The organism is Paraburkholderia sp. SUR17 (assembly GCF_029536165.1).
Taxonomy (GTDB): Bacteria; Pseudomonadota; Gammaproteobacteria; order Burkholderiales; family Burkholderiaceae; genus Paraburkholderia; species Paraburkholderia kururiensis.
In genome coordinates this window covers 2,465,735-2,523,405 of sequence record NZ_CP120508.1, presented here as the reverse complement: position 1 = coordinate 2,523,405, position 57,671 = coordinate 2,465,735, and the positions used below count along the sequence as shown (strand labels likewise).

General features: G+C 64.2%; 51 protein-coding genes (1 of these 51 cut by a window edge). 36 read left to right on the top strand and 15 right to left on the bottom strand.

The features are described 5' to 3' along the window. Positions 1-143 precede the first annotated feature (143 nt). From P2869_RS10980 to P2869_RS10965, 4 genes are all read right to left on the bottom strand, one after another. On the bottom strand, positions 144-860 hold the full coding sequence (locus P2869_RS10980; protein WP_277596468.1) for a class I SAM-dependent methyltransferase: 717 nt from the start codon (positions 858-860) through the stop codon (positions 144-146). A 141-nt stretch (positions 861-1,001) separates the two neighbouring features. Then, positions 1,002-1,298: a 4Fe-4S dicluster domain-containing protein gene (locus P2869_RS10975; RefSeq protein ID WP_199539730.1), complete on the bottom strand. Its 297-nt coding sequence runs from the start codon at positions 1,296-1,298 to the stop codon at positions 1,002-1,004. A gap of 1 nt (position 1,299) precedes the next feature. Continuing rightward, entirely contained in the window at positions 1,300-1,608 is a 309-nt protein-coding gene (locus tag P2869_RS10970) for a hypothetical protein (protein ID WP_026121760.1), read from the bottom strand. 12 nt (positions 1,609-1,620) lie between these two features. Next, positions 1,621-2,205, bottom strand: a complete 585-nt coding sequence (locus P2869_RS10965; protein WP_199539731.1) for a sigma-70 family RNA polymerase sigma factor — start codon at positions 2,203-2,205, stop codon at positions 1,621-1,623. A gap of 241 nt (positions 2,206-2,446) precedes the next feature. Here P2869_RS10965 and P2869_RS10960 point away from each other — a divergent pair, with 241 nt between their 5' ends. Continuing rightward, the gene (locus P2869_RS10960; RefSeq protein ID WP_277596467.1) at positions 2,447-2,920 is read left to right on the top strand and encodes a DUF2501 domain-containing protein; all 474 of its coding nucleotides are present in this window, start codon (positions 2,447-2,449) and stop codon (positions 2,918-2,920) included. 211 nt (positions 2,921-3,131) lie between these two features. On the opposite strand, the gene P2869_RS10955 is transcribed toward P2869_RS10960, so the two are convergent. Continuing rightward, positions 3,132-3,926 (bottom strand): DNA-binding transcriptional regulator, encoded by a 795-nt coding sequence (locus P2869_RS10955; protein ID WP_017776317.1) that lies wholly within the window; start codon positions 3,924-3,926, stop codon positions 3,132-3,134. Positions 3,927-4,078: 152 nt separating this feature from the next. On the opposite strand from P2869_RS10955, the gene P2869_RS10950 reads away from it, so the two are divergent. From P2869_RS10950 to P2869_RS10925, 6 genes are all read left to right on the top strand, one after another. Then, positions 4,079-5,887 (top strand): bifunctional 3-(3-hydroxy-phenyl)propionate/3-hydroxycinnamic acid hydroxylase, encoded by a 1,809-nt coding sequence (locus tag P2869_RS10950; RefSeq protein ID WP_277596466.1) that lies wholly within the window; start codon positions 4,079-4,081, stop codon positions 5,885-5,887. Continuing rightward, complete coding sequence (locus tag P2869_RS10945) at positions 5,887-6,828, top strand: 3-carboxyethylcatechol 2,3-dioxygenase (protein ID WP_277596465.1); 942 nt, start codon at positions 5,887-5,889, stop codon at positions 6,826-6,828. The genes P2869_RS10950 and P2869_RS10945 overlap by 1 nt, the downstream gene beginning before the upstream one ends. Before the next feature lie 24 nt (positions 6,829-6,852). After that, the gene (gene mhpD / locus P2869_RS10940) at positions 6,853-7,638 is read left to right on the top strand and encodes a 2-keto-4-pentenoate hydratase (RefSeq protein ID WP_277596464.1); all 786 of its coding nucleotides are present in this window, start codon (positions 6,853-6,855) and stop codon (positions 7,636-7,638) included. A 39-nt stretch (positions 7,639-7,677) separates the two neighbouring features. After that, positions 7,678-8,643 carry an acetaldehyde dehydrogenase (acetylating) gene (locus P2869_RS10935; RefSeq protein WP_017776321.1) on the top strand — a complete coding sequence of 322 codons (966 nt, stop codon included), beginning with the start codon at positions 7,678-7,680 and terminating at the stop codon, positions 8,641-8,643. Positions 8,644-8,658: 15 nt separating this feature from the next. Continuing rightward, positions 8,659-9,690 carry a 4-hydroxy-2-oxovalerate aldolase gene (gene dmpG / locus P2869_RS10930; protein ID WP_199539737.1) on the top strand — a complete coding sequence of 344 codons (1,032 nt, stop codon included), beginning with the start codon at positions 8,659-8,661 and terminating at the stop codon, positions 9,688-9,690. Between the two features lie 98 nt (positions 9,691-9,788). After that, entirely contained in the window at positions 9,789-10,664 is an 876-nt protein-coding gene (locus P2869_RS10925) for an alpha/beta fold hydrolase (protein WP_277596462.1), read from the top strand. Positions 10,665-10,694: 30 nt separating this feature from the next. Here P2869_RS10925 and hcaR read toward each other — a convergent pair whose 3' ends face one another. Further along, positions 10,695-11,588, bottom strand: a complete 894-nt coding sequence (hcaR, locus tag P2869_RS10920; RefSeq protein ID WP_277596461.1) for a DNA-binding transcriptional regulator HcaR — start codon at positions 11,586-11,588, stop codon at positions 10,695-10,697. Positions 11,589-11,714: 126 nt separating this feature from the next. On the opposite strand from hcaR, the gene hcaE reads away from it, so the two are divergent. From hcaE to hcaD, 5 genes are read left to right on the top strand one after another with little or no spacing between them, the layout of a single operon-like run. Then, positions 11,715-13,073, top strand: a complete 1,359-nt coding sequence (gene hcaE, locus P2869_RS10915; protein ID WP_277596460.1) for a 3-phenylpropionate/cinnamic acid dioxygenase subunit alpha — start codon at positions 11,715-11,717, stop codon at positions 13,071-13,073. Continuing rightward, positions 13,070-13,612, top strand: a complete 543-nt coding sequence (gene hcaF / locus P2869_RS10910) for a 3-phenylpropionate/cinnamic acid dioxygenase subunit beta (RefSeq protein WP_277596459.1) — start codon at positions 13,070-13,072, stop codon at positions 13,610-13,612. The genes hcaE and hcaF overlap by 4 nt, the downstream gene beginning before the upstream one ends. 2 nt (positions 13,613-13,614) lie before the next feature. After that, positions 13,615-13,938, top strand: coding sequence for a 3-phenylpropionate/cinnamic acid dioxygenase ferredoxin subunit (gene hcaC / locus P2869_RS10905; protein ID WP_114811155.1), 324 nt, complete (start codon positions 13,615-13,617; stop codon positions 13,936-13,938). After that, on the top strand, positions 13,935-14,747 hold the full coding sequence (gene hcaB, locus P2869_RS10900; protein ID WP_277596458.1) for a 3-phenylpropionate-dihydrodiol/cinnamic acid-dihydrodiol dehydrogenase: 813 nt from the start codon (positions 13,935-13,937) through the stop codon (positions 14,745-14,747). Before hcaC ends, hcaB begins: the two co-directional genes overlap by 4 nt. Positions 14,748-14,767: 20 nt before the next feature. Further along, complete coding sequence (gene hcaD / locus P2869_RS10895; protein WP_277596457.1) at positions 14,768-16,000, top strand: 3-phenylpropionate/cinnamic acid dioxygenase ferredoxin--NAD(+) reductase subunit; 1,233 nt, start codon at positions 14,768-14,770, stop codon at positions 15,998-16,000. Positions 16,001-16,025: 25 nt separating this feature from the next. On the opposite strand, the gene P2869_RS10890 is transcribed toward hcaD, so the two are convergent. The 3 genes from P2869_RS10890 to P2869_RS10880 all read right to left on the bottom strand — a co-directional run bounded on the left by P2869_RS10890 (position 16,026) and on the right by P2869_RS10880 (position 20,007). Further along, entirely contained in the window at positions 16,026-16,670 is a 645-nt protein-coding gene (locus tag P2869_RS10890) for a YadA C-terminal domain-containing protein (RefSeq protein ID WP_277596456.1), read from the bottom strand. 46 nt (positions 16,671-16,716) lie between these two features. Then, entirely contained in the window at positions 16,717-18,261 is a 1,545-nt protein-coding gene (locus P2869_RS10885) for a methyl-accepting chemotaxis protein (protein ID WP_277596455.1), read from the bottom strand. Positions 18,262-18,438: 177 nt separating this feature from the next. Continuing rightward, positions 18,439-20,007, bottom strand: a complete 1,569-nt coding sequence (locus tag P2869_RS10880; protein WP_277596454.1) for a PAS domain-containing methyl-accepting chemotaxis protein — start codon at positions 20,005-20,007, stop codon at positions 18,439-18,441. A 452-nt stretch (positions 20,008-20,459) separates the two neighbouring features. On the opposite strand from P2869_RS10880, the gene P2869_RS10875 reads away from it, so the two are divergent. From P2869_RS10875 to P2869_RS10865, 3 genes are all read left to right on the top strand, one after another. Further along, positions 20,460-21,899 (top strand): cytosine permease, encoded by a 1,440-nt coding sequence (locus P2869_RS10875; protein WP_277596453.1) that lies wholly within the window; start codon positions 20,460-20,462, stop codon positions 21,897-21,899. A 108-nt stretch (positions 21,900-22,007) separates the two neighbouring features. Beyond that, a complete protein-coding gene (locus P2869_RS10870; protein WP_277596452.1) occupies positions 22,008-22,550 on the top strand; it encodes a VOC family protein in 543 nt (180 codons plus the stop codon). Positions 22,551-22,570: 20 nt separating this feature from the next. Then, positions 22,571-24,157, top strand: a complete 1,587-nt coding sequence (locus tag P2869_RS10865) for an NAD(P)/FAD-dependent oxidoreductase (protein WP_277596451.1) — start codon at positions 22,571-22,573, stop codon at positions 24,155-24,157. A 63-nt stretch (positions 24,158-24,220) separates the two neighbouring features. On the opposite strand, the gene P2869_RS10860 is transcribed toward P2869_RS10865, so the two are convergent. Beyond that, entirely contained in the window at positions 24,221-25,132 is a 912-nt protein-coding gene (locus P2869_RS10860) for a LysR family transcriptional regulator (protein WP_277596450.1), read from the bottom strand. 179 nt (positions 25,133-25,311) lie between these two features. On the opposite strand from P2869_RS10860, the gene P2869_RS10855 reads away from it, so the two are divergent. The 6 genes from P2869_RS10855 to P2869_RS10830 all read left to right on the top strand — a co-directional run bounded on the left by P2869_RS10855 (position 25,312) and on the right by P2869_RS10830 (position 31,409). Beyond that, positions 25,312-26,334, top strand: coding sequence for an AraC family transcriptional regulator (locus P2869_RS10855; protein WP_277596449.1), 1,023 nt, complete (start codon positions 25,312-25,314; stop codon positions 26,332-26,334). A gap of 218 nt (positions 26,335-26,552) precedes the next feature. Further along, a complete protein-coding gene (locus tag P2869_RS10850) occupies positions 26,553-27,665 on the top strand; it encodes a porin (RefSeq protein WP_233411202.1) in 1,113 nt (370 codons plus the stop codon). 267 nt (positions 27,666-27,932) lie between these two features. After that, positions 27,933-28,730: an SDR family oxidoreductase gene (locus P2869_RS10845; RefSeq protein WP_277596448.1), complete on the top strand. Its 798-nt coding sequence runs from the start codon at positions 27,933-27,935 to the stop codon at positions 28,728-28,730. A gap of 36 nt (positions 28,731-28,766) precedes the next feature. Further along, a complete protein-coding gene (locus P2869_RS10840) occupies positions 28,767-30,011 on the top strand; it encodes a styrene monooxygenase/indole monooxygenase family protein (RefSeq protein WP_277596447.1) in 1,245 nt (414 codons plus the stop codon). Positions 30,012-30,021: 10 nt separating this feature from the next. Further along, a complete protein-coding gene (locus tag P2869_RS10835; RefSeq protein ID WP_277596446.1) occupies positions 30,022-30,567 on the top strand; it encodes a flavin reductase family protein in 546 nt (181 codons plus the stop codon). Positions 30,568-30,614: 47 nt separating this feature from the next. Then, complete coding sequence (locus tag P2869_RS10830; RefSeq protein WP_277596445.1) at positions 30,615-31,409, top strand: cyclase family protein; 795 nt, start codon at positions 30,615-30,617, stop codon at positions 31,407-31,409. Positions 31,410-31,492: 83 nt separating this feature from the next. Here P2869_RS10830 and P2869_RS10825 read toward each other — a convergent pair whose 3' ends face one another. Further along, on the bottom strand, positions 31,493-32,521 hold the full coding sequence (locus tag P2869_RS10825) for an AraC family transcriptional regulator (RefSeq protein WP_277596444.1): 1,029 nt from the start codon (positions 32,519-32,521) through the stop codon (positions 31,493-31,495). Positions 32,522-32,963: 442 nt separating this feature from the next. Here P2869_RS10825 and P2869_RS10820 point away from each other — a divergent pair, with 442 nt between their 5' ends. The 9 genes from P2869_RS10820 to P2869_RS10780 all read left to right on the top strand — a co-directional run bounded on the left by P2869_RS10820 (position 32,964) and on the right by P2869_RS10780 (position 44,051). Beyond that, complete coding sequence (locus P2869_RS10820) at positions 32,964-35,162, top strand: indolepyruvate ferredoxin oxidoreductase subunit alpha (protein WP_277596443.1); 2,199 nt, start codon at positions 32,964-32,966, stop codon at positions 35,160-35,162. A 53-nt stretch (positions 35,163-35,215) separates the two neighbouring features. Further along, positions 35,216-36,733, top strand: coding sequence for an indolepyruvate oxidoreductase subunit beta family protein (locus P2869_RS10815; RefSeq protein WP_277596442.1), 1,518 nt, complete (start codon positions 35,216-35,218; stop codon positions 36,731-36,733). Continuing rightward, positions 36,730-37,155, top strand: a complete 426-nt coding sequence (locus P2869_RS10810) for a thioesterase family protein (protein WP_277596441.1) — start codon at positions 36,730-36,732, stop codon at positions 37,153-37,155. The genes P2869_RS10815 and P2869_RS10810 overlap by 4 nt, the downstream gene beginning before the upstream one ends. A gap of 13 nt (positions 37,156-37,168) precedes the next feature. After that, entirely contained in the window at positions 37,169-39,496 is a 2,328-nt protein-coding gene (locus P2869_RS10805; protein WP_277598113.1) for a bifunctional salicylyl-CoA 5-hydroxylase/oxidoreductase, read from the top strand. A 70-nt stretch (positions 39,497-39,566) separates the two neighbouring features. After that, positions 39,567-40,691: a cupin domain-containing protein gene (locus P2869_RS10800; protein ID WP_277596440.1), complete on the top strand. Its 1,125-nt coding sequence runs from the start codon at positions 39,567-39,569 to the stop codon at positions 40,689-40,691. Between the two features lie 49 nt (positions 40,692-40,740). Next, positions 40,741-41,691: a fumarylacetoacetate hydrolase family protein gene (locus tag P2869_RS10795; RefSeq protein ID WP_277596439.1), complete on the top strand. Its 951-nt coding sequence runs from the start codon at positions 40,741-40,743 to the stop codon at positions 41,689-41,691. A gap of 37 nt (positions 41,692-41,728) precedes the next feature. Continuing rightward, positions 41,729-42,760, top strand: coding sequence for a carbon-nitrogen hydrolase family protein (locus P2869_RS10790; RefSeq protein WP_017776350.1), 1,032 nt, complete (start codon positions 41,729-41,731; stop codon positions 42,758-42,760). Then, positions 42,757-43,515: an Asp/Glu racemase gene (locus P2869_RS10785; RefSeq protein WP_277596438.1), complete on the top strand. Its 759-nt coding sequence runs from the start codon at positions 42,757-42,759 to the stop codon at positions 43,513-43,515. Before P2869_RS10790 ends, P2869_RS10785 begins: the two co-directional genes overlap by 4 nt. A gap of 92 nt (positions 43,516-43,607) precedes the next feature. Next, entirely contained in the window at positions 43,608-44,051 is a 444-nt protein-coding gene (locus P2869_RS10780) for a MarR family transcriptional regulator (protein WP_026121766.1), read from the top strand. A gap of 54 nt (positions 44,052-44,105) precedes the next feature. On the opposite strand, the gene P2869_RS10775 is transcribed toward P2869_RS10780, so the two are convergent. Beyond that, positions 44,106-44,729: a flavin reductase family protein gene (locus tag P2869_RS10775; RefSeq protein ID WP_277596437.1), complete on the bottom strand. Its 624-nt coding sequence runs from the start codon at positions 44,727-44,729 to the stop codon at positions 44,106-44,108. Between the two features lie 211 nt (positions 44,730-44,940). Then, positions 44,941-45,858, bottom strand: a complete 918-nt coding sequence (locus P2869_RS10770) for a LysR family transcriptional regulator (RefSeq protein ID WP_277596436.1) — start codon at positions 45,856-45,858, stop codon at positions 44,941-44,943. Between the two features lie 135 nt (positions 45,859-45,993). Here P2869_RS10770 and P2869_RS10765 point away from each other — a divergent pair, with 135 nt between their 5' ends. Continuing rightward, a complete protein-coding gene (locus P2869_RS10765; RefSeq protein WP_277596435.1) occupies positions 45,994-46,749 on the top strand; it encodes an SDR family oxidoreductase in 756 nt (251 codons plus the stop codon). A 32-nt stretch (positions 46,750-46,781) separates the two neighbouring features. On the opposite strand, the gene P2869_RS10760 is transcribed toward P2869_RS10765, so the two are convergent. Continuing rightward, positions 46,782-47,273, bottom strand: coding sequence for a helix-turn-helix domain-containing protein (locus tag P2869_RS10760; protein WP_277596434.1), 492 nt, complete (start codon positions 47,271-47,273; stop codon positions 46,782-46,784). Between the two features lie 68 nt (positions 47,274-47,341). Here P2869_RS10760 and P2869_RS10755 point away from each other — a divergent pair, with 68 nt between their 5' ends. The 5 genes from P2869_RS10755 to P2869_RS10735 all read left to right on the top strand — a co-directional run bounded on the left by P2869_RS10755 (position 47,342) and on the right by P2869_RS10735 (position 57,086). Then, the gene (locus P2869_RS10755; RefSeq protein WP_126878413.1) at positions 47,342-48,118 is read left to right on the top strand and encodes an SDR family oxidoreductase; all 777 of its coding nucleotides are present in this window, start codon (positions 47,342-47,344) and stop codon (positions 48,116-48,118) included. 384 nt (positions 48,119-48,502) lie between these two features. Continuing rightward, complete coding sequence (locus P2869_RS10750; protein ID WP_277596433.1) at positions 48,503-51,385, top strand: winged helix-turn-helix domain-containing protein; 2,883 nt, start codon at positions 48,503-48,505, stop codon at positions 51,383-51,385. Between the two features lie 191 nt (positions 51,386-51,576). Beyond that, positions 51,577-53,370 (top strand): sensor histidine kinase, encoded by a 1,794-nt coding sequence (locus tag P2869_RS10745; protein WP_277596432.1) that lies wholly within the window; start codon positions 51,577-51,579, stop codon positions 53,368-53,370. Between the two features lie 259 nt (positions 53,371-53,629). Further along, on the top strand, positions 53,630-55,087 hold the full coding sequence (locus P2869_RS10740; protein WP_277598112.1) for a sigma-54 dependent transcriptional regulator: 1,458 nt from the start codon (positions 53,630-53,632) through the stop codon (positions 55,085-55,087). Positions 55,088-55,703: 616 nt separating this feature from the next. Then, positions 55,704-57,086, top strand: a complete 1,383-nt coding sequence (locus tag P2869_RS10735) for an undecaprenyl-phosphate glucose phosphotransferase (RefSeq protein WP_199539768.1) — start codon at positions 55,704-55,706, stop codon at positions 57,084-57,086. A gap of 356 nt (positions 57,087-57,442) precedes the next feature. Here P2869_RS10735 and P2869_RS10730 read toward each other — a convergent pair whose 3' ends face one another. After that, a protein-coding gene (locus P2869_RS10730) for a helix-turn-helix domain-containing protein (RefSeq protein ID WP_233425762.1) crosses the window boundary here: on the bottom strand, positions 57,443-57,671 show its 3' portion. 722 nt of this gene lie beyond the right edge of the window; only the last 229 of its 951 coding nucleotides appear in the window; its start codon lies beyond the right edge, outside the window — the gene reads right to left on this strand; the stop codon is at positions 57,443-57,445.

The following is a 57,671-nucleotide window of genomic DNA, read 5'->3' as shown; positions in this document are numbered from 1 at the left end:
GTCGAATCCGACCTCTTCGGGGCGCGTAGAGTCAGCCGATATGCAGTCGCCAGAGTCGGCAGAGCCGAGACGCGGGAGGCGGCTTCGGTCACTGGCGTGCACGGTCAGCCTGGTCCGCAGCGTATTCCATCGACGACATCCGCTCAGGAAACGACGACGGTAAATTCGATGCCCGATTCGAAGTCCAGCGTCGTGGTCGAGAAACGCGGATCGCTGTCGAGGTAGTGCTTGTACGGTCGAACGGCGTCCTCGGCGGTGTACATGTTGTCGGCGAGTACGACCGACCCCGGGCGCAGCAGATGCTCGATCTGCCTGAACAGCCTGAGATAGGTGTCGGCCCAGACGTCGATGAATACCATGTCGAACGTACCGTCCAGTTTGGCAACAGTCTCGAAGACGTCGCCTTCTCTCAGGTCGACATAAGCGTTCAGGGCCGCTGCTTCGACGTGGGTGCGCAGATGTGCGCACTTGAGCGCGTCACATTCGGTTGCTACGACCACGCCACGGCCCAAAGTGCGCAGGGCCTCGGCGAAATACAGCGTGGACACGCCGCAGGAGCTGCCGAGTTCGAGGATTCGGGCCGGCTGTCGCGAGAGCACCATGTTGCGCAGAAATCTTCCCGTCTCCGCCGACACGGCCAACAATAGAGAACTGCCTTGCGAGGATTCGAAGTCTTCGCTGGACAGCCCGAGCGTTTCGAGAAACCGTCCCCGCAACCGGGGCGCGAGCGCTTCGTATTCTTCAGCGAGCGTCAGAAATGCCTCGTTCGACCCCGGGTACTGCGCGCGTGCGCGCGCCAGCATTTCGGTCTGACTCTGTTCGTGAAGCCGTTGCAGAAGAAGGGCGGTGGATGAAACCATGTGCGTTCCTTGGCGAGATCGATAACGGCGTTGACGTTGCTGATGTCGCTGATGTCGCGGATGTCGATTACGTAGCTAGCGACGGGCCCTTCGTCGGGCGTCCTGCGCTGTCGTTCCGTCTCCGGCGAATACGGTGGGAGGCTATGCCCTTCGGACCAGCGTGATGGCGCGTTCAGGGCATGCCGTTACACAGAGTCCGCACGACTGGCAGGCGTGCGCATTCGGCGTGTAGGCGACTTTCATTCCGTGCACCCGCTGCTTGAGGCGATGCATCACATTGAGGCCGAGGTAATCGGCCTTATCGATGTGCCGGATCTCAAATACGTTCTCAGGGCAGACAGCGACGCAATCGCCCTTGCCTTCGCAACGTTTCAGGTCGACGACGGGCGCAATTACGCCCGGCTTCTGTTTGCAGCCGCTCGTTGATGTCTCGCGCACGTCACTCTCCTGTGCGCCGGGTGCGGCCCGAGCGCCATGCGGTGCGGAAAAGCTCGCGCTCTTCGGGCGTCATGGATTCCCATTTGCGCCAGTGGCGTCGGCCGTGCCAGCCACGGTGTCCGCGGAATCCGCCGAACAGAATGCGGCTCAACACCAGCAGGCCCAGCGCGTGAGCGAAGTCGATCGCGCGGGCGCCGACGAACAGCGCCGGAATCACCCAGTTCCACAGCGTCATGACAATCCATCCGAGCACGCCTATGGCGATCACCACGAACAGCGCTTTACCCATACATCTGATTCGAAAATTCATCCGCCGACTCCTCTAGAGATCCAGTTCGTCATAAATGGGCTGCAGTCGGGCACGCAGATGCAAGACTGCGTATCGCTTGCGCCCGAGCAGGGTATTGAGCGTGACGCCGCTTTGCGCGGCCATGTCCTTGAAGGAGCGGCCTTCCAGTTCGTGCGCGATAAACACCTCGCGTTGATTCGGCGGCAACTCGTCGAGCGCGTCCTGCAAGGCCTTGAGCAACAGCGCGCGTGCGTACAGCGCTTCAGGCCCGGCATCGTGCGCCGGCAGCGCGAGGTCGAGGCGATACTCGCCGCCGGCGTCGTCGTCTTCGGCTTCGAGCAACTCGGTGAGCGGCTGCTCCTTCTTCTTGCGAAACCGATCGACGATGCGGTTGCGTGCGGTACGGAAAAGCCATGCACTCGCCTGTTCGATCGGTGCAGGAAGCCGGTAGGCCTGCACGAATTCGTGGAATACATCCTGCAGGATGTCCTCGGCATCGTCCGGGTCGCGTATTCGGCGCCGGATGAAATTGACGAGCCTTGTTCGTTCACGCATCACGGTCGCGGTGATGTCGCGGTCTGGGTCGGTCATCGGGCGCGAAGTGGGTGGCGATTCCATGCGTCTGAAGACGTTTCAGGCGCGCGAATATTGTGGCGAGCGCGAAAAATGTGCTGCGCAACGCGTCGGGCTGGCGGTGATCCCATTTACTGAGACTGGGCGGGAGGACGCGATGAGCGGACGAAAACCCATGGAAGACCTCCTTTCCCGACATTTCCAGCCGTAGTGCACGGATATAGTGACGCTGAGGCAACGTATCGTGCCGCGCCTGGCACGACGGCGGCCTGTCCGGAGAACTGCCATGAACACAAAGAAGCTCATTTTTCGATCCGCCCTGGTCGCCTCGCTCGCGGTGGCGCTGCCATGGTCAACTGCGCAGGCGCAGCTCGGAAATTTTCTCAATCAGGCGGGCGGTGCGGCCGCCAGCGGGTCCGGCACGGGCTCGGGTTTATCGGGCCTCGGCTCACTTGCGGGTGGATTGACCGGCGGCGGCACGTCGCTTACGCCCGGCAGCCTCGGCAACGTCGCAGGGCTGCTGCAGTACTGCGTCCAGAACAACTACTTGAGTGCCAATGGCACGTCGTCGATACAGAACGCGCTCATGGGCAAGCTTGGCGGAAATCCCTCGTCCAGTCCCGGCTACACGAGCGGCACGAGCGGTCTGCTCGATGCAGGCAATGGCAAGACGCTCGACCTGAGTGGCGACGGGGTGAAACAGGCGCTCGCGAAGCAGGTGTGCGACCGGGTGCTGGCGCAGGCCAAGTCGATGTTTTGACCCGAAGCCCGGCGCGCTGCATTGCCGCGTGACGGCCGTCGACCGCGTCAACGTCGCGACGCTCGACGTCCCGGTGCTCGCCAGTGTCTACGGCGGGCCGCTGCCCGTGCAGCCTCGGCCCGGCACACGGCCACTCGTGCCGCCCGTGCCGCTCGCCGCCATTTCACCGTGGGCATCGTTCGCGCGGTGCGTTACGCCGGCGCGCTCGTCGCTACGCAATGGCAGGCCCCGCAAGCGCCTCCGCGATTTCGCCGGCCGCCTCTTTCAGCGCGGGAAGAAAGCGCTTCACGGCCTCTTTCGCCGCGATGGCCTTCGACAGGTAGATCACATTGAGGCTGGCCAGCACGCGTTCATTCGACCCCACGGCGACCGCCAGCGCGCCGATCTTCCTTTGTTCGGACCAGTCGCCATGATTGGAGCCGAAGCCGTCTTCGCGCGTTTGACGCACGAGGTTGCGAATGTACGCGTCGTCGCATGCGAGGCTTCGCTGGGCGTCGCCGCCCGCGCCTGAGCGCAGCAGGTCGAGCATGTCTTCGCGTTCGGCGTCGGGGCACGTCGAAAAGTACACGCGGCCTGCGGCCGTCAGCAGAATCGGCAGACGCCGTCCCACCATGGAACGGTGAAACGAGAGCGGGCTGAAGCGGTGCGTCGTCTCGCGGATCAGCATGGCGTCGCCGTCCGGCGTCGTGAGATCGGACGGCCAGACCACGCGCTGCAGCAGCCGCCCCATGATGGGCGGCGCGACCATTGCGATGCGTTCGTCGTCGGTGAATCCTTCGCTTAACGAACGAACGCCGAGCGCAAGCCGGAAACTGTCGTCGGACGTGCTGCGGCGCACGCAGCCTTCGTCTACGAGCGTTTCGAGAAGCCGGCGCACCGTCGTGCGGTGCAGCCCCGTCGCTTCGCTGATCTGCTGGCTCGTGGCCCGCCCGCCCTCCATCGCGTTGAGCGCCCGAAGCACCTGTAAGCCCCGCGCGAGACCGCGCACGTTGGCGTATTTCGTCACGAAAAATCCTTTAAAAACAGTAATGTGCATTCAGTGCACATTCTTGTCAATTGTTTGAGCACGACGGGGGCGCTCCTTAGACTTTCCTCAAAAGCGGCGTGGACGCATCGCCATATGCCAGTCCCCATGCCGCGTCGACATAGGAGAGAGACATGTCCCCAGTCAATGGAGCGCGCACGGGCGCGCTCTCGGCCGACGTCGCCATCATCGGCGCCGGGCCGGTCGGACTCACGATCGCCAACCTTCTCGGACAGCAAGGCATCAGCGTGATCGTGATCGAGAAGCTCGATCAGATCATCGACTATCCGCGCGCAATCGGTCTGGATGACGAAGCATTGCGCGTGTTCCAGTCCATCGGGCTCGCCTCGACGCTGCTGCCCCACATCACGCCCGATCACTGGATGCGCTTTACCACCGGCGACGGCCAGTGCTTCGCCTCCATCGAACCGCGCACCGACGAGTTCGGCTGGTCGCGCCGTAACGCTTTCCTGCAGCCGCTCGCCGATCGCGTGCTGTACGACGGCCTGAAGCGCTTCCCGCACGTCGACGTGCTGTTCGGGCACGGCGTCGTGTCGTTCATCCAGAACGACCAGGGCGTGACGATCGAAGCAGAAGATTCGAACGGCGCGCGGCGCACGATTCGCGCGGCCTACATGGTGGGCTGCGACGGCGGCGGCAGCAGCGTGCGCCGCGGTCTCGATCTGCCATTCGAGGGGCGCACCAAGCCGAACCAGTGGATCGTGGTGGACGTGCGCAACGACCCGGTCGGCACGCCGCACGTCTATCTCGTGTGCGACAACGAGCGGCCGTACGTGTCCGCGGCGCTGCCGCACGGCATCCGCCGCTTCGAGTTCATGGTGATGCCCGACGAGACCGAAGAGGAACTCTCGAAGCCGGAGAACCTCGCCAAGCTGATGCGCAAGCTCGTCGCGGAGCCGGACAAGGTCGACTACATCCGCAAGCGCGTGTACACGCACAACGCGCGCCTCGCGAGCACGTTTCGCGTGGGGCGCATCCTGCTGGCCGGCGACGCTGCGCACATCATGCCGGTCTGGCAGGGGCAGGGCTACAACAGCGGCATGCGCGATGCGAGCAACCTCGGCTGGAAGCTCGCCATGGTGGTGAAGGGCACGGCGGGACCGGGCCTGCTCGACAGCTACACCGCCGAGCGCCGCGCGCATGCGCGCTCCATGATCCACCTCTCCGAAGTGGCCGGCGACATCGTTGCGCCCTTGTCGACGCTCGGCAAGGCGATGCGGGCCGTGCTGATCAGAAGCGCATCGATCTTCCCGTCCGTGAAGCGCTATTTCGTGGAGATGCGCTTCAAGCCGATGCCACGCTACGAGCGCGGCGTGGTGCTGCTGCCCGAGCCGAAGCAGACGGGCGGCTGGCTTGCGCGCCGTCTCGAACGGGCGGGCGACGGCCCGCTCGGCCGGTTGCTCAATCTGATGTCGCAGAATCGCGCGTCGCTGATCGGCCGCCTCGCCTATGGCCGCGATCCGCTCGAGAAGTCGCCGGTTGGCCGCATGTTCATCCAGCCATACGTGCGCACGCCGGCCGATGAGGTCGTGCGTCTGGACGATGCCATCGGCAACGGCTTCACCGTGCTGGCCTGGGGCGCGGACCCCACCTTCGGATTGACCGACGAAGCGCGCGGCATCTGGGAGCGCCTGGGCGGCCGCTTCGTGTTCGCGAAACCCGATGTTCAGATGACCTATACCAACGACGTGCCACCCGGCGTGACGGCGCTCGGCGATGTTCAGGGGCGCCTCAAGGACTGGTTCGGCGCCCAGCCGGCATCCGTCGTGCTGCTGCGCCCGGACCGCTTCGTCGCCGGCCTGTGCGCACCGCACGAAGTGTCGCCTGCCATTGTCGAACTGGCCGGCAAGCTCGACTTGCGCGCCGCGCCCTCTGTACCGAAGCAACACACTGCCGTCCGCGAGACCGTTGGAGCCCTGTAATGCCGATTCACCTCGAATGTTTGTCCCACACACCGCTGCACGGCTACTACGATCCGGCGCCTGAAGTCGTGGCCGAAGTGGAGCGCGCGGGCGCGGCTGCGCGGGAGCGCGTGCGCCGGTTCGATCCCGAACTCGTGATCGTGTTCGCGCCGGACCACTACAACGGCTTCTTCTACGACCTGATGCCGCCGTTCTGTATCGGCGCCGCGGCGACCGCGGTGGGCGATTTCAAGAGCCTTGCCGGCGCGCTCGACGTGCCATCCGACATCGCACGGCAGATGGCCGAAAGCGTTCTCGCCGACGATGTCGACGTGGCCCTCTCGTACCGCATGCAGGTGGATCACGGCTGCGCGCAGGCGCTCGAAGTGCTGACGGGTGGCCTCGACCGCTATCCCTCGATTCCGGTGTTCATCAACTCGGTTGCGCCGCCCATGGCCACGCTGCGCCGCTCGCGCCTGTTGGGCCAGGCAGTGGGCCGCTTTGCGGCGCGCACCGGCAAACGCGTGTTGCTGGTCGGGTCCGGCGGCATTTCGCATGAACCGCCGGTGCCCGAACTTGCCGGCGCGAACGACGAAGTGGCGCAACGCCTGATTTCAGGCCGCAACCCGACGCCCGAGGCGCGGGCGCAGCGCCAGCAACGGACGGTGGCCGCAGCCCGGGCGTTCTCCGCCGGCGACGCGCCGAATATGCGTGCACTCAATCCCGAGTGGGATCAGGCCTTCCTCGCCCATCTCAAGGATGACTTACTGGCTGTGGACGGCATGACCAACAGCTCGATCACGCGCGAGGGGGGCCGGTCGGCGCACGAGATCCGCACGTGGGTGGCCGCGTTCGGCGCGCTGGCGGCCTGCGGTCCTTATGAAGCACACGTCGATTTCTACCGCGCGATTCCGGAGTGGATCGCCGGCTTTGCCGTGATGCACGCGCAGCCCGCAAATTGAACGGTCAGGAAAGGAGAATCAGGAATGCTGAATCAGGACGCCATAACAGCGCTGGCCGTTCGCCTGCGTGAAGCAGGGCGCACGCGTGAAGTCGTGGAACCCGTGCGCGGCGAGATCGCGCTCGACGACATGGCGAGCGCCTACGCTGTGCAGCAAGCCAATGTCGACGCACGCGTGGCGGCGGGCGAGCGCATTGTTGGCCGCAAGATCGGGCTCACTTCGCTCGCAGTGCAAAAGCAGCTTGGCGTGGATCAGCCGGATTTCGGCACGCTGTTCGCGAGCATGGCTTACGGCGACAACCAGCCGATGCCGCTTGCGAGCCTGATCCAGCCCAAGGTGGAAGCCGAGATCGCTCTCGTGCTGAAACGCGATCTCACCGCCGGCAAGCATACGTTCGCCGACCTCATCGACGCGACCGCCTACGCGCTTGCCGCCATCGAAGTGGTGGACAGCCGCATTCGCAATTGGGACATCCGGTTTGTGGATACCGTGGCCGACAACGCATCGAGCGCACTCTTCGTGTTGGGCAGCCGTCCGGTGGCGCTGGCCGACCTCGATCTGGTGGCAGCCGGTATGACGCTCGAGCGCGACGGCGAAGTGCTGTCGCGCGGCAACGGGGGCGCCTGCCTCGGCAATCCGCTCAACGCGGCCGTCTGGCTCGCAGACCGCATGGCGCAACTGGGCACACCGCTCTGCGCAGGCGACGTGGTGCTCACCGGCGCGCTGGGGCCGATGGTGGCCGTGACCCAGCCGGGTACCTACACCGCGCACATCGACGGGCTCGGCAGCGTGCGTGCGAGCTTCGCATAACTCCCCGCGAGACACATTCATTTCGTCAAGGAATTCGACATGGCTTCCGCCAAACTCAAAGCGGCGATCATCGGCTCGGGCAACATCGGCACCGACCTCATGATCAAGATCATGCGCCACGGCAAGCATCTGGAGATGGGCGCAATGGTCGGCATCGACCCGAACTCGGACGGCCTCGCACGTGCCGCGCGTCTTGGCGTCGCGACCACACACGAAGGCGTGCAGGGCCTCGTCAATCTGCCCGTGTTCAACGACATCGACTTCGTGTTCGACGCAACCTCCGCCGGCGCGCACGTGAAGAACGACGCGTTTCTGCGCCAGCACAAGCCCGATATTCGCGTAATCGACCTCACGCCTGCTGCGATCGGTCCGTATTGCGTGCCCGTGGTCAACCTCGACGCGCATCTCGACGCAAAGAACGTGAACATGGTCACCTGCGGCGGGCAGGCCACCATTCCCATGGTCGCGGCCGTATCGCGCGTGGCGCACGTGCATTACGCGGAGATCGTCGCGTCGATCAGCAGCCGCTCGGCGGGGCCCGGCACGCGTGCCAACATTGACGAGTTCACCGAAACAACCTCGATGGCGATCGAAGTGGTAGGGCGCGCTGCGCGGGGCAAGGCGATTATCGTGCTGAACCCGGCCGAGCCGCCCGTGATGATGCGCGACACCGTCTACGTGCTTTCGGAAGCGGCGGACCCGGCGCGCATCGAAGCCTCGGTTGAAGAGATGGCGAAGGCCGTGAACGCTTACGTGCCCGGCTATCGACTCAAGCAGAAGGTTCAGTTCGATGTGATTCCCGAGAGCGCGCCGCTCAACATTCCGGGCCATGGCAAGTTCAGCGGCCTGAAGACCTCGATCTTCATCGAAGTGGAAGGCGCGGCGCACTACCTGCCCTCGTATGCGGGCAACCTGGACATCATGACCTCCGCCGCGCTCGCCACTGCGGAGCGCATGGCGCACGCTGCCGTGGCCGCCGCCCTGGCCGCTGATGTGGCTGAATAAGAGAGCGAGGAACGCATGAACACGAGCAAGAAACTCTATATCTCCGACGTGACGCTGCGCGACGGCAGCCACGCGATCCGTCATCAATACTCGATCCAGAACGTGCAAGACATTGCGCGCGCGCTGGACAAGGCGAAGGTGGATTCCATCGAGGTGGCGCACGGCGATGGCCTGCAAGGGTCGAGCTTCAACTACGGCTTTGGCGCGCACAGCGATCTCGAATGGATCGAGGCGGTGGCCGACGTGGTCACGCATTCGAAGATCGCCACGCTGTTGCTGCCGGGCATCGGCACGCTGCACGACCTCAAGGCCGCGTACGAGGCCGGTGCGCGCGTGGTGCGCGTGGCCACGCATTGCACCGAAGCGGACATCTCGAAGCAGCACATCGAATACGCGCGCGAACTCGGCATGGACACGGTCGGCTTCTTGATGATGAGCCACATGACCTCGCCGGAAAATCTCGCGCAGGAAGCGAAGAAGATGGAGCGCTACGGCGCGACGTGCATCTACGTGGTTGACTCAGGCGGCGCGTTGAGCATGAGCGATGTGCGCGACCGCTTCCGTGCAGTCAAAGCCGTGCTCGAGCCGGAAACCGAAACCGGCATCCACGCGCATCACAACCTGAGCCTCGGTGTGGCGAACTCGATCGTCGCTGTGGAGGAGGGCTGCGACCGCATCGATGCATCGCTTGCCGGCATGGGCGCGGGCGCCGGCAACGCTCCGCTCGAAGTGTTCATCGCCGCGGCGCAGCGCATGGGCTGGAACCACGGCACCGATCTGTACACGCTGATGGATGCGGCCGACGACATCGTGCGCCCGCTGCAGGACCGTCCGGTGCGTGTGGACCGCGAGACGCTCGCGCTCGGTTACGCCGGCGTGTATTCGAGCTTCCTGCGTCACTCGGAGGTGGCGGCGAACAAGTACGGCCTCAAGACGGTGGACATCCTGGTCGAACTCGGCAAGCGGCGCATGGTGGGCGGCCAGGAGGACATGATCGTCGACGTCGCGCTCGACTTGCTGAAGAAGCAGGAAGCCGCACAGGCATAACAACGGACATGAACACGAGCGGCGCGCGGATTTCCGCTGCGCCGCTTAGGGTCGTTTTATCGCTGCACGAGCAGCATATTCAAATGAAGGATTCGCACATGAGTGCCAACGCATCTGCCTCTACCGAAGCCTCTTCCAGCCGGTTCGCGAAGGTTCGCGACGGCGAGGTCGAGTTCAACGTCCACTACAACGACGTCGGTCCCGCCTCGGGCCAGGCCGTCGTGATGCTGCACGGCTCCGGGCCGGGCGCGACCGGGTGGGCGAACTTCCACCGCAATATCGATGCGTTCGCCGCCGCGGGCTACCGCGTGCTGCTGATCGACATGCCGGGCTGGGGAAAAAGCGACGCATTCCTCAATACCAGCGGATCGCGCTCGGACTTCAACGGCCGCATCGTCCAGCTCGTGCTGGACCATCTCGGTATCGAACGCGCACACGTGGTGGGCAATTCGATGGGCGGCCACAGCGCCACGGCTTTCGCGCTCGCGAACCCCGAACGTATCGGCAAGCTCGTACTGATGGGCGGAGGCACAGGCGGCCCGAGCCAGTTCGTGCCGATGCCCACCGAAGGCATCAAGCTGCTGAATCACGTTTACCGCGAGCCGACGCTCGAAAACGTGAAGCGCATGATGAATGTGTTCGTCTACGACGCCAGCGCGCTCACTGACGAGTTGCTGCAACTGCGCGTGGAAAACATGCTGGCGCGGCGCGACCATCTGGAAAACTGGGTCAAGAGTCTCGCGGCACAGCCGAAGCAATTCAGCGACTACGGTCCGCGCCTGGCGGAAATCAAGGCTCACGCGTTGATCATCTGGGGACGCGACGATCGCTTCGTGCCGTTCGATATCGGCCTGCGTTTGCTGTGGGGCATGCCGAACGCGGAGATGCACATCTTCAACCGCTGCGGTCACTGGGCCCAGTGGGAACATGCGAACAAGTTCAACCGCATGGTGCTGGAGTTTTTGCAGGATTAACGCACGTCATGGGGCGCTTCAGGCGACACCTCAGGCACCCGGACGAAAGGACGCTCGCCGCATCAGCTCGATGAGGGCTTCGATCTGCGGCGAGTGCGGCCCCGGGCGCGAAACCATCAATAGATCGATGGAGGGCGCGGGCTGTGCGAGCGGGCGGCAGCACAGCGATTCGCCCGTGAGTGCCGTGACGTACTCGGGCAACAGCGCAACGCCGAGCCCCATGCCCACGAGGTTCAGGTTGAGCAGGATGTTCGTTGCGACCTGTACGACCTCGGGGTGTATGCCGTGCGTCTCGAAGTAGCGTTGCACGATGTCGTAGAGCTGGCCGGCATAGGCGGGGTCGGTGCGAATGAACGGCAGGCCGTCGAGCATCGCCGGCGTGACGCATTCGTGTGCCGCGAGCGGATGGTTCGCCGGCATCAATACGATGAGCGGCTCCGTCAGCACGGTCTCCGTCTGTAGCGCCGCCGTGCGCACCGGTCGACGCATGAACGCGATGTCGATATCGCCGCGCAGCAGCGCGTCTTCCTGCTCCATCGTTGGAAGGCTGCGCAACTCCACGTTCAGTTCCGGAAACTGAAGCCGCAGTTTCGGCAACACGGTCGGAAAGATCCGTATCTCGGCAGCGGGCACGAAACCGATCGTCACTGTGAGCGCGCGTTGCTCGCCCACCTGCCGCGCACGCGCAATAGCGTGCTCTACCTGCGCGAGCGCAAGCCGCGCCTCTTCCAGAAATGCCTTGCCGGCCTCCGTCAATTCGACCTTGCGCTTCGAGCGCACGAATAGCGGCGTGCCCACTTCCTCTTCGAGATCGCGAATTTGCTGGCTGAGCGAAGGCTGTGCCGTATTCAGACGAAGCGCGGCGCGCGTGAAGTTGAGTTCGTCCGCGACGGCAATGAAGTAACGCAGATGTCGGAGTTCCATTGGATGAATGATCGCCGAAAAGTCTCAGAACCTACAAACAAAGTATTTCACAGCGCAGGCGCGAACAAGGATCATGCACCGCGTGCTTACCGATATGGAATGGGTAATGCCACGGAGGAGACACGGATGACCACCACCAAACTCAACGTCGGCGCGCTCGTGGATGCCGGCAACGGACGCGTGACATCGGCAATCTACACCGACCCCGCAATCTACGAACTCGAAATGGAGCGCATTTTCGGGCGCTGCTGGCTGTTTCTCGCGCACGAAAGCCAGATTCCGAAGGCGGGCGACTTCTTCAACACCTACATGGGCGAAGACCCGATCGTCGTCGTACGCCAGAAGGACGGCTCGATCAAGGCATTCCTCAACCAATGCCGCCATCGCTCGATGCGCGTGAGCCATGCCGACAGCGGCAACACGCGCGCCTTCACGTGTCCGTACCACGGCTGGTCGTATGGCGTGGACGGCGCGCTGATCGAAGTGCCGCTCGAACCGCGTGCCTACCCGCAGGGACTGTGCAAGGAGAAGTGGGGCCTGCTCGAAGTGACGCGCGTGGAGACCTACAAGGGCCTCGTATTCGGCAACTGGGACGCCACGGCCCCCGACCTGCGCAGCTACATGGGCGATATCGCGTGGTATCTCGACGGCGTGCTCGATCGCCGCGAGGGCGGCACCGAGATCATCGGCGGCGTGCAGAAGTGGGTGATCGACTGCAACTGGAAATTCCCGGCCGAGCAGTTTGCGAGCGACCAGTATCACGCGCTGTTTTCGCATGCATCGGCAGTCGAGGTGCTCGGCGCGAAGAGCGGCGATGCGAACAAGGCGCTCGGCTCGGGCCAGACCGCCCGCCCTGTCTGGGAGACCGCGAAGGACGCCGTGCAATACGGCGAAGACGGTCACGGCAGCGGCTTCTTCTTTACCGAAAAACCCGACGCGAACGTGTGGGTGGACGGCGAGGTGTCGCAATACTTCCGCGACACGTATTCCGAGGCCGAGGCGCGCCTTGGCAAAGTGCGCGCGCTGCGTCTTGCCGGTCACAACAACATGTTCCCCACGCTGTCGTGGCTCAACGGTACGGCGACGCTGCGCGTGTGGCATCCGCGCGGGCCGCACCAGGTGGAAGTCTGGGCATTCTGCATCGCCGACAAGAACGCACCCGACGATGTGAAAGCGGCGTTCGAGCGCAGCGCCACGCGTGCGTTCGGTCCCGCGGGCTTTCTCGAGCAGGACGACTCAGAGAACTGGGCCGAGGTACAGAAGGTACTGCGCGGCCATCGCGCGAAAAAGACGCGGCTCTGCCTCGAAATGGGGCTGCACGGCGAGCGCGTGCGCGAAGACGGCGTGCCTGGCATAACGAACTACATTTTTTCAGAGACGGCCGCTCGCGGCATGTACCGGCGCTGGGCCGACCTGCTGATGTCGGAGAGCTGGGAAGAGGTCAACGAACGCACGAGCGCGTACAAGCAGGAGGTGCTGAAATGAATGTGCTGGAAGCACCGCAATCCGCCGCGGTCTCTCTGGAGCTGCATCACGAGATCTCGCAGTTTCTGTATCGCGAGGCCGCTTTGCTCGACGACTGGAAATTTCGCGACTGGCTGGACCTGCTTGCCGAAGACATCGGCTACGTGATGCGTACGGTGGTGAACGCGCAGACACGCGATCGGCGCAAAGGCGTGCAGCCGCCCACCACGTGGATTTTCAACGACACGAAGTTCCAGCTGGAGCGGCGTGTAGCACGTCTTGAAACCGCCATGGCATGGGCGGAAGAACCGCCGTCGCGCACGCGGCATCTGGTCTCGAACGTCCAGATCGAAGCCACCGATGCGCCCGGCGAATTCGACGTGCGCGTGAACTACCTGCTGTACCGCTCGCAGAAGGAGCGCGACGAAGCGTTTTACGTCGGCATGCGCCGCGATCGCGTGCGTCGCGCGGACACCGCACACGGCTGGCTGCTCTGCCGCCGCGAGATCGTGCTCGACCAGGTGGTGTTGACGTCCCATAACCTCAGTGTGATTTTCTGATCATGAGCCGTATTACCGTTTGCCCGGTCGGCACGCTGGCCGAAGGCGAAGCCGTAAAGATTGACGGGCCGTCCGAGGCGATCGCCGTCTTCAACGTGCAGGGCGTGTTCTATGCGACGACCGACCGCTGTAGCCACGGCAATGCTTCGATGTCCGAGGGATATGTCGAGGACGACGGCACCGTGGAGTGCCCGCTGCACGCCGCACGCTTCTGTCTGAAGACCGGCACGGCGCTTTGCCAGCCTGCAACGGAGCCGCTCGCCACTTATCCGGTAACGGTGGAAGACGGCACGATCTACGTCGAAGTGGCGGAGGCCGAAGCATGAGCTGGCTGAAGGAAGAGGTGGCACTCATCACGGGCGGTGGCTCCGGCCTCGGGCTTGCGCTCGTGGAGCGCTTTCTCGACGAGGGCGCGCACGTGGGCGTGCTGGAGCGCTCGGCCGAAAAGGTTGCGGCGCTGCAGGCACGCTTCGGCGAAAAAATTGTTGCCGTGCAGGGGGACGTGACGCGTTACGCCGACAACGAGCGCGCGGTGACGGCGGTGACGGCGCGCTTCGGCAAGCTCGACACGTTCGTTGGCAACGCCGCGATCTGGGACCATGCCGCATCACTCACGAGCCTTTCTCCAGAACGCCTTGCCGAGGGCTTCGACGAACTCTTCTCGATCAACGTCAAGGGATATCTGCTCGGGGCAAAGGCCGCCGCGGACGCGCTCATCGCATCGCGTGGCAGCATGATCTTCACGCTCTCGAATGCGTCGTTCTATCCGGGTGGTGGCGGGCCGCTCTATACCGCGAGCAAGCATGCGGCGGCTGGTTTGATCCGGCAGTTGGCCTACGAACTGGCGCCCAAAGTGCGCGTCAACGGCGTCGCGCCGTGCGGGATGGCAAGCGATCTGCGCGGCCCTGCTTCGTTGGGGCAAGACGGCATACGCATCATGGATTCGCGCAGTCCCGAAGACATCGCGAGCATCTTGCCGTTGCAGTTCTTCCCGAATCCGGATGATTTCACCGGGCCGTTCGTGCTGCTCGCCTCGCGTGCGAACAACCGCACGTTGAGCGGCGTGATGATCAATGCGGACGCCGGGCTCGGCATTCGCGGCATCCGCCATGTTGCGGGCGGACTGGCGCTGTGAGACTAGCGCACGAAAACATCATGGATCAGCCCACATTCGTTATCGTCGGCGCGGGCCAGGCCGGCGCGAGAGCAGCGATGGAGTTGCGCCGGCAGCACTTCGAAGGCCGCATTGTGCTGATCGGCGACGAGCCGCATATGCCATATGAGCGGCCGCCGCTTTCGAAGCAAGTCTTGTGGAATCCTGATGAGTGTCAACCCGGTATTCTTCCGCGCGACTTCGAGCGTGAGACTGGCATCGTGCTGATGTCGGGCGTGGCGGTGCAAGCGCTCGATCTACGCCGACACGCGTTGACGCTGGCCGACGGCAACCAGCTTGTCTACGACAAGCTGCTGCTGGCCACGGGCGCACGGGCGCGCCGCCTGCCGCTGCTCGACCGGCTAGGTGCCGGCGTGCACACGCTGCGCACGCTCAACGAGGCGCGTGCACTGGCGGCCTCGCTTCGCCGTGCGCGGCGCGTGGCGATTGTCGGCGGCGGGGTCATCGGGCTCGAAGTGGCGTCCAGCGCGGTCGAACTGGGCGTGGAGGCGACCGTGATCGAGCAGGCGGATGCCGTCATGGCGCGCAACGCGCCCGCTGTGCTGAGCCGTTACCTTGAAAGCGTGCATCGGCAACGTGGAGTGGCGTTGCTTACGGGGCGCCGCCTCGTGGATGCGCGCCGTGACGGCGATGCATTCGCTCTCATACTCGATGACGGCACGGAAGTCCGGGCGGAAACGGTAGTCTACGGAGTCGGCGCAGAGCCCAACGTGGAACTGGCGCGCGACGCGGGCCTTGCCGTCGGCAATGGCGTCGTGGTCGACGCGAACTGCCGCACGTCGGACGCGGACGTGTTCGCTGCAGGGGATAACACGTGTCAATGGGACACGCGGACGGCACGGCATGTGCGCCGCGAAACGTGGGAAAACGCGAACAGGCAGGCCGAAACCGCGGTGAGTGCGATGCTGGGCCACACGCCGGCACTGGGCGGCGTACCCTGGTTCTGGACCGATCAATACGGCATGAACATCCAGTTTGCCGGCGACATGCAGGCGCCCACGTGGGTTGTGCGCGGCACGCTCGACGATCCCGCCTTCGTGCTGTGCGGCCTGCAGGGCGAAACGCTCACGGGCGCCGTCACGGTGAACCGCGGTCAGGACATGCGCAGTCTCAAGGATCTGATCGCGATGCGGGCGGCGGTAGGGCCCGAGGTGCTGACCGATAGTACGCAAAACTTGCGCGCGTTGGCAAAGCGTCTGCAAGAGACGGTTTGAGCGCGACGCGCGCTTCGTCTCTCCGTTACCACTGATAGCTCGCGCCGGCGCCGTAGGAATATCCTCCGGCGCCGCCGTTCACGCCTCCTTTGATCTTCAGATTGTTGGCGATCTGGGCACTGAAGCCGAGCGCAGCGGCGCTATAGCCCTGGTAGCTCCCTGTGCCGATTCCGATGGCGAGCGTCTTGCCCCGATCGACCTCGGGGATCATCGTCAACGCCGTGGCCGCTGGAATGCCCGTGTAAGCCGCCCGGCCGTTCTGAGCGGCGGCGGCATGGCCAATGGCGATGGCGCCGTCCCAACTTGCGGTGGCGCCGTTACCGAGAGCAACTGCACTTGCACGCGCCGCGGAGGCGTCGGCACCCACCGCTACGGCATACGAGCCCGTTGCGCCCCTGTTGTCGTGGTTGTCCAATGTCGAGCCACTATCGTTCACGCTGTAATAGTGCGTGGCTGACGCCGATACGACCGTTGAAAGAGAACTCACGCTCGCAAAGGTGGATGCCGGCAACGTGGAGAGCAGCGAACTTGCGGTGGTCGATATCGAAGTCGAGAGGTCGGCTACTGTGCTGTCGGTTGTGCTCAGGCCGGTGGAAAGCGAACTCACGCCGGCCGGGAGTGAACTGGTCGTAGTCGAGGTTGAAGTCGAGGTCGAGAGGCTAGCTGTCACGGGCGGCTCGCCGTTGCAGCAGCCGCCCGAAGATGATTGGTATGCCTTATTGAACCCGGAAGATCGCCACGGCCGATTTCAACTCGCCCGCTTGCGATTCGAGCGATGACGCGGCGGCTGCCGCCTGCTCGACGAGCGCGGCGTTCTGCTGGGTCACCGAATCCATCTGCGAGACGGCCTGGTTGACCTGGCCTATCCCCTTGCTTTGTTCAACCGATGCGGCGGCGATCTCGCCCATGATGTCGGTCACGCGCCGTACGGACTGCGTCACCTCTTTCATCGTCGCGCCCGCAGAGTCAACGAACTGCGTACCGTCTCGCACACGGTCCACCGATTCCTGAATCAGCTCCTTGATCTCCTTCGAAGCCGACGAAGAACGCTGGGCCAGCGAGCGCACTTCGGCGGCGACCACCGCGAATCCGCGTCCCTGTTCACCCGCGCGTGCCGCTTCCACGGCGGCGTTCAGCGCCAGGATGTTGGTCTGAAAGGCGATGCCCTCGATCATGCCGACGATGTCGGCGATCCGGTCCGAACTTGCATGGATGCCGTTCATCGTCTCGATCACCTGGCTCACGATATGGCTGCCACGCTCGGCAACCTCCATGGCCTGGGCGGTGACCTGGCTCGCCTGACGCGCGTTCTCGGCGTTCTGGTTGACGGTGCCCGTCAGCTCTTCCATGCTGGCCGCGGTCTCCTGCAGGGCAGCCGCCTGTTCCTCGGTGCGCTGCGAAAGGTCCTGATTGCCGGCCGCAATCTCGCTGGTTGCGGTAGCAATCGAATCGGTCGATACCTTGATCGAGCGGATCGTGCCAGCCAGCTGGTCCTGCATGCGCTTCATCGAGAAGAGCAGGCTGCTGGTGTCGCCGGGCACGGTCTGCACCTTGAGAGCGAGGTCGTTGTTGGCGATGTGCTCGGCGATTTCGGCGGCGTACGCCGGCTCGCCGCCGAGCGTGCGCAGGATGCCGCGGTTGATGACCACGACGATGGCGCTCAGCAGCGCAGCCGCGACGGCCAGCAAACCGATGCTTTGATAGAGTGCGGACCGGAAGGCGGTGTCGATATCGTCGATGTAGACGCCCGTCATGAACACCCAGTCCCACGGGCGATAGCTGTCGTTATATGAGAGCTTCGGAAAGACGCCTGTCGCGTTAGGCTTGGAAAACGAGTAGGAAGTGAAGCCGTGTCCATCGCGTTTGATCTGATCGAGCACGTCGCGGTAGAGCAGCACGCCGTTGGGGTCGGCGAATGAAGCCATGTTGCGGCCTTGCAGCTCAGGCCTGAACGGGTGCATCAGTACGACGGGTTGCGAGTCGAGAATCGTGAAGTAGCCCGAATCACCGTAGCGGATGTCGCGTATGACGTCGAGTGCCCGTTTTTTCGCTTCGTCTTCGGTGATCTTGCCGGCTGCCGCCTGCGCGGCGAACGTCTTGACCACACTGAGGGCTGCCTGGGTCGCATGCACGAGATCGGTCTTTCTTTCATCCAGACGAATCGTGCGTGTTCGCCACGCATCGGTCACCGCCAACGTGGCGAGACAGAGCAGGCTGGCCAAAAGCGGCATCCATAACTTCTGCGAAAAAGACAACTTCATCACCGACACACTCCTTGTGGGAAACGAACGCGAGTCCGTCGGCTCGCGCCTCTTCTGCTATGTCAGTGTTTACGACGATCCTTTCGAAAACGTGAGGGTTTGGCGCAAGAATATTTCCTCAAACCTCCATACGATTAGTACTATCTTTCGCAGCGTGCCCACAGCATTGCACGCGTATCAGCGGTCTGTTTCTCTGAGCCTGAAGGCCGCCATCGCAACGTCGAGTGTGCTGCTTTGATCGAGCAACGCCTGCGCGGCCGTGGCGGCTTCGTTCACCATTGCCGTGGTTTGCGCAACCGATTCGCTGAGTTCCGAGACCTTTCCGCCTATCTCGCCGGCCGCGAGGCTCTGCTGGTGCGTGGCATCGGCAATCGAAGCCACGATGCCTTCCACTTCGGCAATCGCTGCGGCAAGCCGCTCGATCGTGCGGCTGTTGGCCACCACCTGGCTTGCTCCCGCGTCGATCTGCGCAAGTGCATTGCTGACCACCTCGCCGATCTCTTTGGCCGCTTCCGCGCTGCGTTGCGACAGCGCGCGCACCTCTGCCGCGACCACCGCGAAGCCGCGTCCTTCGGCGCCGGCACGCGCGGCTTCCACGCTCGCGTTCAAGGCAAGAATGCTGGTCTGAAAGGCGATCGATTCGATGGTCGCGGAAATGCCCGCGATCCGGTGCGCCTGCGTGCTGACGGCCAGCATCGTGTTGTCCGCTTCCTGGGCCGAATGGAGCCCTTGCGCGGCCAGCGCGGTGGCGCCGCGCATTCGTGCGTGCGCTTCTGTCGTGTTGTCGCGGTTGTTCTGCACGGCCTGACTGAGTTCTTCGATGGCAACGGCTGCCTGTTCGAGCGCCGCGGACTGCCGCGCCGCACGATTCGAGAGATCCGCCGTAGCCGACGCGATTTCGCCGGCTGCATGACGTGTGGCGAAGGAGCCCGCACGCATGTCGGAGACGGCGAGCAGAAAGCCCCGTCGCATCACGTCGAGGGTGTGGGCAAGCCGCCCGGCGCGATAGTCTTGCTTGCCCGCCGGCACCGCACGCGAGAGATCGCCGGCTGAAAACAGCCTCACCGCGTCGAGTGCTTCGGTAAGCGAACGCGCGGCCTTGCGACCCTCGCGCGCGACATAGAGCAGGACGCCGGCCGTCGCACCGATGAGCGCGGTATCGGCGCCTTGCATTGCGTCGAGCGGCGAGAGCCGCTGCAACGCGAATGCAGCGCTACCGCCGAGAACCCCCGAGGCGAGGACAGCGAGCACGCGCCACGCCCGTGGGCCGAGCGCCGTGGAAAGCCACTGCACCGAGCCGCGCGCCACGACGGCGCCTGCGCGTATTGCGTAGCGGCCCTTCGTTCCGGCCTTCCATTGACCGTAGGCTGTCTCGGCCAACGCTGCCTGCTCACTGTCAGCACGTGTTCTGACGCTGACGTAGCCCACCACCGTGCCATGACGCACGTCGGCCGCCACCGTGGTGAGCGTCCAGAAACCGCTGCCGTCTTTGCGCCGCAGTTTCTGCAGACCTGTCCACGTGCAGCCGCGCGCGAGCGTGGCCCAGACGTCCGCGCCCACCTGGTCGGGCATGTCGGCGTGATAGAGCACCTTGGTGGAGGCGCCGCGTAACTCGTCGAGCGTGTATCCGGTCACGTGTTCCCAGCGCTCGTTGACGTACGTGATCTTCCCTTGGGCGTCGTTTCGGGTAATGAGGTACTCCTCATCGTCGAGGAGGTCGGGTAACGCGGGCGAAGTGTTTTTCATGAGGAGCGGTGGGAACGCGAGTCGGAACGATGGCTCCGATGGTGCGTAACCTTGCGCGCCGCGACCATCCCGCCACTGCAAGCGGACGTTCAAAGATCCGCCCAGTGCACAAATCTGCATGACATGTGCGCCCAGGCAGGGAAAACCCAATTTCACGCCAGCCGTGGACAGTGAATGCGCTGCATGGATAACCCCCGGCGGGTGGACGACCTATCGTTGTCTTGCATGTCGACACACCTCTTTGCCGCATAGAACGAACGGGCCCGATTCGGGCAGGCGTGCATCGAGCCGGGCGCAGGCGAGGCGCGGTGGTTTCTTCACTTGCGGGATATCTGTTGCCGGAACCGGATAGCCATACGATTTGTGGACCTCGAACATACGCCGGAGCACAGGCCGGTGCGAGGTGAATCTCGCGCCGCATACGAAGAGACCAAATCGAAGAGGAGTGGAGCATGAAGGACGAAAGCCTCGGCAGCGTGATGGAAGATCACGCGCTGGAACGGGTACCTGACAACGCCCGTCAGGGATGGCTCGCGCTGTCTTGGAATACGGCAGGAATCGTGACGACGCTCGTGCAGCTCTTTCTCGGCGCGCTCGTCACCTTCGTCGCGGGATTGAAGATCGCGTTGCTGGCGGGGGTCTGCGTGACGGTTCTCGGCGCGCTGCTCGGCTGGGCATGCGGGCACGTGGCATACCGTTCGGGGCTGTCGAGCACGGTGATGTCGCGACACTATGGGTTCGGGCAGAAGGGATCGATCATCTCGTCGCTGATCTTCGCGTTCATGATCATCGGCTTTCTCGCACTGGAGAATGCGCTGCTGTATCGCGGCTTCATCTTCTACCTCGGCATTGCGGATACCGTGGTGGCACGTATCGTGATCTACGGGTTACTCAGCATTGCATGGGTTCTGTTGACGGCGTACGGGTTTGCGCTCGTCGCACGCGTTTCGTCGATCACGCTCGTGTTTTTCCTCGCTGTGCTGGCCTATATCGCGCACAGCGTCATCACCGGGGCGGGGCACTCGCTCTCGGAACTCGTCTCGTTCGGCTCGCAGTTTCCGGCCGACGTGCTCAAAGCCATGGGCGCGGACGACGACGTGAAGAAGTTCATTTTCTGCGTGAACGTGCTGATCGGTTCGGCTGGCGCGCTGGCACTCGTGGATGCCGACCTTGGCCGCTACGCGCGGCGTTCGCGCGACATCGGCATCGCGGCGCTGATCGGCAACATCATGATGGACGTGCTGATGCTGGGTCTGGGCGGCGTCATCATGTATGCGGGCATCCCGGCGCTGGTGGACTTCTACATGCGCACGGCAGGCATGTCCCACGAAGCGGCGATGCATGCGGCGCTGCAAAGCCCGGACAGCATCACGGCGGCATTCGTCGTGTTCGGCGGCGCATTGGGCGCGCTTCTCATGGTGCTGGCGCAGAGCAAGGCGCAGGTCATCAACACGTATAGTGCGTCACTGTCGCTTTCAAACCTGTTCGACGCGCTCAACGTGCGCCCTGGCCGCCTCACGTTCGTAATCGTCGCCAACGTGATCGGGCTCTTGATGCTCTACGGGCAGATCCTTGCGCTCGTCAATTCGTGGATCACCATTCTCGGCGTGCTCACGACGGCATTCGCGGGCGTGATCGTTGCCGACTTTTTTATCGTGAGGCGCCTTGCGCCGTCGCTGGATACAGGTGCTGATCGGCCTGCGGAAATCGTCAACTGGGCCGGCGTGCTGACTTCGATCGTCGCAGTCGGGGTGTCGCACTATCTGCTTGCGCGTGTCGTACCGGTGGAGGCGCTCGCCACCATCGCTATCTGCATCGTGTTGTATCCGGCGCTGCGCCTCACCGTGCTCAAGCCGGCACGGAGCACGCAGACGGCTTCAGCAGGCGTGTGAGCGTAGCTGAATCGATCGGGTAACAGGCTATTGCCTGGCGATCCAAATCAAAATCAAAGCCCCCGCGGGGTTGCAGGAAATCCCGCAGCGGCACGACAGGAGAACAGAATGGGACACGCGAGCTTGCCCGGCGTGATGCACGTGGATCACGTCGCATTGACGGTGCCGGACCTCGATGAGGCCGTGCGCTTTTACCGCGACATGCTGGGCGCAATCGAGCTTTACCGGATGGGCCCGTTCGACGCGGCCGAGTTGCCTGCCACAGCGGACGGTACGGACTGGACTGCGGCACATCTGAACATCGCCGGCGCGCGGCTCAACTTCGTGATGATGGCGCTTGGCAAGAACCTGATGCTCGAGCTGTTCCGCTATGAACGGCCGCTCGATGCTGCGCAGAAGCCGCCGCTCAATTGCGATATCGGCGCGAGCCACATTGCGCTCAAGGTCCAGGACCTGGACGAAGCCCTGGCCTTCCTGCGCGAGCGAGGCGTGCGCGTCATGGACGGGCCCATCGTGGTGGACAGTGGCCCGTGCGCCGGCCTGAGGGTGAACTACTTTCTCGACCCGTTCGGCAACCAGCTTGAACTGGTGGAGTACGGCCATCTGCCGTTCATGGACGGTACGGACGCGCCGCTGTTCGGCCGCGCGTAAGCAAACAGACACAGACAGGTATGCAGATGCGGGAAGAAGCGGACGTCGTCATTGTGGGCAGCGGGATCAATTCGCTCGTCTGCGCAGCGGTGCTGGCGCGGCGGGGCAAGCGCGTCGTCGTTATCGAGCGCAATGCCGAGGCGGGCGGCTGCATTCGCAGCGAGGAACTGTTTCCAGGCTACGTCCACGACGTGCTCTCGTCGTGGTATCCGCTCTTCGTGGGCAGCCCGGGCTACGCGGAGTTGAAAGACGATCTGCATGCAGCTGGCCTCGAATTCGTTCAGGGTAACTACACAACGGGCGTCGTCACGCCCGATGGTCGGTCCATGGCGTTTCGTCAGGATCTCGACGACACCGCGCGGCAGTTCGACCAGCGGCACTCGGGAGACGGCGCGGCGTTCGCCGCGGCAGCGGGCCGTTTGTTCGGTGCCGATGCGGCGCTGACCTTTGGGCTGATGGGCGAGAACCCTTATGGCTGGAAGATGGCCCGTTTGCTGTGGCGCGAGTGGCGCGCGCGCGGTGTGGACGGCCTCGCGGCGTTCGCGGGCAGTGCGCTGGAGAGTTTTCGACGCTGGAGCGCGCGTGAATTGCATTCGGACCTCGTGCGCGCGGCCATTGCGCCGTGGGCATTGCATACCGGGCTGGGGCCGGACGATGCGGGATCGGCTTTGATCGGCAAGTTGACGTTCGCCGCTGTGGTGGCCGGAGGCATGCCGGTGGTGAAGGGCGGCAGCGCGAATATCGTCAAGGCATTCCGTTCGGTCATCGAAAGAAATGGCGGCATCGTGCTGACCGACACGGAAGTGGAACGCGTCGTGATCGAGCGGGGCAGGGCCGTTGGCGTGGATGCGGGTGGCCGGACGTGGCGCGCGCGACAGGCCGTGGTGTGCAACGTGACGCCGGGCCAGCTCTATGGACGGTTGCTGCCCGAGGCCCCGCCGCAGTGGCGTGAGCGCGCCGATGCCTATTACTTCGGCCGCGGCGACATGCAGATTCATTTCGCACTTTCGTCGCCGCCCGACTGGGTGAACGGCGAACTGGCCCATGTGCCGCTCGTGCATCTGACCGAGAGCATGGAGTCCGTGTGCCTTTCGGTGGCTCAAGCGAACAACGGCCTTATTCCGAGCCACCCGACCATAGCGATCGGTCAGCCCACGGCGGTGGATCCGAGTCGCGCACCCGCGGGCGGCGCGATTCTGTGGCTGCAACTCCAGGAGATGCCATCGCGTTTGCGCGGCGACGCGTTGGGCGAGATCGCCGTGCCGGCCGACGGCACCTGGACCGACGCGGTGCGAGAGCGCGTAGCCGACCGCGTGCAACGGCGACTCGAATGCGTGATGCCGGGGCTTGCGGGCAAAATCGTAGGGCGCCGCGCCTATTCGCCGGCGGACCTTCAACGCCTTAATTGCAACCTGGTGGGCGGCGATCCCTATTCGGGCGTGTGTTCGCCGGATCAGTTCTTCTGGCTGCGGCCTTTCGCCGGCGTGAAGGGGCGCCGCGTTCACGCTACGCCTTATGCCAACCTCTATCAGATCGGTGCGTCCACGCACCCGGGGCCCGGGCTTGGCGGCGCGTCGGGATGGATGGTCGCGAACCGGCTCGCATGACGCGGCACCTGCGCGCGTGTGTGCTCATACACAGGCGCGGGCAGGTTCGCGCTGCGCGGACGCTCACGCGCGCGCGTCGCTCAGCTTCGCGATGACGAGTTCCCTGATCCAGCGGTTCGCTGCGTGGTCGTCGAAGTCCGCGTGCCAGTGCACCGTCACGGTGACGCCTGGAATTTCCGCGGGCAAATCGTAGACCGCAAATTCGTTCGCAGGATTGAGCAACTGAACGGCGCGCCGGGGCAGCGTCACGATCCATTCGGTACGGGCGAGGATGTGCGGCACCACCGTGAAATGCGGCACCTGTAGCGCGATCTGCCGATGGACGTTGCGCTTGCGGAAGTTTTCCTCGATCTGGTGATGAGCGCTTTCGAGCGAGCCAACCAGCACATGAGGGGAAGCCAGATAGCGTTCCAGCGTCATCGTGCGTTTAGGCAGGCCGGGGCGGCGCCGCGTCATGCACACGTAATCCTCGTGAAAGAGCGGGTGGTGGCGTGTGCGTGTCGTCAATGCCGGCAGGTTGCCGATGGCGAGATCGAGCCGTCCTACCCGCAGCGCTTCTTCGAGTTGCCCGAGCGGGACCGACTGGATGTCGAGGCGCACGTGCGGCGCGCATTCTTCGAGTGCGGCGCAAAGTGTGGGCAGAAACGCGAGTTCCCCGATGTCGGACATGGAGATCCGGAAAACCCGTGTGCTGGTGGTCGGCTCGAACGGCACCATCAATTGCAGCGCGTACTCCGCCGCCGCCATGGCGCGGCGCAACGGCTCGCGCATTTCCAGTGCCGCAGAGGTGGGTTGCATCTCATTGCCGCTGCGCATGAAAAGCGGATCGTCGAGAATGGCGCGCAGCCGGCCCAGCGCATAACTCACCGCGGGCTGAGACAGCCCCAGCCGGTTTGCCGCGAGCGTGAGATTGCCCTCGTCGAGTATGGCGTGGAAAACGCGCAGCAGGTTCAGATCGATGCGGGAGGTATCCAAAGAGGGCTCGCGGGTGGTCGACGCGTTGAATGGCCGCCTCGAAATGGCGGCTTCTGTCTGGCGGTCAGTCTGGATTGCCAATAAATCATTCTATCCGGCTGCCGAAATTTGATCGATTCGGGAAAATGCCACCATTTTCATATACTTCGGGTACCTCCCACCTAACCGGGTACGCCGCGATGGACATCCTCCCGTCTACCTTCAATCGCAAGCCGGACGCGTTCGATCATTTCAGCGTCGAGATCGAAGGCCACGCCGACCCCGATCTCGTGGTCGACACGGTGGCGCGCGCGTTCAAGCCGCACCGCATGTCGATTGCCGAGCCGGCGCGTTCGCTGGACGCGGCGTTTCGCTCGCTCAAGGTGGGCAACCTGCAGATGTTTTATCTGCAATACGGCGCGCGCGTGGACGTCGATCCAGGCACGCTGGACGACTTCACGCTCATCCAGATGCCGATTCACGGCTTCGCGCGGTACGTGAGCGGGGCCGAGGAAGTGATGGGCGGTCCGGGCACCGCAGCGGTGCTCTCGCCGCGCGAGGCCACGCGTCTGCATTTTCCCGCCGACCTGCGGCAGATCATCGTGCGCCTCGACCAGAAGGCGCTTGAACGCGCCTGCGTCGAGCATCTCGACGCGTTGCCGGGCAAGGCTATCCGCTTTCATCCCACGCTCGACCTGGGCACGCCAGCGGGCGTTGCGTGGCGCAGCGCGCTGGAACACATCGTCGTCGGTAACGTTGCCTTTCCCGCGCTGCTGCAGTGCCCGTCTTACGCGGCACGCTGCGAGCGCATGTTGATCGACACCCTGCTATTCGCCCATCCGCACAATCTCTCGGACCACTTTCGCGGCGGACAGAATCGGCGCACGATCACGCCGGCCTACGTGCGGCGCGCCGAAGACTATATGCGTGCGCACATTGCCGATGTGACGTCGGTCGACGAAATCTCGCGTGCGGTCGGTGTCAGTTCTCGTGCCTTGTTTTATGCGTTCAGGCAGACCCACGACCAGACGCCGATGGCCTATCTGCGCGAACTGCGTTTGAAGGCCGTGCATGCCGAACTGAAATCCGGCGATCCGGCCGCCATACGCCTCACCGACGTCGCCATGCGTTGGGGCTTCGCCCACTACGGGCATTTCGCTTCGCACTATCGGCGCCGTTTCGGCGTTCGTCCTCAAGACACGCTTCACTCGCGCGGCAGCTAGCCTCGTTCGGAGCGCTTTTTCCCATCGTGCCGCGCCGTGTTTCGAACACACGTTGTGGCGCGTGACGAAGTCTTCTTCACCACGCGGATGCACGCTGCAGGAATCGGATAGCCAGTCTCGTTTTGGAATTTGATGATCCGCACATGCGAAGCAGCTTTGCTGCACCAGCATGAAAAGGATCACGGAGCAAAACAACTGACTGTCTGAGGAGAGTGGTGATGAGCGGCAAAAATCGAAAAATGCGGCAATTCCGGGGTAATGCCATCTCGATGGCGTTGTGTGCTGCTGCGTCGTTCGTGCCTTTCACGGCGCGTGCACAAAGCAGTGTGACCCTGTATGGCCTGATCGATGCGGGAATCGACTACAACACGAACGTAGGCGGCAAGCATCAGGTGTCGATGGGTACGGGGATCCTGTCGCCGAATCTGTTCGGATTCCGAGGCAAAGAGGATCTGGGTGGCGGCTTGTCGGCCATCTTCCTGCTGGAGGGGCAGTTCAACGCGGGCAATGGGGCGCTGATCGGCAACGAATTCGGGCGGCAGGCATATGTGGGCCTGAGCGATACAAAGTGGGGCACGCTGGTTGCCGGCAACCAGTACGACTTCATGTTCACCTCGCTCGCGGTGAAGCGTTACGGGCCGGAATTCCCGTTCGTCTCGTTGCAGAACCTGCGGCAGGGTCCGTTCAACGGCCTTGGCGTGCCGAACCAGCCCACGGGTGCGTTCGATTTCGATCGCGTGGCCGGCGAACGGATCACGAACTCGGTGAAGTATGAGAGCCCCAGTTTCAACGGACTGAGCTTCGGCGCGATGTACGGGCTGGGCGGCGTAGCGGGTTCGTTTTCACAGAACAGCTCGCAGAGCTTCGGCATCGACTATGCGAACGGCGTCTTCAATCTGGACGCGGCGTATACGTACGTGAAGTATCCGGGCATCAATAACGGCAATTCAGGCATCCGTAACTTCGGTGCGGGCGGCGGTATCGTGCTGGGCAACGCCTATCTCGATGCGCTCTACACCTACACGAAGAACACGTTCACGGGGGCGCGCGTCGACGTGTATGAACTGGGCGGGATCTACAACTTCGGCGGCGCATTCCATCTGGTCGGCGCGTACCAGTTCATGGACGGCAACAAGGTGCTCAATGACAACAAGGCGCACCAGGTCAACCTCACGCTCGACTACTCGCTCTCCAAGCGCACGGACGTCTACACGAGCGTGACGTACCAGCACGCCACAGGCGACGGCGCACAGGCGCAGATCATCCTGTTCGGCCCGTCTGACGGCAAGAACCAGATGGCGTTGCGCGTAGGGATGCGCCACGTCTTCTGACGCCCGGCAGCAACGCGCGCAGCGTCGGCACCACGAGTGCATAGCACAAAGGCCGCAACTGGGCGCGTTGCTGCATCTGCACAGATGACATGCATAGGACCTCGAGCGAATACCGGCAGACAGCGGATAGCGCCTGCGGGTCCTGGATAGGTCCATGCCATTGTGGCGAGCCATCATCCTTTCACGACATCTCGTCGGGCGGTTTCCGGGCAGTCCCTATAAGCGGGGGCCGCGGGCTTCGAATTCGTTGATCAGGAGGAGGTTCTCGTGAAAGGTCTTGAGGGCAAAGTGGCAATCGTGACAGGCGGCGCCACCATCATCGGAGCCGCTGTGGTGCAGGCGCTCTGCAGTTACGGCGCAAAGGTGGCGCTATTCGACATCGATGCGGCGGGCGGAGAGGAAGCCGCATCGGCGCATGCCGGGGCCGTGCGGTTCTGGCCGGTCGATATCGTCAACGACGAGCAGTTGAGCGCAGGCGTGGCCGAGGCGGCGGCACACTTCGGGCGCGTGGATTTTCTCGTCAACCTCGCTGCAACATATCTCGACGACGGCGCGCGATCGGGCCGGCGCGACTGGCTCACTGCGCTCGACGTCAACGTGGTGAGCGCCGTCATGGCCGCGCACGCGGTACGTCCGCACATGATCGCCGCGGGCGGCGGCGCCATCGTCAATTTCACCAGTATCTCGTCGAAGGTTGCGCAGACGGGGCGCTGGCTCTATCCCGTTTCGAAGGCAGCACTGGTTCAACTGACACGCAACATGGCGATGGATCTCGCCGCGGACACCATTCGCGTGAATTCGGTATCGCCGGGCTGGACGTGGTCGCGCGTGATGGACGAACTCACGCATGGCGACCGGGCAAAGACGGACCGCGTGGCTGCGGACTATCACCTGTTGCGGCGTGTAGGCGACCCGCGCGAAGTGGCCGACGTGGTGGCCTTTCTGCTCTCGGAACACGCTTCGTTCGTGACAGGGGCGGACTACGCCGTGGATGGCGGCTACTCCGCGATGGGCCCCGAGCAGGCCGTGCCGGCCATTGCCCGTCTTGCCAGCGAGGGCGTGTAGCCCGCGAACCACGTCAATTTGAAAGGAGAACTAGCCATGCGTCGAATCGCAATTGTGGGGGGCGGCCAGGCGGGCCTGCCGTTGGCGTTCGGGCTGCTCGAACAGGGCTACGAAGTGACTGTGGTGAGCAATCGCACGCCGGAGGACATCCGCGGCGGCAAGGTCATGTCGAGTCAGTGCATGTTCGACCCGGCACTGCAGATCGAGCGCGATCTTGGTATCAACGATTGGGAGCGCGCGTGCCCCGAGGTGCACGGCATTGGCTTCGCGGTGCCGCATCCTCAGGAGCGCGGCGCGAAGGTGATCGACTGGAACGCGCGTCTCGACAAGCCGGCGCAGTCGGTCGACCAGCGCGTGAAGATGTCGGCGTGGCTGGAGCAGGTCGAAGCGCGCGGCGGCCGTCTTGTGATTCAGGATGCAGGCGTCGCCGAGCTCGAAGCGCTCGCCGACACGCACGACCTCGTCGTTCTCGCCGGCGGCAAGGGAGAAGTGGTGCGGCTCTTCGAGCGCGACGCGTCGCGTTCGCCGTTCGACAAGCCACAACGTGCGCTCGCGCTGACCTACGTGCACGGCCTCGAAAAGACGCCAGACTATGCGCGCATCTCTTTCAACATGATTCCGGGCGTGGGCGAATACTTCGTGTTTCCCGCGCTGACGCTCAGCGGGCCCTGCGACATCATGGTGTTCGAGGGCGTGCCCGGCGGCCCGCTCGATTGCTGGCGCGACGTGCGCACGCCGCAGGAGCACCTGACCGCGAGCAAGCGCTTTCTCGAAGACTATTTGCCCTGGGAAGCCGAGCGTGCAAAGCACGTCGAACTGACCGACGATAAGGGCATACTGGCCGGCGCCTTCGCGCCGACCGTGCGCAAACCGGTATTGACGCTGCCTTCGGGGCGCCCGGTGTTCGGTCTTGGCGACGCGGTGGCCACGAACGATCCCATTACGGGACAAGGTTCGAACAACGCGACGAAGGCGTGCAAGGTGTACCTCGATGCGATTCTCGCGCGTGGCGAGCAGCCGTACACGCGCGAGTGGATGGAGGACACGTTCGAGCGCTTTTGGGACTACGCGAAGTGGGTCGTGCAATGGACCAACTCGCTGCTCACGCCGCCGCCGCCGCATATCCTCAATCTGCTTGGTGCGGCGGGGCAGTTGCCGTCGCTCGCGAGCGCGGTGGTGAACGGCTTCAACCATCCGCCGCGCTATTTCCCGTGGTGGGCCGATGAGGCCGAGTGCGAACGTTTCATCGCCAGCCATCAGACGGCCGCTTCCGTGGCTTGAGGAGAACAGCATGTCGACCTGCATTGCCGCTGATACCGCCTCCACGGATTCCGGTTCGGCGTGGGGCAGCGTGGATGTTCAACCCGCCGCGCTGCGCAAGCTGTTTGGCGCCTATCCCACGGGTGTGGCGATCGTCACGACGCGCGGACCGCAAGGTCGCGCGATCGGACTCACTATCAATTCGTTCGCATCGCTCTCGCTCGACCCGCCGCTCGTGCTATGGAGCCTCGTCCAGCATTCCCCGAGTCTCTCTGCTTTTCAGGACTGCTCGCATTTCGCGATCAATATCCTGGCCAGCGGCCATGAGGCGCTGGCACGACGCTTTGCGAGTTCGGCGATAGCTGACAAGTTCGCGGACGTAGCGGTGGCGGAGACGCCGGAGGGCGTACCTGCCATCGAAGGCGCTATTGCCACACTGGTGTGCGCGCACGATCATTGCCGGCAGACAGGCGATCATCTGCTCTTCGTGGGGCGCATCGTGCGGACGGCCGGAGACGGCGGCGCGCCACTGGTGTTTCATGCGGGCCGGTTCACATCGCTGGACCCGGTTTCCTGAGCTTCATTTCACATCACACCCTCGACTGATACTGACGGAGACATCCCATGACGTCCACGGCCCAATCGATATTGCCCGCGCTGGCCGCGCAACTTGCAAGCGGCGCCGTCCGCGTGATCGACCTCACGCAGACGTTGTCGCCGTCGTTCCCCGCGCTGCAACTGCCGCCGCAGTTCGGGCAGGTTCAGCCGTTCAAGATGGAGCGCATTTCGCACTACGACGAATCCGGGCCGGCGTGGTACTGGAATAACTTCTCGTGCGGCGAGCACACGGGCACCCATTTCGACGCGCCCGTGCATTGGGTGAGCGGTCGCGACTATCCGAACAACAGCGTGGATACCATCGCGCCGGAAAACTTTGTCGCGGCAGCCGTCGTCGTGGATGCGAGCGCGCAGGTACGCGAGAACGAGGACTGGGTGCTCACGGTGGATTTCCTCGAGGGATGGGAGCGGGCGCATGGACGCATTCCGGCGCATGCGTGGGTGCTGTTTCGCACCGACTGGTCGAAGCGCGCCGACAATCCGGCGGCATTCCTGAATGTGCGCGAAGACGGCGCCCATACGCCCGGGCCGAGCCAGGAAGCCGTGGAATGGCTGATCCAGCAGCGCGACGTGCACGGCTTCGGTGTGGAGACGATCAACACCGATGCAGGCCAGTCCTACGCGTGGCCGGTCGCCTATCCGTGCCACACCCTGATGCATGGGGCGAATCGCTATGGCCTGCAATGTCTGAAGAATCTCGATCAGCTGCCGCCGCAGGGGGCGCTGATTGTGTCGGCGCCGCTGAAGATTGAGGGTGGCTCGGGCAGTCCGCTTCGTGTGCTCGCGCTTGTGGAAGCGTAGGCCGACCCGGTTGAGATCTGCAAGAGGGTGACTCGCCGGCCCGTGGTTGGGGCCGGTTTTTTTGTTCTCTGTGTTATTGACGTCTATCGTCTGCGCAGTGTCTGACTCGGGCTTTCCCCATACCGCAGCTTGTATTCGTTGCTGAAGCGGCCCATATGAGCGAACCCCCAGCGCAGTGCGACACCCGACACGTTGGAGACCTCGCCCGTCATCAGTTCCGTGCGGGCGCACTCCATGCGCAGGTCGCGCAGATACTGCATCGGGCTCACGCCCAGAAACTCTTTGAAGCCGGCATAGAGGCTGCGCATGCTAACGCCCGCTACCAGGGCGAGTTGCTCTGCGCTGATCGGCTCGTGCGCATTCGCCTTCAGATAATCCTGGGCGCGCCGGATGTGCCGGGGCAGGATGGTCGTGCGGCGTACGGGGCCCGTTTCGCTGTAGTTATGACGATGCGCCGCGAGCAGCGTGGAGGCCGCCAGCTGCTCGATCTGGTCCATCACGAGCTTGTGTTGCGCAAGTTCGGGAAACTGCGCGGAGCACTCCGCCAGATAGTTCATCAGACAACGCCACGCTACCGTGTCGCGCCAGCGGAAGCCGAGTTCGAAGCGCAGCGGGCGGTCCAGGGGGTGACCCAGGTAGCCGATCAACGTACGTTCCACGAGCGAACGCGAAATGCGCAGCATGAATTGCTCGTTGCCCGCTTCCCACCGCATGCGTGTTTCGTCGTCGGGACTCAGTACAGAGGCCAGCTCCTGCGTCGATTCGATTTGCTGTGCACCGCTTCGAATCTCTGCGCCGCCAGTGAGGGGCATCTGCACCAGAAAAAAGCTTTCGAGCGGACCGGGTTCGATCTCGACCGTTGCCCCATAACGCAAGCGGCTCACGGAGAGGTCGCCTAGCGCCGCGTGGTACATCCGTGCGTCCAGCCGCGGGCCGTGCCCGACCACGCCAAGGCGGTGCGGTTTCATCACTCTTCCCACCATGGAGCGTACTTCGTCGATATCGGCCGAGGCGAACAGCAGCCGTTCGCGATCGCTGAGCGCGCGTTCGACCGGCATGCCGGAAAGAGGCGCCGCGCGAACGACGGTGGTGGATGACAGGGCAGCGAGCATGGCGGTACCCCACGAGCAGCGGGTGTGCATTACGGTGCCTGAAGCTGACGTTCGGTGGCTTCAGGCACCAGATGTTCTTCTGTAGCGGCGTGCGTGACGCGAGAGTCGTTACGCAAGAACCATGCCGCTGTACATGATTTTTCATGCAAGCGTGCGGCGCAGCGCAGCGATTGCATGAATCGCGTTCGATCGTACGCCTGAGTTTGGATAACGGGAATCCGCAGAAAACCTGGCATCTGCGGTGCGTTTCGCCACCCGTTATTGCGTGAGACGGCGTCGGCTGACCGGCCCCGGAGCCGCTTCCTATCCCGATCGTGCAGCGTTTGTCCGCGGCCTGCAAAAAGTAGAAACACATGATTAATCATGTATTGACGCACGCAATGTGGCCGACGAAAGTGCACCCATGAACTGAGTGTGGGACGAAACGCTAGAGAGGAGCACGATGGCCGAGCGGTCGTTTGTGGAGGAAGTGAAGAAGCTGCGTCTTGGCGACGGCGAGCTGTTCAGCGGCGAGGGCATTCTCGCCGTGACGAAAGCGCTGCTCGAATCGGGCGTGGCCTATGTGGCGGGCTATCAGGGCGCGCCGATTTCGCACCTGATGGATGTGCTTGCCGACGCGCAAGACGTGCTTGCCGAACATGGCATCCGCTTCGAGAACAGCGCGAGCGAAGCCACGGCGGCTGCGACCCTGGCCGCTTCGGTCAACTATCCGCTGCGCGGTGCCGTCACGTTCAAGGCGACGGTGGGCACCAACGTGGCGTCTGACGCGCTCGCGAATCTTGCGTCGGGCGGCGTGCTGGGCGGCGCGCTCATCATCGTGGGTGAAGACTACGGCGAGGGGTCGTCGATCATGCAGGAGCGCAGCCACGCGTTCGCGATGAAGTCGCAGATGTGGCTGCTCGATCCGCGTCCCAACCTGCCGTGCATCGTGCAGGCGGTCAAAGACGGTTTCGATCTTTCCGAAGCGAGCAGCACGCCCGTCATGTTGCAGATGCGCATTCGCGCGTGCCATGTGCACGGTCAATTCGTGACCTCGGCGAACCGACGCTCGGCATTCACGATCAAGGACGCACTGGAGCAGCCCACGCGCGACCTGAGCCGCATCGTGTTGCCGCCTGCGAGTTTTCAGCACGAAAAGGAGAAGGTGGAGCAGCGCTGGCCCGCGGCCATCCGCTTCATTCAGGAACGCAAGCTCAACGAGTTCTTCGCGGAAGATGCGGCGGACGTGGGCATTGCATTGCAGGGCGGCACCTACAACACGCTGATCCGCGCGCTCACGAAGCTGGGTCTCGCCGACGTCTACGGCGAAACGAAGATTCCGCTTTACGTCATGAACGTGGCGTATCCGCTGGTGGACGACGAATTCGAGCGGTTCTGTCGCGGCAAGCGCGCGGTACTCGTACTCGAAGAGGGCCAGCCGAATTTCGTCGAGCAGAACGTGGCCAGCATTCTTCGCACGCTGGGCATCGAGATCGAACTGCACGGCAAAGACCTGCTGCCGCTTGCGGGCGAATACAACACCGCGACGGTACTGGCCGGCGTGCGGGTGTTTCTCGAACGATACGGCGCGCTCCAGGCACAATCCGTGGTGCAGCCCGCGGCAGAGGCAGTGGCACCGCAGCGCAAGGTCATCCCGGTGGTGGCCGCGTCTAGCCAAAGCGAGGACGCCAACGAACTGCCCGCGCTCGATCACGCCGTGCATGCGCGGCCGCCCGGTTTCTGCACCGGTTGTCCCGAGCGCCCCATCTTCACCGCGATGAAACTCGTCGAGCGTGAACTGGGCCCGCATCACGTGAGCGCCGACATCGGTTGCCACCTGTTCTCCATTCTTCCGCCGTTCAACCTCGGCAACACGACGATGGGCTACGGCCTGGGTGGTGCCGGTGCTGCCGCGCTCAATGCGCCGGCCGGCAAGCGCGCAATCTCGGTGATGGGCGACGGCGGCTTTTGGCACAACGGGCTCACGAGCGGTGTGGCCAATGCGGTGTTCAATCGCAGCGACAACCTCACCGTGATCGTGGACAACAGCTATACGTCGGCAACGGGTGGTCAGGACATTCTGTCTTCCACGGCGCTCAATCCGACGCGCAGCACCGGACACGAAATCGAACGGGCGGTGCGTGGCGTGGGCGTGCAATGGGTTCGCACGATCAAGCGCACGTACGACCTCAAGACCATGACGGCGACGTTGCGCGAAGCCCTGACCACGAAGGTGAAGGGGCCAAAGGTGCTGATTGCCCAGAGCGAATGCATGCTGAACAAGCAGCGGCGCGAGAAGCCGAAGGTGCGCAAGGCCATTGCCGCGGGCGAGCGCGTGGTGCGCGAGCGCTTCGGCGTAGACCCGGATACGTGCACAGGCGATCACTCGTGTATCCGGCTCTCGGGGTGCCCATCGCTTTCGATCAAGCCGAATCCCGATCCGCTGCGTCGCGATCCGGTTGCCACGGTGGTGGACAGCTGTGTGGGGTGCGGCTTGTGCGGCGAGGTTTCGCATGCGGCGGTACTGTGCCCGTCGTTCTATCGCGCGCAGATCGTCAGTAATCCGACGCGTATCGACCGGCTGCGTCAGCGTGTTCGCAACGCCGTCATCGGCTGGTTGCAGCGCGGCGAAGCGAAGCGGCGCGCCCGGTATGCATTCTGAGGACAGCGCCATGAAAACGAGCAGCCGTAACAACGCATTGCAGGAGTTCCACCATGGTTGCTGAGCCAATCAAGATCGCGATACTCGCCATGGGCGGGGAAGGCGGCGGCGTACTGGCCGACTGGGTCGTCAACCTGGGCGAAGAGAACGGCTATTTCGCGCAGACCACCTCTGTGCCCGGCGTCGCGCAACGTACCGGCGCCACGATCTATTACGTCGAGCTGTTTCCGCACGGTGCCGAACCTGTGCCGCGTGCACCGGTACTCGCGCTGATGCCCATGCCGGGCGACGTGGATATCGTGCTGGCGTCCGAGCTGATGGAAGCAGGGCGCGCAGTGCAGCGCGGCATCGTCACGCCCGAACGCACCACGTTGATTGCATCGAGCCATCGCGTGTACTCCATCGCGGAGAAATCGGCAATGGGCGATGGCCGCGTGAACAGCGATGCGCTGGCACATCACGCGCATCGCGCCGCGAAGCGCTTCGTCAGCTTCGATATGGCGCAGGTGGCGGAACGAACCGGCAGTGTTATCAGCGCCGTGCTGTTCGGCGCCCTGAGCGCCGCGGACGTGCTGCCATTCAATCGCGCGCAGTTCGAGGCGACCATCGAGCGCGGCGGCGTAGGCGTCAAGCCGAGTCTCAAGGCATTCGATGCGGGCTATACGGCTGCACGCGCGGCGCGCCCGGCAGGCGGGGCGGAGGCTACCGCGACGCCCGCCTCAACGGTCGGCAACCCGCGCGACCCTGCGGTTGCCGCGCTCGTCGAGCGGGTACGGGCTTTGCCCGCCGACGTTCAAACGCTCGCGCTCGAAGGCGTGCGGCGCCTGCTCGACTACCAGGACGTCGCGTATGCGGACTTGTATCTGGACCGGCTCGATGCGGTGCGCCTCGCATCGCGCGACGCCGATGCCGAATTGCTGGGCGAAACGGCGCGGCACCTCGCACTGTGGATGTCGTACGAAGACACGATTCGTGTGGCAGACCTGAAGACCCGAGCGAGCCGCTTCGAGCGGGTGCGCGGCGAGGTTCGCGCGAAGGCCGACCAGCTGTTGCAGATCAACGAGTTCATGCACCCCCGCATGGAGGAGATCTGCGAAACCTTGCCTGCGCCGCTGGGCCGCTGGCTTGCGCGACCGCACGCGGTGCATCGTTTCGTGGCGCGCTTCACCACGGCGGGCCGCGTGGTGCGCACGAGCGGGCTGGGTGGCTTCCTGCTGCTGTATCTGCTGGCGCGCTGGAAGCGCGGGCGGCGCACTACGTTGCGCTACGCGCTCGAAAACGCGCGTATCGAGACCTGGCTCGCTCGCATTCGCAGCGCAGCGGGTGTGGATGGGGTACTGGCGCTCGAAATCGCCCGTTGCCAGCGGCTCGTGAAAGGCTACGGCGACACCCATGCACGCGGTCTGAAGAATTACGAAGCCTTGATGGCTGTGGTGGATCGGCATCTGCGCTCGCTTGCACCGCGCACGTTGCGCGAACTCAGAGAGGCCGCGCTTGCCGACGAGCACGGTCACCAGCTTCGCGCATGCCTCGATCGCCACGCGTTTTCGCTCGGAGGGCAGCCCGCATGAGCCCGCGCAAATTTTCGAAGCCGCACCGCATCCGCTTCGCCGAATGCGATCCCGCGGGCATTGTGTTTTACCCGCAGTACTTCGTGATGTTCAACAACCTGCTGGAAGCGTGGATCGACAGCCTGATTACGGAGGGCTTCGCCGGTTATATCGGCAAGCATCGGTTCGGCTTGCCGACGGTCCGGCTCGAAGCGGATTTCCGTGCCATCAGCCGCATGGGCGACGACGTCGAACTGACGCTTGAGGTGGCGCGCCTAGGCGGCAAGTCGCTGACGCTCGCGCTCAGTTGCGTGGGTGCGGACGGCGAGGTGCGCATGAGCGTGACCCAGGTGGTGGTTTCCACGTCGCTGGAGACGCACCGTGCAATCGATATTCCCGACATTCTGCGGCGGGCTCTGACCGTCGATGCGGTCAACGGGTAAGAAGGAGACGATGATGAAAATTGCGTGTATCGGCGGCGGCCCGGCGGGGCTTTATTTCGGGTTGCTGATGAAGCTCCAGAATCCGTCCAACGAAGTGGTCGTGATCGAGCGCAACCGCCCGTATGACACCTTCGGTTGGGGCGTGGTGTTCTCCGACGCCACGCTCGACAACCTGCGCGCAGCCGACCCTGTGTCGGCCCAGCAGATTGCCGACGAGTTCAGCCGCTGGGACGACATCGACATTCATTTCAAGGGCCAATGCGTTCGCAGCGGTGGCCACGGCTTCATCGGCATCGGCCGAAAAAAGCTGTTGAACATTCTCCAGGCGCGCTGCGAGCAGGTCGGCGTCCAGCTCGTATTCGAGACCGATGTGCGTGACGATCAGGAGGTGGCAAGACATTACGGCGCCGATCTCGTGATCGCGTCGGACGGCATCAACAGCCCCGTGCGCACGCGTTACGCCGAGACGTTTCAACCGGACATCGATCAGCGCCAATGCCGCTTCGTCTGGCTCGGTACGAACCGGCTGTTCGATGCGTTCACGTTCATCTTCGTGCCGACCGAGCACGGCTGGTTCCAGGCGCATGCCTACCGCTTCGAAGAAGGTCGCTCCACGTTCATCGTGGAGACCACCGACGAGACGTGGCACGCCGCAGGTATCGACAAGATGTCGCAGGAAGAGGGCATCGCCTTCTGCGAGCAACTCTTCTCGCCGTGGCTGCAAGGCGAGCGGTTGATCTCGAATGCGTCACACCTGCGCGGCTCGGCCATCTGGATTCGCTTTCCGCGCGTGATCTGCGGCAAGTGGGTGCATTGGACGCGGCCTGACGGCAATGCCGGCCGCGACGTGCCGGTCGTGCTGATGGGCGATGCGGCGCATACGGCGCACTTCTCGATTGGATCGGGCACCAAGCTGGCAGTCGAAGATGCCATCGAGCTCACCAACGTGCTCAAGGCCAAGCCCGACGATCTGCACGACGCACTCGCGCATTACGAAGCGGTGCGAAGCGTCGAGGTACTGAAGATCCAGAACGCCGCGCGCAATTCCACGGAGTGGTTCGAGAACGTCGCGCGCTATGCAGACCTGGAGCCCGAACAGTTCGCCTATTCGCTGCTCACGCGCTCGCAACGCATCTCGCACGAGAACCTGCGCCTGCGTGACCCGAAGTGGCTGGACGATTACGAGCGCTGGCTCGCACAACGTGCCGGAACACCAGCCGCGGCAGGCGAACGACCGCGGCCGCCGCTGCTCACCCCTTACACAGTGCGCGGTGTGACGTTGAAGAACCGCGTCGTGGTTTCGCCCACGCTGCTTTATTCGAGCGAGAACGGCGTGCCTGGGTCGTTCCATCTCGTTCATCTGGGTGGACGCGCACTAGGCGGTGCGGGGCTCGTGCTGACCGAGGCGACCGCGGTCTGTGCCGAAGGCCGCATGACGCCGGGATGCCCGGGCCTCTGGAACGATGAGCAGAGCCAGGCATGGCGAGGCGTCACCGATTTTGTTCATGCGCACAGCAGCGCGCGTATCGGCGTGCAGTTGAGTCATGCGGGGCGACGCGGCTCCACGCAGCTGGGCTGGCAGCAGCCCGATCGTCCGCTCGCGCACGGCAACTGGCCGCTCGTTTCGGCAAGCGCGCTGCCGTACCTGCCCGGCGTTTCGCAGGTGCCGCGCGAAGCGAGTCGTGCCGATCTCGAAGAGATCCGCTCGCTCTTCGTCGCCGCAACGCGGCGCGCTCTCGAGGCCGGCTTCGACTGGCTGGAACTCCAGGCGGGCCACGGGCAGTTGCTGTCCAGCTTCATCTCGCCGCTCACGAATCACCGCACCGACGAGTACGGCGGCTCGCTCGAGAACCGGCTGCGCTTTGCGCTGCAAGTGCTGGCATCTGTGCGCGATGCGTGGCCGGCCCATCTGCCGCTTTCGGTGCGCATATCGAGCACGGACTGGGTGGCAGGCGGCACGACCGTGGACGAAGCGGTGGAAATCGCGCGGCGCCTTCATGCGGCCGGTGCCGACCTCGTGGACGTGTCGTCGGGCGAAGTCTCGGCAGAGCAGAAACCCGTGTATGGCCGCATGTTCCAGACGCCGATGGCCGACCGCATCCGCAACGAAGCGGGCGTGCCGGTCATCGCGGTGGGCGCGATCACCGAAGCGGATCAGGTGAACGGCATCGTCGCGTCGGGCCGCGCGGATCTTTGCGCGCTGTCGCGTCCACATCTCGCGGATGCGTCGTGGCTCTTGCGTGAAAGCGCGCAGATGGGCTGGAAGGACGTGGAATGGCCCGCACCGTGGCTGCCCGGTAAAGACCAGCTGGAACGCAGCTTCGCGCGAGGCCGCTCATGAGCGCGCGTCATCCGGCGCGAGCATGCGTGGCCGCGCAATCCGGATTTCATCCACACCTGGGAGATTGACGATGACCACTCAACCATACGACCAGTATCGCGAAGAGGTGGCGGGACGCGCAAACGTGGCCGATACGCCCGAACTGCTGTCGTATTACGCGGAACTCGATCGCCTGAAGACGGGCGCGCTGTGGACCGTAGCGAACAAGATCGAACCGTGGCAGCCGCAGTCGGAATCGGTGCCGGTGCTGTGGCGTTATGCGGACCTGCGCGAGCACGTGCTGCGCTCGGTCGCGCTCGTCACGCCCGAGCGCGCCGGGCGTCGCGTGATCTATCTGAACAACCCCGGGCGTCGCGATGTGTCGGCGGCAGTGGGTTGGCTGTACTCGGGGTTGCAGGTGATGCACCCCGGCGAGCGGGCGTCGGCTCATGCGCATTCGTCGTCGGCGCTGCGCTTCATCATGGAAGGGCGGGGCGCCTACACGATCGTGGACGGCCACAAGATGACGCTGGGCGCGAACGACTTCGTGCTCACGCCGAACGGCACGTGGCACGAACACGGCGTGGAGACCGATGGCCTGCCCTGCATCTGGCAGGACGGTCTCGACATTCCGCTCGTCAACGCCCTGGAGGCGGGCTTCTACGCCGTGCATCCCGACTTGCAGCAGACGGTGGGCTATCCCGTGGACGATGCCGTGTCGCGCTGGGGCGGCGCCGGGCTGCGGCCGCACGAGGCACGCTGGAACAAGCCGTATTCGCCGCTCTTCAAATACGAGTGGGCCCCCACGTATGAGACGTTGCAGCGCTACGCCAAAGCGTGTGCCCCCGATCCGTTCGACGGTGCATTGATGCACTACACGAATCCCGTGACAGGCGGCCATGTGATGTCGACGATTGGCGCCAGCATGCAACTGCTGCCGGCCGGATTCGCCGGCAAGGCGCATCGCCACACGGGCAGCTTCATCTATCAGGTGGCGAAGGGGCGGGGCTACTCCATCGTCAACGGCTACCGCTTCGACTGGCAGGAGCGCGACATCTTCTGCGTGCCGTCGTGGGCGTGGCACGAGCACGCGAACGCGAGCAACAGCGAAGACGCGTGCCTGTTCTGTTTCAACGACCTGCCCGTCATGGAAAAACTTGGCCTGTATCGCGAGGAAGCGCTGGCCGACAACGGCGGCTTTCAGCCGCTGGCGTAACCGCGACGACGCTTTCCTTTAAGAGCCCGAACCTTCTCTGGAGAATGACATGCGACTTGTAACCTTCCGCGCTCACGTTGGCGCTGCGGCACGTCTGGGTGCCATCGTGAGCGACACCGTGGTGGACCTGCAGCGTTTCGGCGAGCAGACGGGCCACCCGCTGCCGGACGACATGCTGGAATTCATCGACCTCGGCCCGCAAACGGTGGCCGCCACCACGGCGTTGCTTGCCGAATACGACGGACGCTGGCCGCTCGGCACAACGGTGCCGCTTGCGAACGTGAAGCTGCTCGCGCCTATTCCGCGGCCACGCAAGAACATCTTCGGCATTGGCCTCAACTACGTGGAGCACGTGGCCGAATCGAGCCGCACGCTGGACACGTCCAAAGAACTGCCGAAACAGCCCGTCATCTTCAGCAAGCCGCCCACCACGGTGATTGGCCCGGGCGATTCGATCGAGCACAACGAAGCCATCACGAAGCAGCTCGATTGGGAAGTGGAGCTGGCGGTGATCATGGGCACGCGCGCGAAGAACGTAAGCGAAGGCAACGCGCTGCGGCACGTGTTCGGCTACAGCCTGCTGATCGACATGAGTGCACGCGACTGTCGACGTGCGGGTCAATGGATTTACTCGAAAGGGCAGGACACGTACGCGCCGTTCGGTCCCGTCATCGTCACGGCCGACGAAATTCCCGACCCGCACGTGCTCGATTTGAGTCTCAAGGTGAATGGCGTGACGAAGCAAAGATCGAACACGCGCTACATGCTGTTCAAGGTGCCGACGCTCATCGCGGATATCAGCGCAGGCATCACCCTGGAGCCGGGCGACATCATCGCAACGGGCACGCCGGAAGGGGTGGGCGCAGGCCGCAATCCGCAGGAGTGGGTGTGGCCCGGCGACGTGATCGAGGCGACGCTGGAAAAGATCGGGGAACTGCGCAATCCCGTGGTGGGCGTGGGCAGTGCCGGCTTCGAGCGCGCCAACGCGCGCCGCGCTTAACGCGTACTCACACGCACACGGACAGAAGGATCGCGTCATGCTCGAACTTCCGCAATTCAAGGCCGCCGCGGTTCAAGCCGCGCCGGCGTTCCTGCAAACCGATGCGACGGTGGACAAGGTCTGCCGTCTCATCGAAGAAGCCGCCGACAACGGTGCCCGGCTCGTGGCGTTTCCCGAGGTGTTCGTAGCCGGCTATCCGTACTGGAGCTGGATCATGAACCCGGTGGAGGCAAGCCCGTGGTTCGAAAAGCTCGCGCGTTCCGCGATCGAACTGCCGGGGCCTGAAATCGCGAAGATTGCCCAGGCCGCGGCACGTCATCGCATCAACGTGGTGATCGGCGTGAACGAGCGCAACCGGCATGGCATCGGTACGCTGTACAACACGGTAGTCACCATTGCTGACGACGGTCGCATTCTGGGGCGTCACCGCAAGCTCGTGCCGACGTGGGCCGAAAAGCTCACGTGGGCACCGGGCGACGCCTCGGCGCTGCGCGTCCACGACACCAGCATCGGGCCGCTCGGCGCGCTGGCGTGCGGCGAGAACACTAATACGCTCGCGCGGTTCGCGTTGCTCGCACAGGGCGAACTCGTGCACGTGGCGAGCTATATCGCGTTGCCCGTGGCGCCTGCGGACTACGACATGGCGGAAGCCATCAAGGTGCGCGCGGCGGCCCATTGCTTCGAGGGCAAGCTGTTCACCATCGTCTCGTGTTCTACGGTATCCGAAGAGATCATCGAGGCGATGGCCGCGACGCATCCGCAGTCGCGCGAACTGCTTGCCCGTCGGAACAGCGCGTTTTCTGGCGTACTCGGTCCGGATGGGCGCGTGATCGGGCAGCCCCTCATCGACGAGGAAGGCATCGTGTATGCCGATATCGATCTGTCGCGCTGCATTCAACCACGACAGATGCACGACATCACCGGCCACTACAACCGCTTCGACGTGTTCGATCTGCGCGTGAATCGCCGTCCTCTGCAAGCAGCGCGTTTCGAAGACACCGCGGCATACGACGAACTCAACGTTGCCGCGGAATCGAGTTTCGACCTCAACCAGGAGACGCAGCCTTGAGCGCCGCCCGTACTTACCGCGTCGGCCAGATCGTGCCGTCGTCGAACACCACGATGGAAACGGAAATTCCCGCGATTCTGCGCGCACGCGAGGCCGTGGCGCCGGAGCGCTTCACGTTCCATTCCAGCCGCATGCGCATGAAGCACGTCACGAAGGAAGAACTGGCGGCGATGGACGCGGACAGCGACCGCTGCGCGCTCGAACTTTCGGACGCGCGCGTGGACGTGCTGGGCTATGCGTGCCTCGTGGCGATCATGAGCATGGGGCGCGGCTACCACCGCGTGTCCGAAGAACGGCTAGCCCGTCGCACGCAGGAGAACGGCGGGCCGGCGCCAGTCGTGACGAGCGCGGGCGCGCTCGTGGATGGCCTGCATGCGCTGGGCGCAAAGCGCGTGTCCATTCTCACGCCCTACATGAAGCCGCTCACGCAACTCGTGATCGACTACATCGAGAACGAGGGCATCGAGGTGGTGGACAGCATTTCGCTGGAGATTTCGGACAACCTGGAGGTGGGCCGTCAGGACTCGCGTGCGCCCATCGAGATCACGAAGCGGCTTAACACGGCCAACATCGATGCGGTGGTGGCCTCGGCCTGCGTGCAGATGCCGTCGCTGGCATCGGTTCAGCCGATTGAAGACCGCGTGGGTTTGCCCGTTCTTTCGTCATCCGTAGCAACGACATGGCAGATGCTCAAGCGGCTGGGTTTGAGCACCGCGGTGCCGGGGTTTGGGTCGCTGCTGGACGGGGCGCATTGACGGTGTCTGTCCAACCCGATGCCTCGCGGACCGACACCGCGGGGCAGGTAGAATCGCTGCTGGTTCCGCAAGACGATGAGGCAGCGACGGGCATGTCCAAAACCAAGGCGTTTGTCGACGACTATTTGCCGGCGCTGCTCGGTCAGGCCTGGCATCTCGTTTCCACCGAGTTTCATGCGGTGGTCGAGCAGCGCGGGCTTTCGGTGCTGGAATGGCGGGTGCTGTCGACACTCGCCAGTAACGGACCCTTGAGCATTTCCGTGCTGGCCCAGATGACGGTCAGCAAGCAGCCCACCGTTACGCGTCTGCTGCTGCGCCTTGAGGCCCAGGGGCATGTGGAGCGCTCCACGAGCCGCGACGACCGGCGCTATACGCTGGTTCGGGTCACGCGCAACGGGCGGCGCCTTGTCGCAGGGCTGATCGCGCTCGCGGAGGAACACGAACGCGCGATTCTCGAACCGTTCAGCCAGCAGAAGATCGATACGTTGAAGGATATTCTGCGCGAACTCATCGAGCGGCATCGGCCGCCGGCGTAATGCGGCGCACCCGCTCCGCCACACCTCAGCTGACCACACCGCAGCCGGCCGCACCTACTTCGGCCGATACATGGTGAAACGCCCTTGCGGCAGGATCTCGAAGTAGTCCGCGGGGCCGCCTGCCCGCAGAATGGGCCGTGCGCTCACAGTGTCGTAGATGCCGTCGCGCAGCAACGCGCGATCGATATGCACGGCGACCACTTCACCCATCACCATCCACGTGTCGAGCGCGTGCCCGTCGGCGCGAGTCAACTGCTGGATTTGCGTGACGCGGCACTCCAGCGCGACCGGACTCTGCGCGACACGTGGAGCCGCCACGACGGAACAGGCAACTGGAGTCAGCCCCGCAAGAACGAACTCGTCCACCTCGGGACCGGCTTCGATACTTGTTTGATTGAGCTGTTCTGCAAGGTCGCGCGTCGCCAGGTTGCAGACGAATTCGCGCGTGGCCTCGGCATTACGCACGCTGTCTTTCTTGCCTACGCTTGAAAAGGCAACCAGTGGCGGGCGGTAGTTGAAGACGTTGAAGAAGCTGTAGGGCGCGAGATTCAGGCGGCCTTCGGTGTCGCACGTGGAGATCCAGCCGATCGGGCGCGGACCGAGAATGGCCGGAATCGGATCGTGGGCCAATCCGTGTCCGTTTTCGGGTTGGTAGCTATGCATCGTGTTGCTGATCATCAGGCGCCTGGCTTGAAGTGGGACGAAGTCATGACGCAAGCGTAATTCGAAGCGGCGGCGGTTCGGCGAGCCCACGCGAAATACTTGCAGGAGACGGTGGTTGCTTGCAGCGGCTGGACAGCGAGCGCGGTTGCCTGTGCCATGCAACGGTTGCCGTCAAAAAGCGATTGCAGCGGCGCGTTGCCCTTTACCTTCGCGTCGCATTCTCGTATCACTTCGGCCACTGCCACGAAGGCTCGGACAGATGCTTTGCCAGGTAGTCCGATAGCGCGCTCACTTTCGCGGGCCGCGAACGCGCAGACGGCGTGACGAAATACAGACCGCCTGTTGTCAGTGACCAGTCCGTGAGGATGGCTTTCAGACTGCCATCGGCCAGATACGCCGCCGCGATGAACTCCGGCAACTCGGCGATGGCGAGTCCGTCAAGCAAGGTGGGCAGCAGGGCGTCGGCATTGGTGACGCGCAGCGGACCCACGGGCGTCACGGGTTCCTCGTCGCCAGCGTCGTTCGTGAAGCGCCAAACGTCGCTGCGCGCGCGGTACGCGTACGAGAGACAGGGACGGTCGGCCAGCTCGCGCGGATGGGTAGGCCGGCCCTCGCGTTTCAGGTATTCGGGCGATGCCACAACGAATTGCTTCACCGTGCACAGCTGGCGCGCCACCAGCGACGAATCGGGCAACGCCGCGATGCGCAGCGCCGCATCGAAGCCCTCGGCCACCAGATCGACGGTTGCATCGGACAGGTGCAGATCGATGCTGACCTCCGGATACGTGCGAAAGAAGCCGGGCAGCAACGGCGCGACCCAGCGCAAGCCGAACGACATCGGCACGGCGAGGCGAACGAGTCCACGCGGCTGCACCGACATCTCGCGCGCCGCGCTTTCCGCTTCTTCCGCCTGGCGATAGATCTCGCTCGCCTTCTCGCAGATGGTGCGCCCGAACTCCGTCAACGCGAGCTGTCGCGACGTGCGGTTGAAGAGCCGTGCGCCCAGCCGGTCTTCAAGACGCGCCACGCCGCGTGAGACGGTAGCGACGGACACGCCCATCGCGCGGGCCGCCGCGGCGAACGACCCTTCTTCAGCCACCTTGGCAAACATCGCGAGTCCTTCGAAATCGGGCAGTTTCGTCATTTCATTTCTGCAACGTTGGTTTTCGATTAATTCTATTTCGAAAAGAAGAGGTCGTCGATATTCTCCTCACATCGCAGTACGAACACCGAACCGCAGTACCTCAGTCACTCATTGAATGAACGAAGGAGAAACATCATGGCACGCAAACTCGAAGGCAAGATCGCACTCGTTACCGGCGCAACCAGTGGCATCGGCCTCGCCAGCGCCCGTCGCTTCGCGGCGGAAGGCGCGCACGTCTACATTACCGGCCGCCGCGAGGCGGAACTGGAGGCGGCGGTGAAGTCGATCGGCGCGAGCGCCACGGGCGTGCGCGTCGATTCGACGAAGCTGGCCGAACTCGACCGCCTCTATGCGCAGATTCGCGAAGAGAAGGGCCGTCTCGACGTGCTGTTCGCGAACGCCGGCGGCGGGTCGATGCTGCCGCTTGGCAGCATCACTGAAGAGCACTTCGACGATACGTTCGACCGCAACGTCAAGGGCATGCTGTTCACGGTGCAAAAGGCGTTGCCGCTGCTCGGCAAGGGTTCGTCAGTGATCCTGACGGGTTCGACGGCGGGCAGCGCCGGAACAGCCGCGTTCAGCGTCTATTCAGCCTCCAAGGCTGCCGTACGCGCCTTCGCACGCAGCTGGATTCTCGACCTCAAGGACCGCGGCATTCGCATCAACACCATCAGCCCAGGCGCCACGCGTACGCCCGGCCTTGCCGAACTGGCGGGCCCGGACGCCGCACAACAGCAAGGCTTGCTCGACTATCTCGCCACGCTGATTCCGATGGGCCGCCTCGGCGAGGCCGACGAAATCGCGAGTGCCGCGCTGTTCCTTGCCTCGGACGATTCGAGCTTCGTGAATGGCGCCGAACTCTTCGTCGACGGCGGCCAGCAGCAGATCTGACGTGACCGCGGACGCGGGCTTTTCATCAGCGCCTACGCGCTGTCCTTCGCTGCTCGCGACGGACGGCGCGACGCCTTGATAGAGCGCAATTCGCTGCCATGCGCCTCGGCCCATAGCCACACGCTGCAAAACGCCGCGCACAGGCTCGATCCGAGTTCGGTCAGTTGATACTCCACGCGTGGCGGCACTTCGGGGTAAACGGTGCGTGTCACGAAGCCGTCGTCTTCCAGTTGTCGCAACGTCTTCGTCAGCATCCGCTGGCTGATGCCGCCCACCAGTTCGCCGATGCGCGTAAAACGCAGCACGCCGTTCTGTGCCAGCACTTCCAGCACACACATGGTCCACTTGTCGGCAATGCGCGCGATGGCCTGCATGACCATGTCGTCGATTTCGGGCGTGGACGGCGTGCCGTGTGGCGATTGAAATACGACTCGCCTGCCGGCTGCGGAGTGGGTCTGCGTGGGTGTCTGCCTGGGTGTCGCCGCAGTTGTCCCATTACTTACCGTCGTGTTCGTATCGGCCATAAAAGTGCCTACTTCCGGAAAGAGACTGACGGAATTATGCTCCGCTACGTCAACCCCAGGAGAACACGATGAACGTCACCGGAAATACGATTCTGATCACGGGCGGCGGCTCGGGCATCGGCCGTGCGCTGGCCGAAGCGTTCCACGGCCTTGGCAACAAGGTCATCATCGCGGGCCGCCGCGAGGCGGCATTGCGTGAAGTAGCCGAGGCGAATCCCGGCATGGAAACAGCCGTGCTCGACGTCAGCGACGCCGGCGCCATCGAACGCTTCGCAGCGAAGCTCGTGCACGACTATCCGACGCTCAATGCCGTGCTCAACAACGCGGGCATCATGGCGCTGGAGGACTGGCGCAAAGAACCGGTCGATCTCACGGTGGCCGAATCGACCATCACGACGAATCTGCTCGCGCCGATACGTCTCACGGCTGCCTTGCTGCCGCATCTGAAGAAGCAGGCGCGCTCCACCGTGATGTTCGTGTCGTCGGGACTGGCGTTCCTCACGCTGGCACCCACCGCCACGTATTGCGCGACGAAAGCGGCCATTCATGCTTTCAGCGATGGGCTGCGCTATCAGCTGCGCAATACGTCGGTGGATGTCGTGGAGATCGTGCCGCCTTATGTGCAGACCGAGCTGCTGGGCGCACATCAGGCGACCGATCCGAACGCCATGCCGCTTGCCGAATTCATCGACGAGGTCATGACGATTCTGAAGACCCAGCCCGACGTGCGCGAAGTGCTCGTCAAACGCGTGCATCCGCTTCGGTTCGCGGCGCAGCAGGGTGACGAGAAATACCGTGAGCAGTTTCAGGCCTTCAACGACCGGTCTGAAGAAGCGTTGCCGTAGGCCGGTCATCTCGATACGGTCCGGCGTTCGCGCTGCTTCTCTGAAAAAAACTCCGCGCCCATTGTTCTGAAATTGAGTTTCGTCGCTGCGGCGACGAAACAACGCACTGGTCCGGGATCGAGCACTGCTCGCCGGCCGCAATCCCCTTTAAGCGTTCCCTTCGCCGCGGGCGCCCTGCGACCCACCGCCGCTCCGGCGTGCGCGGTGCACCCTGTCTCGTCCTTTTGTCGTTGTACACTCCGGTCTCCCGCTGTCGTCGGGCAACGACGTGGCGGTGCGCCGCCGTCCCCGTAATCGCCGTTGCCATTCGACGCGGCATCGAAGCATGTGAGCATGGGCAGCAGTTGATTGCCAGCGTCATGGTCTTCAACACCACTCCTTCTCATGAAGACGATCAAGATCGGGCAACTCGAAGTCTTGCTCGACCGCCGCGAAGTGCGGGTGGACGGGCGCAAGGTGCGCACAGGCAGCCGGGCCTTCGACATCCTCGCGCTTCTGATTGCGGCGAGAGGCGACGTTGTGGCGAAAGACGACATCATTCGCCGCGTCTGGCCGACCACGGTGGTCGAAAAGAACAATCTCGAAGTCCACGTCTGCGCGCTGCGCCGCGTGTTCGGCCGCGAGCGGGATCGTATTCGTACGGTGCCTGGGCGAGGGTATCGGTTGATTCTGGACGGCGCGCCGCAGAGCCTTTCCACGCCCGGCCCGGCGAAGCAGGGCAGACCCGGGCAAGGCTCGTCGAAGCCCGTTGTGAGCCCCACTACAACGCCGATGGCAAGGCCCGTCGTGCAGGCGCCCGTCGACTCATCGCAACCCGCTCGCGAAGGCACGACGCAACCGTCGGTTTCGGACAACCCTCAAGAGCCGGCGCTATCCGACGCCAGGTCAAGGTCGCGCCAACCGCTGCCTGCGCGTATGCCGGAGTTGATCGGCCGGCATGAAGCGCTCGCCGGGATAGCCGATGCGTTGCGCGCGCACCGCATCGTGACGCTCGTCGGGACGGGCGGCATCGGCAAGACCCGCCTTGCCATCGAACTCGCGTATTTCCTGCAGCATGAGTTTGCGGATGGCGTGGTGTTCGTCCCGCTTTCGACCGCGGATGGTTGGCGCTCAGCGCTCGATGCGCTCGCGGTTGCCATGGGCAGCCGGCTTGCGGCGGGCCCCGCTGCGCTGGCGCAAGTCGCTGACGAATGGCGCCAGCGCGAGGCGCTGATCGTGCTCGACAACTGCGAACAGATACTCGACATCGCCGCCGCCATCGCCGAATCTCTCGTGGCGGCCGACGGCCGCATCCGCGTGCTGGCCACGAGCCGCGAAGCGCTGCGCGTGCAGGACGAAACGGTCCACCACGTTCAGCCCCTCGCATTACCGTCGACCACGGTCGGCGTGAGCGACGTGCTCGACACGCCCGCCGTGCAGCTTTTCCTCACACGCGCGCAGGCCGACGGTGCGCATTTCGTGCTCGACGAAGCCGCCGTTCGACTTACCGCAGACGTGTGCCGCAGGCTCGACGGCATTCCGCTCGCGCTGGAACTGGCTGCGTCGCGCGCGGCCGTGCTGGGGCTCGGCCAGCTCGCGGCGAACCTCGACGACCGCTTCAGCATCCTCACGGGCGGCCGCCGTACGGCGCTGCCGCGCCATCAAACGCTGCAGGCTACGCTCGACTGGAGCTACCGCCTGCTCGGCGAGGAAGAACAGAAGCTGTTGCGCTGGCTGGGCATGCTGGTGGGCAGCTTCACGTTCGACGCCGCACGCGCCGTGGGTAACTACGCGGGCCTCCCCGCAATCGCGACGCTCGATGCCCTCAGCGGACTCGCGGCGCGCTCGTTGCTTGCCACGGAACCGGAAGGCGCGGGCTACCGTTATCGCCTGCTCGAGACGACCCGCGCGTACGCCCGGCAGCAACTCGACGATGAGGGCGAGCGCGCCCGAGCCGCCGACGCGCATGCCTCCCTCGTCCTGACGCTGCTTCGCGAATTGCAGAAGCAATGGACCCAGCAGCCCGTCGAAGAATGGCTCATGCACTTCACACGCGAACTCGGCAACGTGCGTGCTGCGCTCGACTGGGCGCTCGAAGGCGCCGGGGATGCCGCGGTGGGAATCGAACTCGCGGCCATCACGGTCCCATGGCTGTATGAGCTTTCGCTGGTGGAGGAGTGCTGCAGCCGTGCCCGCTCAGCGTTGCGACGCATCGCGCAGCGAGGCGAGGCTGCCTCGCCCGTCGACCCCGAAACGCCTATGACGCTGGTTGCCGGCCTCGCGGCAGCCGCCGTTTATACGGACGGCCCGCTCGACGAAACACGCGAGGCCTGGTCGCGCGTACTGGATCACGCGCTGGGCGCCGGCAACACGGGGCACGCCCTGCGCGCGCGTTGGGGCTTGTGGAACTGGCATCAATACGGCGGACGCGCCCGCGAGGCGCTCACGCTTGCGCGTCGTTTCGGCGAGCAGGCGCGCGCGACCGGCGAGGCGATTCATGCCGTGCTCGCGGCCCGCGTGGAAGGCATCGCGGAACACTACGCGGGCAATCAGCCGCGCGCGAGAGAGTTGCTCGAACAGATGATCGGGCAATACGAAGCGCCGCTTGCGCGCTGGCACACAATGGGCTTTCGCATCGACCATAGCGTCGTCGCGCGGGCCACGCTCGCCCGGGTGCTGTGGATGCAAGGCGAACGGCACGACGCGTGCGAACTGGCCGCCCAGAGCTTTCACGCCGCCATGCGCGCGGACCACGAGATCGTTACGTGCTACGTGCTCGTGGAGGCGGCGGTGCCGCTCGCGCTCCTCAATGGCGATGCGGCCGCGGCGAAGCAGGGCATCGGCGTATTGCAGCGCCTGTCCACGCGTTTCGGCCTCACGATCTGGAGTACCTGTTGCACCTGCTACGACGCCTGGCTCGCCACGCTGACGCAGCCCGGGCCTGACGCCACGGCGCGCCTCGCGGTCGCCATTGCCGCGTTGCGGGCCACGCGCTTTCTTGCGCCGCTGCCCATGCTCTCGGGCCAGCTCGCGCGCGCACTCATGAACGAAGCACGCGACGGTGAAGCGCTCGCGGTGATCGGCGAGGCAGGCCGTCATTGCGAGCAGAGCGGTGCGCGCTGGTACAAGGAGGCGCTGGAGCGCATCCATGACGAAATACTCGGCATGCCCTACGGCGGTAGTGCCGCGCGGCGCACCGTCGCGGCCTTGACGGGCGACCTCGACCGGCCGCTCATGGCGGCGCCCGAGATTCGCGCCGCCATGGGCGTACCGCGTTTGCCGCAGTAGCGGCCGTTGACGCGGCAAACACCCGCTGTCTGGGCTCCAGGTCGCGCGACAAAGCGTGACGACGATGCCTGGCGCATAGGGTTATGCCTGCGAAAGCAGGCCCCGAAAACCCACAAAAACCCGGTAGTTACGGCAGGTTTTTCATGTGCGAGAATAAGTTTCCGATTCGCGAACGGTAGGTGGGCCATTGCATGCGATCGGGTCAGGCCATCGGGGGAGGCGAATTGAGGGCGCTCACGGACGTATCGCATCTGTTCCTGTCGACGCTGCCGCCCGACCGGCGCCAGCGCCGGCTTGCGGCGGTCATGATGGTCGCCTCCGTGGCGATGCTGGCCGCGCTTGCGCCGTTTGCGCGCGTGCAGTTGCCTGCGGTCTGGGCCTTCATTCCCGTCTACGAAACCGCGATCATCGTCATCGACCTGGTCACGGCCTGGCTGCTGCTCAGCCAGTTCTCGATTCTGCGTTCCCGTTCGTTGCTGCTCCTTGCGGGCGGCTATCTGTTTTCCAGCCTGATCGCGTGCGCGCACATGCTGAGTTTTCCGGGGCTGTTCGCGCCGTCGGGACTGCTCGGCGCGCACGACCAGACCACCGCCTGGCTCTATATGTTCTGGCACGGCGCGTTTCCCGTCGCGGTGATGGGCTATGCATCGAGCCGGGGCGAGGGCGGCTCGCGCCCCGCGTCGGTGCGCGGTGCCGCCGTACCGGTTGTGTTGTGCGTTGTCGGCGTGGCGGTGGGCGCAGCCGCCTTCATCCTTCTTGCGACCACGTGGCACGACGCGCTGCCGCGCATCATGCGCGGCTCGACCATGGCGTCGGGCATATTCGTCGTGGTGGGCACGGTCTGGGCGCTGAACGTGGCCGCGCTCGTGGCGGTGTGGCGCCGCACGCCGCGCTCGGTGCTCGATCTTTGCGTGATGATCGTGCTCGTTGCGTGGCTATGCGATATCGCGGTGTCCGCGGTACTCAATCACGGCCGCTTCGACCTGGGTTTCTACGCGGGGCGCGTATATGGTTCTCTCGCTTCGACCGTCGTGCTGTTCGCGCTGCTGTTCGAGAACGGCAAGCTGTACGCGAAAACGGTGCGGGCGCTGGAAGGCGAGCGCTTCAAGCACCGCCTCGTACAGGAGAAGACCGACGAGTTGAACGAAGCCAACGAGCAGCTCGAACAGCGCGTCATGGCGCGCACGGCGGAACTCACCGCATCCAACGACGAACTGCGCCGCGAGGTGGAAGAGCGCCAGCGCGCACAGCGTGACCTTGCCGCGTCGCGGGAGGAGTTGCGCGAGATGTCGGCCATCAGCGCGTCGGCGCGCGAAGCGGAGCAGCGGCGCATTGCGCGCGAACTGCACGACGAACTCGCGCAGACGCTTGCCACCTTGCGAATCGATCTGGAGTGGCTTATGGAGCGCGTGCCTCAGGACGACGCGGCGCTCGCGCGCAAGATTGCGGGCATGCATGGTTTGCTCACCGACGCCGTGGGGTCCACGCGGCGCATTGCCGCCGACCTGCGGCCGTTGATGCTCGACGACCTCGGGTTCACCGCGGCCACGCAATGGCTCGTGGAGAACTTCGAAAAACGTTACCGGATGGGTTGCACATTGCATATCGAGCCGGCCGACCTCGCGCTGGCCGAACCCTATGCAACGGCCGTGTTTCGCATCGTTCAGGAGTCGCTTGCGAACATCGCGCGGCACGCGCAGGCCTCGCACGCCGAAGTGGACCTGCGTTATCGCGACGGCGCGCTCGCCCTCACCATTCGCGACGACGGCGTTGGCTTCGACCCGCGCAGCACGCGCAAACCCACTTCGTTCGGCCTCGTGGGGCTGCGCGAGCGCGCGTATCTGGTGGGCGGCACGTTGCGCATCGATACGTCGCCGGGAAAGGGGACGCACGTCGAGGTCCATCTTCCGCTCAGCGCGGACGCGACCGGTGGCAGCGGCCAGCCGGCGCCGCAGAACGGCACCCTGCCGAATACGATCCGCTGACGGCGTGTGCCGCGAGCGCCACGAAATCGGAAAATTCCTACGCCGGGTCCACAAGTCCTACACCGATTACGGCCACGACCGATACAGCACGCGGCCCGAAATCGCCACACTGCATGCTGCGGGATTTTGGCCGCGCCGCGCGGACGCCTATGATGAACGACAGGCCGCGCTGCATCCAGCGACACCATTTTCATCGGACAAGAACGTGCAGAAGGTGCCCAAAGGGAAGACCGATACGCTTCAGACGCATGCGGCGGAAGTGACCGGCGACGACGCGCGCGCGGACGCTCACGTGCGGCGGCTCGTCTACGTGGCCCGTCAGCATGACGAATCGTTGATGGCCTACCTGCGCGAGGCCGGCTGGGAAGTCGTGGCCGCGCGTACGCCGGCTCGCGCGGAAAAGGCGGCGTGCGGCGCGAGCACCGCGGGCTTCATCGACTTGTCCGGCTTCGCACCACGCGACTTCGCGGAACTCGAAGCTTGCCTGAAGACCTCGCCGCTCGGCTGGGTTGCCACCGCAAAGACCAAACAGCTCGCCGATCCCACCGTGCGCCGCCTCATCAGCCAATATTGTTTCGACTACGTCACGCTGCCCATTCCGTGGGACCGCTTCGCCGAGCGGCTGGGGCATGCGCTCGGCATGGGCGCGCTGGGCGCCCAGCTGCAGACTGCCGAAGGGGCGAGTCATGACGCGATGATCGGCGAATGCGATGCGATGAGGCAGCTCTTTCGCACCATCCGCAAGATCGCAGCGAGCCATGCGCCCGTGTTCATCTCCGGCGAATCGGGCACGGGCAAGGAGCTGACGGCGCGCGCTATCCACGAACACTCGCCGCGCCGCGGCGCGCCATTCGTCGCGCTGAATTGCGGAGCCATTCCGCATCACCTGCTGCAGTCCGAACTCTTCGGTTACGAAGCGGGCGCGTTCACGGGCGCGACGCAGCGCAAGACCGGCCGCGTGGAAGCGGCCGAAGGCGGCACGCTCTTTCTCGACGAAATCGGCGACATGCCTATCGAGGCGCAGGCAAGCCTGCTGCGCTTTCTCCAGGAGGGCAAGATCGAACGGCTGGGCGGCCTGCAATCCGTGGCGGTGAATGTGCGCGTGATCTCGGCCACGCACGTCGACCTCGAAGGCGCGGTGCGTGAAGGACGCTTTCGCGAAGACCTGTTTCACCGCCTGTGCGTGCTGCGCATCGACGAGCCGCCGCTGCGCGAGCGCGGCGCCGACATCGAACTGCTCGCGAATCACATGCTGGCGAAGTTCCGCTCGGACAGCACGCGGCGCATTCGCGGCTTCACGCCCGACGCCATCGAGGCGATGCGCTCGTACGGCTGGCCTGGCAACGTGCGCGAACTCATCAATCGGGTGCGTCGTGCCATCGTGCTGGCGGAGCATCGGCTCATTTCCGCTCACGACCTTGAACTGCGTCCTGCCGACGAGGGGCCGATGACGCTCGCCCAGGTGCGGGAGGCCGCTGAAAAGCGCGCCATCGAAGCCGCGCTGTTGCGGCGGCGAAACCGCGTGGGCGAAGCGGCCGAAGCGCTTGGCGTGTCGCGCATCACGCTGTACCGGCTCATGAATGCGTATGGCATGCGCCCGGCGGCGGAAGACGCACCTCACGACGCAACCCATGACGACACAACCCCGGCGTCTCCCGATGGCGGCACGGCGCCGGAGGCCGGCGCACCGTCCGGCGATAGCGGAAACCCGGTCTGACGGCGGCGTTGTGGCGCGTTGAGCGCCGCAACGGGACTGAACGTTGCATTTCTTTCCCGCGTTTCTTTCTGTTTTTTTTCGCATTTCTCCCGCTTTTCCCAATCTGGCATTTCCTTTTCCTGCGCCGCGCCGATGCTCACCTGAATCGGCTTTATGTGCGCGTGCAGCAACTTGGCGGAATCCATCACGAGCGTGACGGAATTCGACATTTGGCTTGCCATATCCTTCTAGCCATGGGTTGCATCAAGCCGGGCGAGCGCGATGCGCTCGCAGCGTTTCGCTGTGAAGCCCGTCTTTCAAGACCGTTGGGTCTATCGATCGTGTAGGCGGCGAGGGGAGCAGCTTGCCGTTTTAGCGTGAGCACGCGCGTGATTTCGCACCCGAATGTGGTCGCGGTGGAACGCTATTCACGCGGTGATTTTTGCAGCCATTTTCAATATTGGAAATGGCGTCTTGAAAATCAAGCGGAATGCCTGATCGGAAAAGGGAAATGACAAATCAAATGCGGTAATGGATCCGCTAACCGATTTATCGCTTGTGTCCGGTCGTTGTCTTCCTCGCCTGCACGACCTCGCTTCGAATTGAGCTACGCATCCTCGCAACGGAGAAAGCAGACATGGCCGGATTCCAGGGAGTGTTCGCGCGTGCAGTGGATGTCGCGCTGATCGTGGGCGGCGGCGCGCTCGCGTCGCGTATCCGCTTCGAGGAACTCGCAGACGCGCATTCTCCCGCTGCCTTCATCGCGTTTGCCGCAGCGTTTGCGCTCGCTGTGCTGCCGGCGTTCGACATCTACGAATCGTGGCGGGGCCGTTCGACGCTGCACCATGCGGGCCAGTTGCTGCTCGCGTGGCTCGTGGTGCAGGCCTGTGGCGTGGCGCTCATGTTCGTTCTGCACCAGAGCGTGCTGATCTCGCGGCTGTGGTTCGCGTACTGGACAGCCATGACGGGCGTTGCGCTGGTCGCTTCGCGGGTGGCCTCGCACCTCGTGCTCGCCCGACTGCGCAACGCGGGACTGAATTTGCGGCGCGTCGCAGTGGTCGGGTTCGGCGGGCGGTCCGATCAGGTGCTGCGCAACATCGAGGTGTCGGCGGCGAGCGGTTTTCGCGCATGCGCACGCTTCGATCTGCGCGACGCCGGCAACGCGGCCGGGCACGCTACGCTGCCTGCCTTCGCTAACCTCGACGCGTTCGTGCAGTACGTGCGCGCCGAGCGTGTGCAGGAAGTGTGGCTCGCGCTACCGTTGTCCGAGGAGCGCATGATCGCGCGCGTCGTGAACGAGTTTCGCGACGACCTCGTGAACATCCGCTTCATCCCGGACGTGAGCGACATGACGCTGTTCGACAGCAGCATGATCGAGCTGATCGGCGTGCCCGCCATCAACCTGATGGCCTCGCCGCTGCCGCTTCACGCGAAGCTGAAGAAGGAGCTGTTCGACCGCTGCTTCGCCGCCGTTGCGCTCGTCGCACTCTCGCCGCTGCTGCTCGCGATCGCCATTGCCGTGAAGCTCTCGTCGCCGGGGCCCGTGCTCTTTACGCAGTTCCGCAAGGGCGCGGACGGACGCGTTTTTCGTATCTACAAGTTCCGCTCCATGCGCATGCATCGCGAAGAACCCGGTGTGGTGCGGCAGGCTACGCGCAACGACTCGCGCATCACGCGTGTGGGCGCGTTTCTGCGACGCACGAGCCTCGACGAACTGCCGCAGTTCTTCAACGTGCTGCTGGGCGATATGTCGGTAGTGGGGCCGCGGCCGCATGCCATCGAGCACGATGAGCTGTACCGGAAGATCGTCGACGGCTATATCCATCGCTATCGCATCAAACCCGGCATCACCGGCTGGGCTCAGGTGAACGGCTACCGCGGCGAGACCGACCAGCTCGAGAAGATGCAGGGCCGGGTCGAGCACGATCTCTACTACCTGCGCAACTGGTCCTTCGCGCTCGACATGCGCATCGTCTTCGCGACCATCGCGAAGGGCTTCATGCATCGGAATGCTTATTGAATTGGGCTGAGCGGCGGGAGCGCGGGCGCTCCGGTCGCCTCGGCGGTTCTTGCTGGCTCCCCTCTTTCCGCTGTTCTCTGCTTTCTTCGTTAGTCTCCCAGCCAACGCTTGCTCGTCCGTCCAGGCCACGCACCCTGGGCGCGCGAGCATGCGCTTGTGTTCCGGTAGCGCCCCCGCGAATTCGCCCCAAAAAAGAACCCGCCGATACAACAGGCGGGCGCAAACGGGGCCAAACCTCACGCGTTACATCAGACGCATACGCAAGCTGCATGACGTGACCTGCGCGCCGCGGCTCCGGTCGCGCGACCCCCTCTGTCGTTTCACGTCATGCTGGGCGGACTATGTGCGCGGCGCAGCTACATGGTCTTGACCGCAGGCCGCCTTGTTGCTCGATATTCGGTCGGCGTCGAACCGAGGTGTTTGCGGAACAGCTTCGAGAGACGTCCGCCGCTGCCAATGCCGCACCGGCGTGCGATCTTGTCGACGGGTAGATTCGTTTCGGTAAGCAGGCGGCAACTCATGTCGAGGCGCACGTAGAGCAGGTATTCGGAAGGCGTTACGCCCATTTCCATCTTGAAGCGCCGC

Bases quoted from the DNA above. Each gene is read 5' to 3' on its own strand.
- P2869_RS10945 (WP_277596465.1), top strand. From the start codon at position 5,887: ATGCCGATTCACCTCGAATGTTTGTCCCACACACCGCTGCACGGCTAC.
- hcaE (WP_277596460.1), top strand. From the start codon at position 11,715: ATGACCACCACCAAACTCAACGTCGGCGCGCTCGTGGATGCCGGCAAC.
- P2869_RS10870 (WP_277596452.1), top strand. From the start codon at position 22,008: ATGGGACACGCGAGCTTGCCCGGCGTGATGCACGTGGATCACGTCGCA.
- P2869_RS10780 (WP_026121766.1), top strand. From the start codon at position 43,608: ATGTCCAAAACCAAGGCGTTTGTCGACGACTATTTGCCGGCGCTGCTC.
- P2869_RS10810 (WP_277596441.1), top strand. From the start codon at position 36,730: ATGAGCCCGCGCAAATTTTCGAAGCCGCACCGCATCCGCTTCGCCGAA.
- P2869_RS10880 (WP_277596454.1), bottom strand. From the start codon at position 20,007: ATGAAAAACACTTCGCCCGCGTTACCCGACCTCCTCGACGATGAGGAG.
- P2869_RS10840 (WP_277596447.1), top strand. From the start codon at position 28,767: ATGCGTCGAATCGCAATTGTGGGGGGCGGCCAGGCGGGCCTGCCGTTG.
- P2869_RS10770 (WP_277596436.1), bottom strand. From the start codon at position 45,858: ATGACGAAACTGCCCGATTTCGAAGGACTCGCGATGTTTGCCAAGGTG.
- P2869_RS10735 (WP_199539768.1), top strand. From the start codon at position 55,704: ATGGCCGGATTCCAGGGAGTGTTCGCGCGTGCAGTGGATGTCGCGCTG.
- P2869_RS10775 (WP_277596437.1), bottom strand. From the start codon at position 44,729: ATGATCAGCAACACGATGCATAGCTACCAACCCGAAAACGGACACGGA.
- P2869_RS10765 (WP_277596435.1), top strand. From the start codon at position 45,994: ATGGCACGCAAACTCGAAGGCAAGATCGCACTCGTTACCGGCGCAACC.
- hcaR (WP_277596461.1), bottom strand. From the start codon at position 11,588: ATGGAACTCCGACATCTGCGTTACTTCATTGCCGTCGCGGACGAACTC.
- P2869_RS10950 (WP_277596466.1), top strand. From the start codon at position 4,079: ATGTCCCCAGTCAATGGAGCGCGCACGGGCGCGCTCTCGGCCGACGTC.
- P2869_RS10965 (WP_199539731.1), bottom strand. From the start codon at position 2,205: ATGGAATCGCCACCCACTTCGCGCCCGATGACCGACCCAGACCGCGAC.
- P2869_RS10815 (WP_277596442.1), top strand. From the start codon at position 35,216: ATGGTTGCTGAGCCAATCAAGATCGCGATACTCGCCATGGGCGGGGAA.
- P2869_RS10960 (WP_277596467.1), top strand. From the start codon at position 2,447: ATGAACACAAAGAAGCTCATTTTTCGATCCGCCCTGGTCGCCTCGCTC.
- mhpD (WP_277596464.1), top strand. From the start codon at position 6,853: ATGCTGAATCAGGACGCCATAACAGCGCTGGCCGTTCGCCTGCGTGAA.
- P2869_RS10885 (WP_277596455.1), bottom strand. From the start codon at position 18,261: ATGAAGTTGTCTTTTTCGCAGAAGTTATGGATGCCGCTTTTGGCCAGC.
- P2869_RS10825 (WP_277596444.1), bottom strand. From the start codon at position 32,521: ATGCTCGCTGCCCTGTCATCCACCACCGTCGTTCGCGCGGCGCCTCTT.
- P2869_RS10795 (WP_277596439.1), top strand. From the start codon at position 40,741: ATGCGACTTGTAACCTTCCGCGCTCACGTTGGCGCTGCGGCACGTCTG.
- P2869_RS10820 (WP_277596443.1), top strand. From the start codon at position 32,964: ATGGCCGAGCGGTCGTTTGTGGAGGAAGTGAAGAAGCTGCGTCTTGGC.
- P2869_RS10970 (WP_026121760.1), bottom strand. From the start codon at position 1,608: ATGAATTTTCGAATCAGATGTATGGGTAAAGCGCTGTTCGTGGTGATC.
- dmpG (WP_199539737.1), top strand. From the start codon at position 8,659: ATGAACACGAGCAAGAAACTCTATATCTCCGACGTGACGCTGCGCGAC.
- P2869_RS10835 (WP_277596446.1), top strand. From the start codon at position 30,022: ATGTCGACCTGCATTGCCGCTGATACCGCCTCCACGGATTCCGGTTCG.
- hcaD (WP_277596457.1), top strand. From the start codon at position 14,768: ATGGATCAGCCCACATTCGTTATCGTCGGCGCGGGCCAGGCCGGCGCG.
- hcaB (WP_277596458.1), top strand. From the start codon at position 13,935: ATGAGCTGGCTGAAGGAAGAGGTGGCACTCATCACGGGCGGTGGCTCC.
- P2869_RS10855 (WP_277596449.1), top strand. From the start codon at position 25,312: ATGGACATCCTCCCGTCTACCTTCAATCGCAAGCCGGACGCGTTCGAT.
- P2869_RS10755 (WP_126878413.1), top strand. From the start codon at position 47,342: ATGAACGTCACCGGAAATACGATTCTGATCACGGGCGGCGGCTCGGGC.
- P2869_RS10790 (WP_017776350.1), top strand. From the start codon at position 41,729: ATGCTCGAACTTCCGCAATTCAAGGCCGCCGCGGTTCAAGCCGCGCCG.
- P2869_RS10980 (WP_277596468.1), bottom strand. From the start codon at position 860: ATGGTTTCATCCACCGCCCTTCTTCTGCAACGGCTTCACGAACAGAGT.
- P2869_RS10805 (WP_277598113.1), top strand. From the start codon at position 37,169: ATGAAAATTGCGTGTATCGGCGGCGGCCCGGCGGGGCTTTATTTCGGG.
- hcaC (WP_114811155.1), top strand. From the start codon at position 13,615: ATGAGCCGTATTACCGTTTGCCCGGTCGGCACGCTGGCCGAAGGCGAA.
- P2869_RS10750 (WP_277596433.1), top strand. From the start codon at position 48,503: ATGAAGACGATCAAGATCGGGCAACTCGAAGTCTTGCTCGACCGCCGC.
- P2869_RS10745 (WP_277596432.1), top strand. From the start codon at position 51,577: ATGCGATCGGGTCAGGCCATCGGGGGAGGCGAATTGAGGGCGCTCACG.
- P2869_RS10760 (WP_277596434.1), bottom strand. From the start codon at position 47,273: ATGGCCGATACGAACACGACGGTAAGTAATGGGACAACTGCGGCGACA.
- P2869_RS10800 (WP_277596440.1), top strand. From the start codon at position 39,567: ATGACCACTCAACCATACGACCAGTATCGCGAAGAGGTGGCGGGACGC.
- P2869_RS10850 (WP_233411202.1), top strand. From the start codon at position 26,553: ATGAGCGGCAAAAATCGAAAAATGCGGCAATTCCGGGGTAATGCCATC.
- P2869_RS10925 (WP_277596462.1), top strand. From the start codon at position 9,789: ATGAGTGCCAACGCATCTGCCTCTACCGAAGCCTCTTCCAGCCGGTTC.
- P2869_RS10865 (WP_277596451.1), top strand. From the start codon at position 22,571: ATGCAGATGCGGGAAGAAGCGGACGTCGTCATTGTGGGCAGCGGGATC.
- P2869_RS10875 (WP_277596453.1), top strand. From the start codon at position 20,460: ATGAAGGACGAAAGCCTCGGCAGCGTGATGGAAGATCACGCGCTGGAA.
- P2869_RS10830 (WP_277596445.1), top strand. From the start codon at position 30,615: ATGACGTCCACGGCCCAATCGATATTGCCCGCGCTGGCCGCGCAACTT.
- hcaF (WP_277596459.1), top strand. From the start codon at position 13,070: ATGAATGTGCTGGAAGCACCGCAATCCGCCGCGGTCTCTCTGGAGCTG.
- P2869_RS10935 (WP_017776321.1), top strand. From the start codon at position 7,678: ATGGCTTCCGCCAAACTCAAAGCGGCGATCATCGGCTCGGGCAACATC.